Source organism: Cupriavidus sp. IK-TO18 (assembly GCF_015549295.1).
Taxonomy (GTDB): Bacteria; Pseudomonadota; Gammaproteobacteria; order Burkholderiales; family Burkholderiaceae; genus Cupriavidus; species Cupriavidus oxalaticus_A.
In genome coordinates this window covers 1-55,971 of sequence record NZ_JADGMP010000005.1, presented here as the reverse complement: position 1 = coordinate 55,971, position 55,971 = coordinate 1, and the positions used below count along the sequence as shown (strand labels likewise).

Below are 55,971 nucleotides of genomic sequence, written 5' to 3'. Positions count from 1 at the left end.
ATGCTTGCCGGTGCAGCGCGCGAACAGGGTCAGGTTGACCCGTGTGGCCATCTGGTATCCCATCTGCGTCACGCCCGAGCGCGACAGCAGGAACGGGATGCCCATCTGCGCGCCCTTGATGACCATTTCCGAGGTCAGGCGGCCGGTGGTGTAGAAGATCTTGTCGGCGCCGCTCATGTCTTCCAGCCACATGCGGCCGGCAATGGCATCGACCGCGTTGTGGCGGCCGACGTCCTCGACAAACATCAACAGCTCGGTCCCCTTGAACAGCGCGCAGCCATGGACCGAGCCGGCCTGCTTGTACACCGACTGCTGCAGCCGGATAGTGTCGATGATGCCGTACAGGGTGTCCTGGTCGAGGATCGTATCGACCGGCAGGCGGATGCTGTCGACCTCGTCCAGCAGCGAGCCGAACACCGTCCCCTGCCCGCAGCCGGTGGTCACCACGCGGCGCGCGGTGCGCTCCTCGATGCGGTCGACGCCGGTGCGGGTGGTGACGGCGGCGGATTCGGTTTCCCAGTCGACCTGTACCGCGGCGATGTCCTCGATCGATTCGACCAGCCGCTGGTTGCGCAGGTAGCCCAGCACGAGGTGCTCGGGCGCGCCGCCCAGCGTCATCAGCGTGACCAGTTCGCGCTTGTCCAGGTAGACCGTCAGCGGGCGCTCGCCCGGCAGGTAGGCCGCGCGCACGCGGCCCTGCTCGTCGACGACTTCGACCTCTTCGATCAGCGGAACGGCTGCCTGGGTAAGCTCGGGACGCAGGGTCATGACAGGAAGGCTCAGGGCTGCTGGAAGGTGCCCCGTGCCGTCCAGGCAAGCATCGGGGCTGCGGTTATGGTGCCTTTGCGGGAGATTGTACTGCGCCGGGCGCAACCGGTTTGGCGTCGGCACCGGTGCTTGCGACCGCGGGCGCCGGCACCGCTGGGGGCGACGCCGCCACGGGCGCAACGAACGGTCCCGGATCGGTACACGGCGGGGTCTGCACCGCCGCGCGCGCGTCCTTGCCCTGTGCCTGGCGTTCGGCGTAGTAGCGTGTCGCGATCTTGTCCTGCGCACGGCACAGCTGGAAGGCAGCGACCTTGTCCGACCACGCGGCGCGGGCCTTGGTCTCCGCGGCCTTGGCCTGCTGGGCTTCGCTGGGTGGCGGCAGCTTGGCCAGCGCGCCGGCACTCAAAGTGGCCCCGGCGGCCAGGGCGATCAGCGTCAGGGTGCGTGTCATGGTCGATGCTTCCCGAAGTATTGGTGTCCTGCGTGATCAAGCTTCGCCGGGGGTATGCCGCGCGGCCCGCCCGGCCGCCGCATCCGGACTGGCGGGACCGGTCGAACGCTGCGCGGGAATCTTGCCGGACTGGATGTCGTCGTACCAAAGCTCGTGATGCTCCTTGGCCCAGGCTTCGTCGACCCAGCCGTCGCGCATGGCGCGGTACGCGCCTTCCATGCCGACCGTGCCCATGTAGATATGGCCGCACGCCATCGCGATCATCAGCACGGCGGAAATGCCGTGGATCACGTTGGCGATCTGCATGGTCGCGCGGTAGTAGTCCATGCCCGGCACGATCATGTCGAGCACCCAGCCCGAGGCCGACAGCACGATGCCGAAGATAAACACGCCGACCCAGAACCACATCTTCTCGCCGGCGTTGAAGCGCCCGCTCGGCACGTGCTTGCCGGATGCCAGTCCGCCCAGGCTGGTGACCCAGCGCACGTCGTCGCGGCCCGGCAGGTTATCGCGCACGAACACCACGAAGGCGACGATCACCGACAGCGTGAAGATGGGCCCGACCACGTTGTGCAGGTTCTTCAGGATGTAGCTGAGCCAGCCGAACAGCATGTGCCCCATCAGCGGCAGCAGGAAATGCTTGCCCAGCAGCATGATGATGCCCGACACCGCCAGCACCACGAACGAGATCGCCATGGTCCAGTGGACGATGCGCTCCAGCGGCGTGAAGCGTTCGATCATGCGGCCGGTGCGCGGCTCGCGCAGCGGGATGGTGCCGCGCCACAGGTAGAAGCCCAGGATGGCCAGCGGCACCACCAGCAGCAGCCAGCCGCCCCAGACGGTGATCACGCCGTTGCGGAACAGGCGCCATTGCTGGCCGGTGCGCTGGATCAGCACGCCGGCTTCCTTGTCGGGCAGGCTGCTGTAGTGACGCTGGTCGGAGTTGACCTCGCGCCAGACCGGCGCGTTGTTGCCGGGCTGCGTGACGGTGCGTTGCTGCTGCGACTGGGCCTCGGCGGCGATGTCGCGGCGCGGCACGTTGAAGATGTTTTCCGATGCGATGCCGGCCAGTGGCTGGGCCGGATGCGTGGCCGGGTTGTTGGCATCGGCGCTGCCCGAGGCGGTGGCCGGGCCGGTCGACGGCCCCGGTGCGGGAGCCTGGGCCGCGGCGCTTCCGGCCACGGCCATCAGTGCCAGCGCGCCGGCCGCCAGCCAGCGGCGCCACCCGGCGCCCTGCCCGCTGCGGCATGCATTGTGCGACGGCGTCATACGCCCTCCTTCAGGTCATCGGGAGCATGCGCGCGGATCGCGGCGCCTGCCCACTGCGGCGCATTCATTGCACGCGGTTGTACTCGTTCTGGTACTGGTTGCGCTGGCGGATCTGGTTATGCCAGCTGGTCTTGTCGCCCGCGGTCCAGCCCTTGGCCACGAAGGGGTCGTCGGGCGCGCCCTGGTACGCCTGGGCGTCGGCCTTGCGGTGCGACTGGTTGATGGTCTGCGGCTTTTCGCCGCACGCGGCCAGCAGCGCGCCGCACAGTGTCAGCAGGACGATGGCGCAGGCGCGGCTCATGATGTCTGCCCTCCCTGAACGCCGGTTGCGGCGGGGGTAGCCGGTGCAGCCGGTGCGGCTGGCGTGGAGCGGGCCCCGGGCGCATCCGGCGCGGCGGGACCAGCCGGCGCTGCCGGCGCCCCTGGCGCGGCCTTGGGCACGCCATAGGCGGTGCCCCAGCCGAACACGTCGCCGCCGGTACCGCGCTTGATCACGCGGTTGCGCAGGATGTCGGCAATCACATCGCCATCGCCGCCCAGCAGCGCCTTGGTCGAGCACATCTCCGCGCACAAGGGCAGCTTGCCTTCGGCCAGCCGGTTGCGTCCGTACTTCTCGAATTCGGCCTCGCTGCCATTCTTCTCCGGGCCGCCGGCGCAGAACGTGCACTTGTCCATCTTGCCGCGCACGCCGAAGGTGCCGGTCGACGGGAACTGCGGCGCACCGAACGGGCAGGCATACGAGCAGTAGCCGCAGCCGATGCAGACGTCCTTGTCGTGCAGCACCACGCCGTCGTCGGTGCGGTAGAAGCAGTCGACCGGGCACACCGCCATGCACGGTGCGTCGGAGCAATGCATGCAGGCCACCGAGATCGACTTCTCGGCGCCGACCACGCCGTCGTTGACGGTCACCACGCGGCGCCGGTTCACACCCCAGGGCACCTCGTGCTCGTTCTTGCAGGCCGTGACGCAGCTGTTGCACTCGATGCAGCGCTCGGCGTCACAGATGAATTTCATGCGTGCCATGATGTTCCTCTGCTCTGTCCTGTGGCTTATGCAAACCGCTCGATCTGGCAAACGGTGGTCTTGGTCTCCTGCATCATCGTCACCGAGTCATAGCCATACGTGGTGGCGGTGTTGACGGCTTCGCCCCGCACCACCGGCATCGCGCCTTCCGGGTAGTAGTCCTTCAGGTCCTTGCCCTGCCACCAGCCCGAGAAGTGGAACGGGATGAAGGCGGTATCCGGCCCGACCCGCTCGGTCACCAGCGCACGCACCTTCAGCGCGGCGCCGGTCGGCGTCCTGACCCAGCAGAAGTCGCCATTGCGGATGCCGCGATCGGAAGCCGCGCGCGGGTTGATCTCGACAAAGTTCTCCTGCTGCAGCTCGGCCAGCCACGGGTTGGAGCGGGTTTCCTCGCCGCCGCCCTCGTACTCGACCAGCCGCCCGGAGGTCAGGATGATCGGGAACTTCTCGTAGACCTTGTTCTCGATATTGCGCTGCTGCACCGACTTGTACAGCGTCGGCAGCCGCCAGAACGCCATCTTGTCGTCGTGGGTCGGGTACTTGGCGACCATGTCGGGCCGCGTGGAGTACAGCGGCTCGCGGTGCTGCGGGATCGGGTCCGGGAAGTTCCACACCACTGCCCGCGCCTTGGCATTGCCGAATGGGTGGCAGCCATGGTTCTTCAGCACCACGCGCTGGATGCCGCCAGACAGGTCGGTCTTCCAGTTCTTGCCCTCGGCCTTGGCCTTCTCGGCATCGGTCAGCTCGTCCCACCAGCCCAGCTTCTTCAGCAGCACGTGGTCGAACTCGGGATAGCCGGTGGTGATCTCCGCGCCCAGCGAGTACGAACCGTCCTCGGCCAGCAGGTTGACGCCGTCGCGCTCCACGCCGAAGTTGGCGCGGAAGTTGCCGCCGCCGTCCATCACGTGCTTGCTGGTGTCATACAGGTTGGGCGAACCCGGGTGCTTCAGCTCCGGCGTGCCGTAGCACGGCCACGGCAGGCCAAAGTAGTCGCCGGTCAGGTCGTAGCCCGTGACGGGGTCCTTCCCTTGCTTGCAGCGCAGCGTCTTGACGTCGAACATCTGCATATTGCGCATATGCGCTTTCAGCCGTTCGGGCGACTGGCCGGTGTAGCCGATGGTCCAGTTGCTGGCGTTGATTTCGCGCAGGATCGATTCCGGCTCCGGCTCCATCCAGGTGCGGCCGGCGCGCTTGACCTCGATCAGCTTCATGTTCTTCGACAGCTCCTTGCCAAAGCCAAGCTTGTCGGCGAACGCCTGCATGATGGTTTGGTCGGGCATCGATTCGAACAGCGGCTCGATCACCTTCTCGCGCCATTGCAGCGAGCGGTTGGAGGCCGTGCACGTGCCCGAGGTCTCGAACTGCGTGGCCGCCGGCAGCAGGTACACGGCGCGGTTCGGGTTGACCTTGTCGCCCTCGGCCGGCGGCATGTTTGCCATGGCCGCGGTCGCTGACGGATACGGGTCGATCACCACCAGCAGGTCGAGCTTGTCCAGCGCCTTCTTCATCTCCAGGCCGCGCGTCTGCGAGTTCGGGGCATGGCCCCAGAAGAACACGCCGCGCACGTTGTTGTCCTGGTCGATCAGCTCGTTCTTCTCGGTGACGATATCGATCCAGCGCGACACCGTGGTGCCGGACTTCTCCATCATCGTCTGCGAGGCGAACTGCTTCTTGATCCATTCATAGTCCACGCCCCACACCGCCGCGTAGTGCTTCCATGCCCCGGTGGCCAGGCCGTAGTAGCCAGGCAGCGAGTCGGGGTTGGGCCCGACGTCGGTGGCGCCCTGCACATTGTCATGGCCGCGGAAGATGTTGGCGCCGCCGCCCGCCACGCCGATATTGCCCAGCGCCAGCTGCACCAGGCACGACGCGCGCACGATCGCGTTGCCGATGGTGTGCTGGGTCTGGCCCATGCACCACACCAGCGTGCTGGGGCGGTTCTTGGCCATGGTCTCGGCAACCAGGTAGACCTGCGCCTCGGGCACGCCGGTCACTTCCTCGACCTTGTCGGGCGTCCACTTGGCCAGCACCTCTTCCTTGACCTTGTCCATGCCGTAGACGCGGTCGTGCAGGTACTTCTGGTCTTCCCAGCCGTTCTTGAAGATGTGGTACAGCATGCCGAACAGGAAGGCGATGTCGGTACCCGAGCGAATGCGCACATAGTGATGCGCCTTGGCCGCGGTGCGCGTGTAGCGCGGGTCGACCACGATCACCTTGCAGCCGTTTTCCTTGGCGTGCAGCAGGTGCAGCATCGACACGGGATGCGCCTCGGCCGCGTTCGAACCGATATACAGCGCTGCCTTCGAGTTCTGCATATCGTTGTACGAGTTCGTCATCGCACCGTAGCCCCAGGTATTGGCGACGCCCGCCACCGTGGTGGAGTGGCAGATGCGCGCCTGGTGGTCGGTGTTGTTGGTGCCGAAGAACGAAACCCACTTGCGCAGCAGGTACGCCTGCTCGTTGCTGTGCTTGGACGAGCCGACGAAGAACAGCGAGTCCGGGCCAGTCTGCTGGCGGATCTCCTTCATCTTCGCGGTGATCTCGTCGAGCGCCTGGTCCCAACTGATACGCTGGTACTTGCCGTTGACCAGCTTCATCGGGTACTTCAGCCGGTATTCCCCGTGGCCGTGCTCGCGCAGCGCAGCGCCCTTGGCGCAGTGCGCGCCCAGGTTGATGGGCGAATCGAACACCGGTTCCTGGCGAATCCACACGCCGTTCTGCACCACCGCGTCGACCGCGCAGCCGACCGAGCAGTGGCCGCATACGGTGCGGCGCACGACGATGCCGCTCTTGCCATCGGCGGCGCCCTTCTTGTCGTCGGCGGCATCGGCCTTGCGCAGCAGCGTCAGTTGCGACGCCGCCAGGCCGGCACCGACGCCGATGCCCGAGCGCTTGAGGAAGCTGCGGCGGTCCATGGTCGGCATGGCGCCGGCCAGGCTTGCGGCGAGCCGCTGTGAGAGGCGTCCGGTTCCGGCTTGCGCGCCGGCAGGATCGTGCCGGTTGGCGAGGCCGTCAGCGAGGCGGGCGGATGCGCCCTGCGCCGCGCGTTTGCGGGTCAAGATCATGTCTCACCTCAGATGCGGACGAGAGCCGTCCGTTTGCTGGCGGCGCGGCGAACCACGCCGCCCTGGCACTTACACCAGTGTGGTCCGGTAGTACTTGCGAATGTGTTCTGAGACCCGGTAGCCCTTGCTGTCCGACGGGGTGTCGGCGGGTTCCGGCAGAGCGGCGGCCTGGTCCGGTAGTGCCGGCCCACGCGCTGTCAGCGCTGCCGCACCCGTTGCGGCAGCCACAACTCCAGCGCCCGCGAGAAATGAGCGGCGCGCGACCCGGGTTGGCTTCTCTCTCATGTGGGGGGGCTCCTCGGCTGTCAAAGCCCGATGGTTTTCGCCGTTATGCGTTGTTATGCATATTCTAGAAGCATCTTGCAGGAAAGACCATGATATGCAAGGGTTTTTCCTGACCTGCGGTCCTTAGTTCATCTCCAGCGCCAGCGCCTCGACACTGGCGAACGCGGCCAGCAACCCGGCGGCGCCGCGATAGAAACGCGCCTGCGGGTGCGCGATCACCGCATCGCACAATTTCTCGACCCAGGGCTGCAGGTGCTGCGCGTAGAAGCGCTGCTGCTCGCCGAGGTTGGACACCGACAGGTCCTCGCCAGCCACCAGGAAGCGCATCACCTCGCACAACGTGGCGATGTGGTCCTCGGTCTCGCTGACGCCGTCGTGGCGCTCCAGGCCATAGCGGGCCAGGTCTTCGCGCAGCGCCACCAGCGGACGCTCGTTGAGAAAGCCGGTCAGGTAGAACGAGCCATACAGGAACACATCCTGCCGGCCCACGCCGACGAATAGCTGCCGGTATTCCTCTTCAACCTCCGCCGCCGTGGTCTCGGCTGCTGCAGCGCACAACGCATTCCACGCCTTGCCCAGTACCGTATCGGCATCTTCGCCGACGGCGCGGTTGGCCGCGATGTGGTGCAGCAGCGCGGCATCGGGCGCACGATAGAACAGCGTGGCCAGCAGGCCGTACAGGTCGGCGCGGGCGGTGTCCTCGGCATCGTCGGCGTGCGGTGCCGCGGTGAGCTGGATCGGCTGGAAATCTGTCATGTCGTGATGAATTGTGTCGATGGAGGCTCAGCGCAGCGTGGTGCCGCTCACAGTGCCGCTCACAGTGCCGCTCATGGTCCCGCTCATGGTCCCGCTCTCGTGCTCCATCATGTCGATCACGCGGCAATCCGGGCACATCTTCAGCCGCTCGGCGGCGGCGCCGGAAAATGCCGGGTGGCCGGCCAGCCGGACCAGCATCGATTCCACCATCTGCGCCGTGCCGAACGGCTTGGCGCAGCGCACGCAATGGAACGGCTGGGACTCGTTGAGCGTGACCGGGCGGCGCGCGGCTTCGCCGGCCAGCAGGCGCGGCACCAGCGTAATCGCATCTTCCGGGCAGGTCTTTTCGCACAGGCCGCACTGCACGCAATTGCGTTCGATCAGGCTCAGCACGGGGCGCTCGGGGTTGTCGCGCAGTGCCTGCGACGGGCAGGCGCCGACGCACGCCATGCACAAGGTGCACTTGCCGGTATCGACAGCAATCGCGCCAATCGGCGCGGCCGCCGGCAGCGGCACGATGTCGGCGGGCACCGGCGCGTGGCGCACCAGGTGGTCGAACACGAAGTCCAGCATCTCACGCTTGGCCGCAACGGCGCCGAACGGCGCCGGCGGCAGCGCATTGCGGCCCGGACGCAACGCGGACAGGCCGGCATCCAGCGTGGGCGTATTTGCCGCCTCGACCAGGGACAGCACGTCGGCGTCATAACCCAGTCCCGCCAGCAATGCGCGGGCGACTTCCATCTGCTCGCGCAGCGCGGTGCGGTACTGCGGCGCCTCATCGCCGGTGAGCAGCACCGCCACGCGGCTGGCACCCCAGCACAGCGCAGCCAGCCACAGCTCCAGCCCGGCCGCGGCCGGGTGGAACAGCGACAGCGGCATCACATTGGCGGGCACGCCGGCGGCACGGCCCGCGCGCGCGGCGCGGCCCAGCGCCAGCAAGGCGGGCGTGCCATATTCCTCGCCGTGCAGCAGCACGACCGGGTCGCGCGCGCCGGCCTGCCGGTAGGCGGCCAGCAGCGTACGCAGGCGAGTGCCGGTCGCCTCCGGGCCGGGATAGCCGTAGCTGATGGCACCGCTGGGGCACACCGTGGTGCACGCCCCGCAGCCCATGCACAGGTTGGGCGTGACCTCGATGCGGCCCTTGCCGTCATGCCAGCGCGACTGGATCGCCCGGGTCGAGCAAATGTCGATACAAGCCGTGCAGCCGGTGGTCTGGTTGCGGCCATGCGCGCACAGGCTGTCCTTGTAGCGGAAGAATTTCGGCTTCTCGAACTCGCCTACCAGGCCCGCCAGCGTCAGCGCCAGCGCCTGCTGCCGCGCCGGGTCGGCGCCGGCATGCAGGTAGCCTTGCGGGGGCTGGTGCATGGTGAAGGCGGGTTGGTCGCACAGGTCGAAGACCAGGTCGAAGCGGCCTTCCATGGTGCCTTGCGGCCGGTCGAAGTCGATGGCCGCGGCAGCGCCGCAGGCGCGCACGCAGTCGCGGTGCGAGCGGCAGCGCGACAGGTCGATCTGATAGCTGAAATCGATCGCGTCTTCCGGGCAGGCATCGATGCAGGCATTGCAGCGGGTGCACAGGTCCAGGTCGATCGGGTTGCTGCGTCCCGCGCCGGTTTCCCAGCTGGCCTCGAAGGCGCCGAGCCAGCCGGCAAGCGCGGACAGCCGTCCACTATGTACCGGATAGGTACGTCCGAAAGGCTGTGCGGCAGCGCCCTCGCCCGGCGCGCTGCCCGTCAGCAGCACCGTGACCTCGAGCTGCATGGCCGCGAGCCGTTCCGCCCAGGGCAGCGCGCGCTGCCCTGGGCCCAGCACCAGCACCGAGCCGTCGGAGCGGTAGTCGACCACGGGCACCGGCTCCGGCTCGGGCAACGCGGCCACCGCCAGCAGCGCGCCGATCTTGGCATTGGCGGTCCGGGGATCGCGCCGCGCGCCCTGCGACCAGCCGCCGGTCTCGCGGATATTGACGAAGCGGACCGGGGCGGTCACCATCGGGCGGCCATCCTGGCCCTGGGCGGTCTGCGCGGCAACTTCGGTAAACAGCGCGCGCTCCTGCGTGCAGGCCACGATGACATCGTCGGTGCCGTCCAGTGCGGCGGTGAAGGCGCCGATTTCGCGCCGGCACAGCAGGTGGTGGACCTTGAGCGGACCTTGTTGCTTGTCTTGTTGCTGGCCTTGCTGCGGGCCCTGGCTGGCTTCCGACAGCGCCGCCCCGTCAAGCGGCATGGTGTCGTTGCAATTGCAGATCAGCGTCGGCATGGCGAATGCGTGCTGACCGGACCGGACGTCCTTCTTGCGAGGGTCTGCGGCCCGGCGGATTGTGGGGAAGCCTATTGTAGGCTGCGCTGCCCGGTGGGGCTACGCGCACTTATCCGGATCTTGCGGACCTTGCGGGCCTTGCGGGCCCTGTTTTGCGCTTTGACTGGCCACCGGCGGCGGCGTTTCGGAGGATGCGGGTATGTCCGTAGCGCCAGCCGGGTCGCTGGCCACTGCGGGCGCCGCCGGCGGTACATCGTCCGGTTGTGCGGCGACTTGTGCGTCCGGTTGTGCGGCGACTTGTGCGTCCGGCTGTGCGGCGGCTGCGGCCGCCTGGGCCGCAGCGCGCTCCTCGTCGGTCGGCTCGAACAGCCCCAGCGACTCGGCCTGGCGCAGCTGGCGCAGGATCCCCGGCGGGACCGGGTCGGGCTTGCCGTAGTCGTCGATGTAGGTGTCGAGGCCGTCCATCACATTGAAATGCGGATCGGCAAACAGCGTCTTGAGCGCGGCGCGCTTGACCGATTCATCGACGCCGCGCGCGACGAAGCGGGCGATATTGTCGCCGGGACGCAGCGCCGCCACGTCGGCCAGGGTCGGCAGGGGGACTTCCGGGCCGGCCTCCGGCACCCCGGTCGCAGCCTGCGGTGGCACGGGCAACGGTGATGCCTCGGCAGGCGGCAGCGGCTCCGCCGGCACGGCCACGCCCTCCCGCACCGCGGCCTTGCGGCGCGACCAGCGTGACAGGAAGGACGAATCGCTCATCGGCGTATGCGAAACAGCAAGGTCAGTAGCGCGCGCGGTCCTGCGGCGCCTTGAAGGATTCGGGCCGGCGCCGCTGCTTCGGCTCGGGCCGGTAATGCTCGTTGACGTAGGCCTGCAGCCAGTCGCGCTGCTCCGGTGCCAGCGGCACGTTCTCGACGATCTCGCCGGCGTCGAGCCAGCGGCCGGCTTCGTTGTACGACAGCGTGACCGTCATCGGCACGGGGTGGGCGTCTTCACCGGTGCCGCCGCCGTCCTCGTCCTCGGGCATGCGCCACAGCACGAACCAGCATGGCGTGGTCGAGGTCAGGTTCAGGTAATAGCCCTCGCCCTGGTCGCGGAACAGCTCGACCTCGAAGCCGGGATACAGCCAGCGCGCGCCGTGTTCGTCGTGTTCCAGGCAGACCGCGTGCGTGCCGAACTCGCCCAGGTCCGGCAGCACCGCGTCGAGCTGCCATTTCCATGGCTGCCAGCGGTTGGCCAGCGCCACCTTGCGCATCACCACCGCCATGGTGACGGCGGGACGGGCGCCGGGTGGCGGCGACTGTGGCAAGGGCGTGGTTTCGGCTTCCATGGCTGCTGGCGCGGCAAGCCGCGCGCTCAGGTGTTCTGCACGACGATGCTCGGGAACTTGCTGGTCATGTCGCGCGCCTTGTCGGCGACCTTGATCGCCACCTTGCGCGCGATGCCGCGGTACAGCTCGGCCACGGGGCTGTCCGGTTCGGCCACCACGGTGGGACGGCCCGAATCGGCCTGCTCGCGGATCTGCAGGTTCAGCGGCAGGCTGCCCAGCAGCTCCACGCCATAGTCGGCGCACATCTTCTCGCCGCCGCCCTGGCCGAAGATATGCTCGACGTGGCCGCAGTTCGGGCAGCAGTACACCGCCATGTTCTCGACGATGCCGAGGATGGGGATGCCCACCTTCTCGAACATCTTCAGGCCCTTCTTGGCGTCGAGCAGCGCGATGTCCTGCGGCGTGGTGACGATCACCGCGCCGGTGACCGGCACCTTCTGCGACAGCGTCAGCTGGATATCGCCGGTGCCCGGCGGCATGTCGACGATCAGGTAGTCGAGGTCGTGCCAGTTGGTCTGGCGCAGCAACTGCTCCAGCGCCGAGGTGACCATCGGCCCGCGCCACACCATCGGGTTGTCCTGCTCGATCAGGAAGCCGATCGAGTTGGCCTGCACGCCATGGCCCTCCAGTGGCTCCATGGTCTGGCCGTCGGCGGATTCGGGGCGGCCGTCGATGCCGAGCATCATCGGCAGGCTGGGGCCGTAGATATCGGCATCGAGCATGCCCACGCGCGCGCCCTCGGCGGCCAGCGCCAGCGCCAGGTTGACCGCGGTGGTGGACTTGCCCACCCCGCCCTTGCCCGAGGCGACGGCAATCACGTTCTTCACGCCCGGCAGCAGCTTGACGCCGCGTTGCACCGCGTGAGCGACGATCTTCATGGTCACGGCCACGCTGACGTTGGTGACGCCCGGCACTTGCCGCACCGCGGCAACCACCAGCTTGCGGATCGGGTCCAGCTGGCTCTTGGCGGGATAGCCGAGTTCGACTTCCAGCGAAACCTCGCCGCCGTCGACCCGGATGTTCCGGGCCGAGCGCGTGGACACCAGGTCCTTGCCCGTGTTGGGGTCGATGACGGTGCGCAGGGCTTCGGTGACCTGCTCAGTGCTGACGCTCAAGACAAACTCCGCTTGGTTTTTCTGACTGTGGGGGATGGCCCGTACGGCCGGCGCCATCTGCTGGACTGGCACCTAATGTATCAAAGTTTGACGTCTTCCCCTGCCTAAGGAAGGGGATTCCCACACCTGGCGATGCACGTCCGCATCGGAGAATGTTCAGCGCAGCATTGGTATCACGGTCATGCACGACACCACAGCGACTACAGGTCCACTCTCTTATTCGCAGTCCTGCGATACCTTTCGGCCGCGTCGTGCTGTCATTCGAACCGCACGCCGAACAGGACTGGGTAGAACCGCTTTCGTTCACTTCCTCAAAGGTGGCCCCGTGCGCAATCGCTTTGTAGCGGAGCTTGTCCCGGAAGGACGACCAGGATGCGTCGTAGACGCTTTTCGCCATCTTGGTCCTGGCGAGTTTCACAGCCGACACGTTGCCAACTGCGATGTAATCGAAGCGGCGGACGAGGTCGAGCGCAAGCTTGTGCTGGAAGTCGGCGCGGGAATTCGCCACCTTGACATGCAGCTTGGCGATATGCCGCTTGTGCTTTCGCGCACGCTGCGCCTTGGCCAGTCGTTCGGCAGCATGCCGGCCAAACCGGTCATTGAAAAACTTCTCGCCGGTCGAGAGCGTCGCGAAGTCCTTCAAGCCAAGGTCGATGCCGACGCCAGCTTGAATCGGGCGTGCCGGCACATCCGGAATCTCGATCACAATGTTGAGAAACCAGTTCCCGCGCGAATCCCGCGCAAAGTTTGTGCCGTCCTTGATCTTGCCTTCGGGCAACGGGCGGCTGTTGAACACGCGAAAGGTATTGCCGGCAAAGCGAAACGCCTCGCCTTCTCGTTTCAGATCGCGGCCCTTCAGGGGCACCCAGCCCAGGCACTTCCTGCCGCGGTATCGCAGATAAGTACGGCGATGCTGGCTGCGCGATTTAGCGTACTGCTCGCACGTCGCATTGACGGTGCCGGAATGGATACAGAGTTCCTTGCTGCTGCCAGTGGTCAGCACATTCAGATCGAACCCGCTCGGCCACTTCTTACCCCATTTGAGCGCGTGCTTCTGCGTGTCATTGCAGAAGTTCCAGACGAAGTTCACCGCTCGGCTCTGCCTGTTGAGCAGGCCGTTGAGCGACTTGACCCGGTAGCGGTAGACGAGAATCATGCCGCTCATTCTAACGTTGGAATGCCACCTGGCGACGCCGCTCCTTTCACTTCCCGCCATGAAAGGCTGGGAGTGAAAGTAGCGAATCTGAGGCAATGGTCAATGGGAGTCCGAGAAGAGCGGCCAACTCCCCTGTGCCAGGTGTGGGATTACAGACATTTACAAATCTCACAACCTTGCACTTGTGCGCGCGCCGCCATATCCATATTGTAGTGCGGTTGGGCGGACAGGCACCCGGGCATTGGCCATCGCGCCGGCCGCGCCGCCGCCAACGCGCACAAAGGGTTATCTGCGGTATCGCCTTGCGGTTACCATCCGCATGCGGTACCAGGAACATTACGGGAATATCAGAAGGAGAAAGCATGAAGATCAAGCTCGTCACTGTCTCGCTCGCCGCTGCCACCCTGCTGGCCGCGGGTTGCGCCACCGAACAGCAGACCCATACGGCCGTCGGTACCGGCGTAGGCGCCGCGGTGGGCGCGGGGCTTGGCAACCTGATCGGCGGCAATACCACCGGCACGCTGGTCGGCGCGGCCGTGGGCGGAGCCGTCGGCGGTGCGACCGGCTACAACTGGAATGCCATCCGCGGCAAGCTGAACAAGGACACCGCCGGCACCGGCACCCAGATCACCGAGCAGCCGGACGGCTCGCTGAAGGTGAACATCCCCAGCCAGGTGACCTTCGATACCGACAGCGCCAGCATCAAGCCGTCGTTCCGCTCCGTGCTCGACCAGGTCGCCCAGACGCTGGGCCAGCACCAGGATGTCAGTGCCAATGTCGTGGGCCATACCGACAGCACCGGCAATCCCAGCTACAACATGCAGCTGTCGCAGCGCCGGGCCCAGAGCGTGGCGAGCTACCTGGGTGACCGCGGCGTCGCACGGAACCGCCTGACGGCCGAGGGCCGGGGCCAGGCCCAGCCCGTTGCGGACAATGCCACCGAGGCTGGCCGGCAACAAAATCGCCGTGTCGAAATTTTTTTGAAACCAATTCAAGGGTGACCCAGTCATAGAAACAGGTACCGCTTGCCACCGTTGCTGGCTCGCGATGGGTGGCTGACCTCCCGGGCGGTACCTGATTTCTCCTCCTTTTCCGTTGTGGAAAGCTGCGCCGGCACTGACCGGCGCTTTTTTTTGGCCGTTTGCAGGGAATGGCCTGTGCCATTTCAGCGGATTCCGCCATGCGGAACCGGCGCATCCGCGGCACTACGTTGCTAAAATAGCCCCTCCCCGGCACGCGTCCGCCTCGCGCGCAGCGCCGTCGCCACTGATATTCCCCGCCCCTGACCGGCTCTTCGTCTATGACCGCACGTCGCATCCTCGTCACATCCGCCCTGCCTTATGCCAACGGCCAGATCCATATCGGCCACCTGGTGGAATACATCCAGACCGATATCTGGGTGCGTTTCCAGCGCATGATGGGCAACGAGGTCTACTACGTCGGCGCCGACGACACGCACGGCACCCCGGTGATGCTGCGCGCCGAGAAGGAAGGCATCACCCCCAAGCAGCTGATCGACCGCGTCTGGACCGAGCACAAGCGCGATTTCGACAGCTTCCTGGTGTCATTCGACAACTACTACAGCACCGACGCGGATGAAAACCGCGAGCTGTGCGAGAAGATTTACCTGGCCCTGAAGGCCGAGGACCTGATCGCCGAGCGCGATGTCGAGCAGTTCTTCGACCCCGTCAAGAACATGTTCCTGCCGGACCGCTTCATCAAGGGCGAATGCCCCAAGTGCGGGGCCAAGGACCAGTACGGCGACTCGTGTGAGGTTTGCGGCACTACCTATGTGCCGACCGACCTGAAGAACCCTTACTCGGTGGTCTCGGGCGCCACGCCGGTGCGCAAGTCGTCGACGCACTTCTTCTTCAAGCTGTCCGATCCGCGCTGCGAGACCTTCCTGCGCGAATGGGTGGCCGACCTGGCGCAGCCCGAGGCCGCCAACAAGATGCAGGAATGGCTGGGCGGCGAAGGCGAGGCCTCGACCCTGTCGGACTGGGACATCTCGCGCGATGCGCCCTACTTCGGCTTCGAGATCCCCGGCGCTCCCGGCAAGTATTTCTATGTGTGGCTGGACGCGCCGATCGGTTACTACGCCAGCTTCAGGAACCTGGCGCAGCAGCGCGGCATCGACTTCGACGCCTGGGTCGGCCCGCACTCCACCGCCGAGCAGTACCACTTCATCGGCAAGGACATCCTGTACTTTCACACGCTGTTCTGGCCGGCAATGCTGCGCTTCTCGGGCTACCGCACGCCGACCAATGTGTTCGCACACGGCTTCCTGACGGTGGACGGCGCCAAGATGAGCAAGTCGCGCGGCACCTTCATCACCGCGCAGAGCTACATCGACACCGGCATGAACCCGGAATGGCTGCGCTACTACTTCGCCGCCAAGCTCAATGCGAGCATGGAAGACCTGGACCTGAACCTGGACGACTTCATCGCCCGGGTCAACAGCGACCTGATCGGCAAGTACGTGAATATCGCCAGCCGCGCGGCTGGCTTCCTGGTCAAGCGCTTCGAAGGCAAGGTCGACGAGGCCGCGCTGGCGCACCCGCTGCTGGAGCAGCTGCGCCAGGCCGCGCCGCAGATCGCGCAGCTGTATGAAGCACGCGAGTACAGCAAGGCGCTGCGCCAGGTGATGGAACTGACCGACACGGTCAACGCCTTCGTCGACACCGAGAAGCCGTGGGAACTGGCCAAGGACGAAAGCAAGCGCGCCGCGCTGCACGCCGCCTGCTCGGTGTCGCTGGAAGCCTTCCGCCTGCTGACGGTGTACCTGAAGCCGGTGGTGCCGAACGTGGCCGCCGGCGTCGAACGCTTCCTGAACGTCGAGCCGCTTGACTGGCGCGCCATCGACAAGCAGCTGTCCGCGGCCAACCCGGTGCAGGCCTACCAGCACCTGATGACGCGCGTCGATGCCAAGCAGGTCGACGCACTGCTGGCGGCCAACCGCGAATCGCTGCAGGCCACGGCGGCGCCCGCTGCCGCGGCAGCGTCGATCGAGCCGGTGGCCGAGACCATCACCATCGACGATTTCGCCAAGGTGGACCTGCGCGTGGCCAGGATTGTGGAATGCCAGAAGGTCGAAGGCTCGAACAAGCTGCTGCAGCTGACGCTGGACCTGGGCGAAGGCAAGACCCGCAACGTGTTCTCGGGCATCCAGTCGGCCTACGCGCCCGAGCAGCTGGTCGGCAAGCTGACCGTGGTGGTGGCCAACCTGGCACCGCGCAAGATGAAGTTCGGGATGTCCGAGGGCATGGTGCTGGCGGCATCGGCGGCTGATGAGAAGGCCGCGCCGGGCCTGTACATCCTGGAGCCGCACAGCGGAGCGGTGCCGGGCATGCGGATTCGCTGAAGCGGATCGCGCGCAGGAAGCGGCGGCGGCCTTCGGGCGGCCGCTTTTTTTTTTGCACCGAGGTGGTGTCAGCCGCCCTGCATCTTCGACGGATCGTCGCTGCGCGAAGTCGTCGTCACGGTGCCATCGCTGTTGAAATGCACATTGAAGAAGGCCTTGTCGGTCGAGGTCTCCATCCAGCGGTAGCCCCACACTTCTTCCTTCTTCAGCGCGAAGGCCTCGACCTTGGTCGGCTTGCCCAGCAGGCGGCGGATATCGTCCTTGCTCATGCCGGCGCGCACGCGCGCGAAATTCTCCGGCGTCAGCACCTGCTCGATGCGCGCGACCTTGCCGTCCGCGCCGATGGTGACCATCCACGTGGTGGTGCCCTCGGGGCCGCGCGGGTATTCCAGCCGGCGGCCGCCGTCTGCCTCTTCCCAGACGATCTCGGGCTTGCCGGCCTGGCGCCGCAGCTCTTCCTCGGTGGACTGGCCGGGCACGATGCCCTTGAACAGCTGGCTGTCGGGCTTGATCGCGTTCCAGGTGTTGCGCGCGGTTTCGCCCGCCTTGTTCATCGCTTCATCGACCTTGCGCTGGTCGCAGCCGAACAGCGCAAGCACAGAGGCAATCAGTCCCATGGCGGCAAGGCGTCGCGGCGACGCGTAGTTGGCGGGGCGTAGGTGGGTGGCGCTTGCTTCAGCGGCGCACGGGCTCGGCAATGACTGCCGAAGCGGCCGCGGCCGCGCTTTCCGGATCGAGTATCTGGCCGTCATCCTGGCTCCTGCTGGTGCCGCGGCGGTTCGAGGCGCCCGAGAACAGGATCGCCCAGCTGTCGAAGCGGCGGTTGAACAAGACCGACAATCCGTTGATGGAGCCGCCCTTGGCAATCAGCGACCAGCGCCGCGAGAACTGCCAGGTCAGCTTCACCACGTTCGAGGCCGAGGTCAGGCTCTGTTCGTAGCCCACCGCGATCTGGTCGGTAATGGCCTTGCCCATGCTGACCACCTGCTGGTCGTTCAGGCCCGCGGTGCTGGGCCCGATCGAGAATTCGTCGATGCCGAAATGCGAGACGATGCCCTTGCCCGCCTTGCCGCCTATCATGCCAAGCGCCGCCCCACCCAGCGCGGCGCCGCCAAGCGCCCGCTGCTGGCCCGCGCCGGCGCTTTCGGCGCCGTAGCCGAACATCAGCCACGACAGCTTGTCTTCGTCGGGCACGTTGGGCTCCGACACCAGCCGCACGCGCGGCAGCCGCACCGTGCCGGTCACCTCGACGCCCGCCTCCACTTCCTGGTTGCGGCGCATGGCGCGGATGTTCATGTTCGGGTTGTCGATCGGGCCGTTGAAGTTGATGATACCGCGCTCGATGTCCAGCTTGCGGCCGAAGGCCTCGTAGGTGCCATCCGTCACGCGCACCGTGCCGATGGCCTTCAGCGGCACCAGCGGTTCGCTCTTGACCCCGAGCTGGCCGGCCAGCAGCAGGTCGGCGCCCGCGCCGCGGAAGCGGAAGTCGTTGCCCAGGTCGACGGTCAGGTCGATCACCGGGCTGAACTTGCTCGCCGGCTTGGTCTCGGGCACCACCGGCGTCGCGGCGGTCTTGACCGCGCGCTGGTCCTTGCGGCGGATCACCACCACGTCGTCGCCCAGCACCGGCGCGCCGGCCTTGGGCAGGTCGAACAGGCCGCGGTCGACGCGGAACTTGCCGCGGATCACGACCTGCTTGTTTTCGTTGGCGATGCTGGCATCGCCCGACACCACCAGCGTGCGTTCCGGGCTGGCGAACAGCTGCAGCTTGTCGGCGACGATCTTGCCGGTCAGGTTGGGATCGGCCTCCCCCAGCTTGACGTTGCCGGTGGCGGTGATCTTGCCGTCGCCGCCGTGGAACTCGACGTGCTTCAGTTCCACCGTGTTCTGGTCCAGCGCCACGCGCACGGTGCCGTCGGTCAGGCGCAGGCCGATGTCATACAGCGTGACGGCGAGATTGTCGCCATCGATGGTGCCGGCCAGCAGCGGCGCGCCGACCGTGCCGCCCAGCCGCAGCGCCGCGGCCAGGCGCCCGTCGAAGGCATACTGCGGCCCGGTCAGCGCCTCGAGCGACTTCAGGCGCGGCACATCGACCGTGACGGTGCCCGCCAGCGTCGATGCCGGCCCCACCGTCTGCAGGCCCTGTTCCTGCACCAGCCCGGCCGAGGCATCGACCACCACCTTGCCGATGCGCCCCGACACCATGCCGCCGCGCAGCGCGATGCGGTTGCCGCCCGCCTCGGCGCGCAGGCTGGTTTCGCCCAGGCCCATGGTGGTAAAGCCGCGGCCGGCATTGACCGACAGGTCGCCGCTGCGCCGGCGTACTTCGGCAAACCCGCTCGCGGTCTCGGCCAGCGCCAGGTTCCAGCGGCCGTCGATGACCAGGTCGGAGCGCACCGGCGGTTTCTCGCCGGTGATGGTTTCCATCAGTTCGAGCACGTGGCCGACCTGCAGGCCGTTCAGCGTGCCCTGGCTGCGGATGCGGCCATGGTCCCAGTCGAAGCTGTCGATGGCGAGCGTGGCGTTGTCCATCAGCAGCCGCGTGGCGCCCAGGCGCACGCGCTGGTCGGCGACCAGCAGCTGTGTCGGCGCGGCCAGCCGCAGGTTGACGGTGCTGCGCTCTTCCAGCGTGCGGATGGTGCCGTTCCAGCCCTCCTTGCCTTTCCATGCGCCCTGCCCCGCCAGCGCCAGCTGCAGCGGCCGGCGGTTCAGGGTGCCGGCGGCCTTGACGTCGAAGGCGTGGTTTGCCTGGGTGCCGTTGAGGGTCGCGTCGAGCGTGCTGAGGCTGGCCTGCGGCCCGCGGTAGTCGCGCGCGGCCAGCTGCACCGACAGCGGTCCGTCCAGCCCGCCACGCACCTCGGCGCGGCCGCTGGCGCTGGCCACCTTGTGCGGTCCCACTTCCAGTGCCTGCGCGTTGTAGTCGGCCACCACCTCGGGCTTCTTCAGCGTGCCGGTGATGGTGGCATCGAGCTTGAGCTTGCCGGCCACGCCGAACTTGAGCCGCGCCAGCTGCGGCGCGTCGACCGCCAGCCTGAGCTGGTCGCCGCGCGCGCCGAAGCTGCCGCGCAGGTTGGCCTGGTTGCCGGCCATATTGAGCGCCGCTTCGCTTGGCAGCAGCCGCTCGCCGGCGAGCCGCACCTTGCCGCCGCCGGTCATCGGCAGGCCGGCGTATTCGCTCTCGTGCACGGCAAAATCCAGCGCCACGCCAAGCACCGGGGCAATCTCGCCGCTGGCGCTGAAGTCAGCGTTGATGCGGCCCGCGGCCACCTTGGCCAGCCGCGACGGATCGAACGACGCCAGCTTGCCCTTGAAGCTGAACGGCTGCCTGTCCTTCAGGCCGAGCTTGCCTTCCGCGCTCAGCACGCCGGGGCCGACGGTCGCGCGCAGCGCGCCCAGCGTGACGGTGTCGGCGTCCATGCTGGCGTCGGCGAACAGCTTGAGCGCAGCGCCGGACAGGTCCAGCGCCACGCTCTGCCGGCCGGGCTCCATGCGCAGCACCACCGGGCCGGACAGGCTGGCGCTGGTGAGCGAGCCATGCAGCGCCGCGGGGTCGAGCCGGTGCACGTCAAGGTCGAAGCCGCCGCGCCCATCGCGCAGCGAGCCGCCGCCGGTGATTTCGGCCTTGCCGGTCAGCGCCACGCGCAGGTTGCTGATGGCCTGCGCCATTTCGCTCAGTTCGACGTGGGCGCGCACCGAATGCACGGGCAGGCGCTCCTTGTCGAGCAGGCCGGCTTCAAGGTTGCGGATCTCGATGTCGCCTGCGACGGCAAGCGGCGCGGGCGGCGGCACCGCGGCGGGTGCGGATGCGGAGGGTGCGGATGCGGCAGGCGGCGCCGGGGTCGCCGCCGCGCCATCCACCGGCCGCAGCTCGGCATGCACCGTCAGGTCGGCCTGCGGCGCGGTGGGGCTGAACAGCCGCGGGTTGATGCGCTCGCCATCGACCAGCAGGTTTGTAAACGGCACCTTGCCGAACGGCGTCAGGTCGGCGCCGGCGCGCGCATGGATGCGGTCGCCGTTGGCCTGCAGCTCGGCGCGCAAGGCTTCGAGCGTGCCCCTGGCGGTGGCGTTGACGGCAAAGGACTCCTTCTGCCAGCTCGCCTCCAGCAGCGCCTCGGCGCTGAGCGGGAATGGCGCGCGTGCGCCGATCTGGGCGTTGGTTGCAAGCTTGCCGTACGGCGTCTCCAGCTTGTCCACGCTGACGCGGTGGTGCTGGCCGTCGCTGTGCAGCGCGCCGGACAGGTTGGCGAACACCATCGGCTCGGCGGCGGGTGACGTGCCCTGCAGCAGCGCCAGCCGCTCCAGGGTCAGCGCGTCGACGTCGATCGCCAGCGGCAGTTCCAGCGACTTCGGCATCTGCGCCGGCTCGGTGCTCGGCTCTGACGGGCCCAGCCGGACCTCGGCCTTGCCGATGCGCAGGTAGTCCAAGTGCAGGCGGCGCGGCTGCCAGGTCATGGCCCAGCTGCCATCGACGCGGTCCACCGTCACGCGGGTCTGGCCGCTGGCAAAGACCACGTCGCGCAGCCGCAGGCCATGCGCCACCGTGCCGCCTTCGAGCCGGCCGCTGAGCATGCCGGCCGACAGCCGAGTCGCCAGCGTCCACAGGTGGCGCGTGCCGGCCTCGGTGCCCAGTGCCGCCACGCCCGCGCCGACCAGCGCCACCACCAGCAACACCAGCACGCCGACCAGCCAGGCGAGCGCGCGCCATACGCGCCGGCGCTTGCGCGGTGCGGGCGGGTTCGGCTCAGTGGGCGTGCCCTCGCCGGGCACGTCGGGCAGGTCGTGGGCGCTCATGCCGGCATCCCAGGCGCGCGGGCGGCCATCAGAACGCCACCCCCAGCGAGATATGCGGCCGGAACTGCTGTTCCTGGATGCCGTAGCCGACGTCCAGCTGCAGCGGGCCCACCGGCGTGCGCCAGCGCACGCCGACGCCCACGCCGTTGTAGATCGTCACGCCGCGCAGGTTGTCGGCGGCCGTGCCCAGGTCCCAGAACACCGCCACGCCCCAGTCCGGCTTGAACCAGTACTGGTACTCCAGGCTACCGGTGCCGAGATACTTGGCCGGCAGGATGCTGGAGCCGCTGGGGGTGCCGATCGACTGGTAGGTGTAGCCGCGGATCGAATCGGTGCCGCCGGCGCGGAAGCGCAGCGTTGCCGGGATCTGGCTCGAACTGTCGCCGGTCAGGTCGGCGCCCAGTTCCAGCCGCGCCACCACCAGGTCGCGCTTGCCCACCGGGATGTACTGGCGGATACGGCCATACAGGCGCAGGAAGGTGGCATCGCTGAGGAAACCCCGCGCGGCCACGCCGACCTGGGTGCTGATCACGTTGCCGCGGCGCGGGAACACCGGGTTGTCGACATCGCGCCGGGTCCAGGCGAAGGCCGGCACCAGCGCCTTGCTGATCTGGGCCGCCTGGCCCTCGGGCAGCAGCTTGTCATAGTAGAAGTCGAGCGACGTGGTGACGTCGTACTTCTCGCGCGAGCGCGAGCGCTTCAGGCCCGCGCGCAGGCTGGTGGTATCGGTGTTCTCGAGATCGATGGTGCGCTCGTAGCTGCTGTACACGCTGTTGCGGTAGGCGCCGCGGGACGGCGGCATCGCCGCCTCGGCGAACAGGTAGGACCGCTTCTGTTCGATCCGCGCTTGCGAGTCGAAGGTCCAGGCGCGGTTGAACAGGTTGTAGTAGGAATAGCGCCCTTCCACCTGTGCGCCGGTATCGGTGGTAAAGCCGACGCCGCTGTTGAGCCGGTGCACCGGGTATTCGCGCACGCGCACCGACACCGGCGCGGTGACCACGCCGTCGGGCGCCTTGTCGGCATCCGGCGGCGGCTCCAGGTCGACCTGGACGTTGGAGAAATACGGCTGGTTCTGGATCGCGCGCTGCAGCTCGAGCAGCCGCTCGACGCGGTACGGCTCGCCCTCGCTGAGCGGGTTGACGTTGTAGACGATCTCTTCCGGGTAACGGCGGTTGCCGCGGACCTTGAGCGGCCCCAGCAGGTAGGCCGGCCCGCTGGCGTAGTGCGCGGACAGGTCGGCGCGCAGCTCGTCGGGCTCCACCCGCGCCTGCGACGCTGCCAGCCGCGCACCGTAGTAGTTGTGGCTCTGCAGCGTCATCAGCGCGTCTTCCTTGGCCTTGTCCCAGTCGGCCTGGCGGAACGGGTCGCCCGCCGGCAGGCCCCACTTGGCCTGCATCTCGGCCACCTGCTCGGGCGAGCGCGTCGCCGCCGGGCCGGTCACCTGGACATCGACATTGCGGATCAGCGTGCGCGCGCCAGGGTCGACCGTGACGTGGACCACGCGCTTGTCGCCCTCGCCCTCCACGCGGGTGGTGGTGGTCGGATCGAAATAGCCTTCGGTCGAGGTGAACTGGCGCACCTGCTCGCCCACGGTCTCGACCATGTAGTCGAACTGGTCCTGCGACAGGTCGGTGCGGTCCTTGTAGCGCGACAGGTCCAGGTGCTCTTCGAGCATCTCCTTGATCGGCTTGGGGGCTTCGACCTCGACCTTGTAGGCGCCGAGCGCGGCACCGGCCGGCAGCGGCATCATCAGCAGCGCGGCGAGCGCGAACGCGGCCGCGCGCGCCCGCCAGGGCAGCGGCGCGGGATGTGCCGTATCCGTCCCCCCGGTGCGGTCGATCGTCATCCGTTGAAGTCGCCGGGCGCCCCGGACGCGGTGTCAGCAGGTTTAGCGGTGATAGCGGTGTCTCGCGGCATCGCCGTTTGTCCACACATACGAAGTCGGTATTTGACCACACACCGCGCTGCGTCCGGAATCTTCCTACCCCCGGAAAGCAGGCCGGGGGCCAAATGCGACCCCGCGCCGGGCCGATACTGTAAAATCCTGCCCCACTGCATCCATTACACGCCCCAAGCGGCGCATACGGTTTCACCATGGCCATGTACGAATCCGAGATCACCCAGTTCCTGAAGCAGCTCAAGCAAGAGCGCCCGACGCTCGAAGCCGAGCAGCGCGACGGCCGCGCCCTGCTGTGGGACAAGGCGCCGATCGACCTGGAAGAGCGCGCCCGCGCCCAGGCGTCGCGCGTGGCCCAGAAGCCATACGTCTACTCCCAGGACAACTGATCCCCGCCAGCGCGCCCTGCCACCGGCGATGAGCACAGCCGACCAGGACAAGCTGCCGCTGCCCGCCGCGGTCGCCGGCGCTGCCGACAACCTTGCCGGGCCCGCGGGTCCCGCCGACATGGTCGACGGGATGGCGTTCGCGCGCCTGTACGGCGAGCCGCTGTTCAAGCTGCCGCAGGACCTATACATCCCGCCCGATGCGCTCGAAATCTTCCTGGAAGCGTTCGAAGGCCCGCTGGACCTGCTGCTGTACCTGATCCGCAAGCAGAACTTCAACGTCCTCGACATCCCGATGTCGCAGGTCACGCGACAGTACCTGTCGTATATCGAGCAGATCCGCAAGACCAACCTGGAGCTGGCGGCGGAATACCTGCTGATGGCGGCCATGCTGATCGAGATCAAGTCGCGCATGCTGCTGCCGGTCAAGAAGGCCGACAGCGACGAAGACGCCGAGGACCCGCGCGCCGAACTGGTGCGCCGCCTGCTGGAGTACGAGCAGATGAAGCTGGCCGCGCAGCGCCTGGACACGGTGCCGCAGCTTGGCCGCGACTTCCTGCGCTCGCAGGTCTATATCGAGCAGAGCCTGGCGCCGCGCTTCCCCGAAGTCGAGACCATCGACCTGCAGGCCGCCTGGGCCGACGTGCTCAAGCGCGCCAAGCTGAACCAGCACCACAAGATCTCGCGCGAGGAGCTATCGGTGCGCGAGCACATGAGCCAGATCCTGCGCCGGCTGCAGCATGCGCGCTTCATGGAGTTCTCGGAACTGTTCGAGGACGCGATCCGCTCGGGCAAGGGCGTGCCGGTGGTGGTGGTCAACTTTATCGCCATGCTGGAGCTGTCGCGCGAGTCGCTGGTCGAGATCACCCAGGCCGAGCCGTTCGCGCCAATTTATGTGCGATTGGCGTACAGCCCTTCCTGACCCACCCTTGCGGCAGGGTCCGCCCCCGTCCCACTTGATCTACAATCCGCCGACAGCCGGCACAATAGGCCCAAAAAGCGCCAGGAAGGCAAAACGCCCCGAAGGCCCGGCATGTCACGGCGCCGCCCCCCGGAGACCGGCGCCACGGGTCACACCCTCACGACAGCACACCTAGCCAGATGAAAGTCATTTCCTCCATCCAAGAGCTGCGGGACCAGCTGCGCGGCCAGAACCGCGCTGCCTTCGTCCCCACCATGGGCAACCTGCACGAAGGCCACCTGTCGCTGATGCGCCTGGCGCGGCAGCACGGCGACCCGGTGGTGGCGTCGATTTTCGTGAACCGCCTGCAGTTCGGCCCCAACGAGGATTTCGACAAGTATCCGCGCACGCTGCAGGACGATATCGAGAAGCTGCAGAAGGAAGGCGTCTATGTGCTGTTTGCGCCCTCCGAGCGCGATATGTACCCGGTGCCGCAGGAATACCGCGTCGAGCCGCCGCACGACCTGGGCGACATCCTGGAAGGCGAGTTCCGCCCCGGCTTCTTCAAGGGCGTATGCACGGTGGTGATGAAGCTGTTCTCGTGCGCGCAGCCGCGCGTGGCGGTGTTCGGCAAGAAGGATTACCAGCAGCTGATGATCGTGCGCCGCATGGTGCAGCAATTCGCGCTGCCGATCGACATCATCCCGGCCGAGACCATTCGCGACGAAGACGGCCTGGCGCTGTCGTCGCGCAACCGCTACCTGAGCCCGGACGAGCGCGCCGAGGCGCCGGTGCTGTACCGCACGCTGCATGAGGTGCGCGACACGGTGCTGGGCAGCGACCGCGCCGGCGCCGACCTGCTGGCGGTGGAGGCCAATGCCGTGGCAGCGCTGGCCAAGCGCGGCTGGAAGCCGGACTACGTGTCGATCCGCAAGCGCAGCAACCTGCAGGCGCCGACGCACGAGGAATTTGTTGCCGGCGAGCCGCTCGTGGTACTGACCGCAGCCAAGCTGGGCGCGACCCGCCTGATCGACAACCTGGAAATCTGAGCGCGGGCGCGGGTTAGCGGGTTTCGCAAAAAAAGCAGGCCGCCGGCCTAGGCCGCCGGCCTGCTTTTTTCATGCCCGGCGCATGGCTGAGCGCTGCGCCGTCTTCACGACATGGCGGCGGTGCCCGCGCCGCCGCTTCCACCAGATCAGCACGCCGGTCAGGGCAAAGGCCAGTGGCGCCAGCCCGAACAGCGTGATGAAGATCCGCCCCGGCAGGCCGAACGCCTCGCCGGTATGCAGCGGGAACAGCCAGTTCAGCAGCGTGTCGCCGGCGGGCGCGTCGTGCGGGTCCTTCGCGCCCAGCCGCGTCCCGGTCCAGGCGTCGAGCCAGAGCCGGGTCGCGCCGCTGTCCTTGCGCACCTCGTCCGGCTGGCGCAGCCGCACTTCGAAGGCGTCGCCCGGCTTGCGCGGGAAGCTGATGCGGGTGATGCGCGCGTCGGGATACTGGGACTGCGCCGCCGCCATGATCTGGCCTGCGTCGAGCGGGCGGGCATCGGGCGCATGCGGGGCCGAGACATGCTTGGCCGGCGGTGTCACCGTCATCACCCCCGCCACGATCGGCGTCACCCATTTCGGCAGGTTCAGGTACCAGCCCGAAAAGGCAAGGATGGCCAGCACCGGCGCCGCCAGGATGCCGCCGGCCCGGTGCAGCGAATAGTTGAAGCGCGGCCACGAGCCGCCATGGCTGATCCGGAACGCCTGCGCCCATGCGCGCAGTTTCGTCTTGGGCCACCACACCGCCACGCCCACCAGCGTGGTCAGCAGCAACAGCATGCCCGCCACGCCGGTGATGGTCTTGCCGGTCTCGCCGCTGAGCAGGTAACGGTGCAGGTGGAACAGCGTGGGCAGCAGCAGCCGGCGCGAGACGCCGGGCTCGCCCCACACGCGCTCGCCCTTCACCGCCAGCGTCACCGGATCGACCATCACCTGCCGCGAGCGGCCCGGTACCACGCCCTCCGGCCCCTTGACCGGATACCAGGCGATGAAGACGCCTTCGTCGTGGGTCGGCAGCATCAGCAGGTTGGGCCGGCCATACGGCGGCGCGGCCAGGCGCTCGGTCACGGCCTGGACGGTAGCCGGCGTAACGATTCCACTGGCGGGCGCCGACGCAACCAGCAGGTCCGGGTTGAGCCAGGCATCGAGCTCATCGCGCCACGCGATGGCCATGCCGGTCAGGCCCAACACGACAAAAAGCAGGCCGAGGCTCAGCCCGATATAGAGATGCAGCTTGACGAGGACGACGCGCAGGCGGCCGGTGACCATGGCTTGTGTTGTGTATTTGAGACGCTGCAGCGTGCTCGATATGACCCGAAAGCCATATCGCGACGGAATGCAAATGCGAAAGATTCGCGATTCTAACAGGGAGAAGTTGCGCGGAGACGGCACGATCCGCGCAATGGCGGATCCGCAACGACTGCTCAGCGTTGCAGCGGCGCGAACATTGCCCCCAGGTCGAGGTGCGCCGCCAGGGTGTCGGCAAGCCGCTCGATCGACCCTTCGCGCAGCGCATCGAGGTCCACTGCCTGCGCGCCATCCAGTCCTGCCCAGTGCAGCAGCGCCTGGCAGCCGGCCGGATCGTCGAACAGGCCGTGGACATAAGTCGCCATGACCTGGCCATCGGCCGAGCAGGCGCCGTCGGGGCGCATGGTGCCGTCGCCGCGGTCGAGCCACAGCGCGGGCCGCTCCAGCCCGGCGCCGGTGGTAACGCCCAGATGGATCTCGTAGCCCCGCACTGGCGCGTCCGCATCCGCCAGCCGCCCGCTGACCTGGCGCAGCTGCTTCTCGGCGGCGAGCGTGGTCTCGTAGTCGAGCCAGCCCAGGCCCGCGCTGCTGCCGGCAGGGCCTTCGCGGCCGTCGGGGTCATGCACTTGCCGGCCCAGCATCTGCATGCCGCCGCAGATGCCGACCAGCTTGCCGCCGTAGCGCAGGTGCCGCTGCAGCGCCGCCTCCCAGCCGTTGGCGCGCAGGAACGCCAGGTCGGCACGCACGCTCTTGCTGCCGGGTAGCACCACCAGGTCGGCAGGCGGGACCGGCATGCCGGGCCCGATGAACTGCAGGTCTACCTGCGGATGGGCGCGCAGCGCGTCGAAGTCGGTATGGTTGGCGATGCGCGGCAGCACCGGCACGATCACGCGCAGCCGCTGCGCCCCGGACCTGGTGGCCTGGGTGCCGATGATGGCGTCCTCCGCATCCAGGTGCAGGCCGTGCAGGTACGGCAGCACGCCGAACACTGGCTTGCCGGTGCGTGCGGTGAGCCAGTCGAGACCCGGCTCGAGCAGGCTGATATCGCCGCGGAAGCGGTTGATGAGGAAGCCGGTCACGCGCGCGCGTTCGCTGTCAGACAGGCAATCGAGCGTGCCGACCAGGTGCGCGAACACGCCGCCGCGATCGATATCGGCGACCAGCACCACCGGGCAATCGACCCGCTCGGCGAAGCCCATGTTGGCGATATCGCGCTCGCGCAGGTTGATCTCGGCGGGGCTGCCGGCGCCTTCCACCAGCACCACGTCATAGGCCTGTTCCAGCCGCGCGTGCGAGGCGAGCACCGCCTTCATCGCCTCGGGCTTGTAGGCGTGGTAGGCGCGGGCATCGAGGTCGAGCCGCGCGCGGCCATGGATGATCACCTGCGCGCCGGTGTCGCTGCTGGGCTTGAGCAGCACCGGGTTCATGTCGGTATGGGGCGCCAGCCGCGCGGCCTGCGCCTGCAGCGCCTGCGCGCGGCCGATTTCGCCGCCGTCCGCGGTCACCGCGCTGTTCAGCGCCATGTTCTGCGGCTTGAACGGCGCCACGCGCGTGCCGGCGCGCGCCAGCACGCGGCACAGCCCCGCGACCACGGTGCTCTTGCCGGCATCGGAGGTGGTGCCCTGGACCATCAGCGTGCCGCGCAGGGCACCCGGCGGCAAGGAAAGCGGGGAATCGGTATACATCGGCGGATTATCGCATCGGCCTTCATGCGATGGCGGGATGCGAGGGTCGGATGCGGCGGCTACAATACGCGGATGGAAACCCCGGCCATCGCCCCTGAACCCGCTACCGCCAGTGCGGAGAAGCCGCTTGCGGCCGGCACATCCGGCGCGCGGCAGCTGACGCTGGTGCTGGGCGGCGCGCGCTCCGGCAAGAGCCACTACGCCGAACAGCTGGCGAGCGACCACGCCGGCATCACCGGCGGGCCGGTCACGTATATCGCCACCGCGCGCCAGGATCCCGCACGGGCCGACCAGGAACTCGAAGTCCGCATCGCGCTGCACCGCGCCCGCCGTCCCGTCGACTGGCGCCTGGTGGAAGAGCCGGTGCGGCTGGCCGATGCGCTCTATGCCAATGCGCGCCACGACGGCTGCATCCTGGTGGACTGCATGACGCTGTGGATGAACAACCTGCTCTTCCCCGACGGCCGCAGCTATCCCGATCATGGCGTGATCACGCCGCCCGATGCCTTCACCGAAGAGATCGAGTCGCTGCTGACCGCGCTGCCCACGCTGCCCGGCCACGTGATACTGGTCTCCAACGAGATCGGCTTCGGCGTGGTGCCGATGGGCGCGATCACCCGCTTCTACGTCGATGAACTGGGACGCCTGAACCAGAAGCTGGCCGCCGCCGCGGACCGCGTGCGGCTGCTGGTGGCGGGCATCCCGGTCCCGGTCAAGGGCGCCGATCCCGCATGCTGATGCAGGCCTGGCCGGCTTGCGTGGCCGCGGCGCTGGCCGGCGTTCTGCTTGACCGGTGGCTGGGCGAGCCGCGCCGCTTCCATCCGCTGGTCGGCTTTGGCCGCCTCGCTTCAGCCCTCGAACGACGCTGCAACGATCCCCAACGCCGCGGCGCGCCATGGCGGCAGCGCCTGGCGGGCCTTGCCGGCTGGTGCGTGCTGGTGCTGGCGCCGGCTGCGCTCGCATGGTGGCTGGTCGATGCGGCGGCACGCTGGCATTCGCTCGCGGCACTGGTGCTGCATGCCATCGCGCTGTACGCCGCGCTCGGCGCGCGCAGCCTGCACCAGCATATCGCCCCGATTGCCGGCGCCCTCGCTGCGTCCGACCTGCCAGCCGCACGGACGCTCACCGCACGCATCGTCTCGCGCGATACCGCCGATGCCGATGCCGAAGCGCTGGCGCGCGCCGCCTGCGAATCGGCGCTGGAGAACGGCAACGACGCGGTCTTCGGCGCGCTGTTCTGGTTCCTGCTTGGCGGCGCGCCCGCGGTGATCGTGTTCCGGCTGGCCAATACCCTCGATGCGATGTGGGGCTACCGCACGCCGCGGCTGCAATATTTCGGCTGGGCGGCGGCGCGCCTCGACGATGCGCTCAACCTGCTTCCCGCGCGGCTGACCGCGCTGTCGTACGCGCTGCTGGGCGCCACCACACAGGCGCTGCGCTGCTGGCGCACGCAGGCGCCGGCATGGTCCAGCCCCAATGCCGGACCGGTGATGGCGGCGGGCGCCGGCGCGGTCGGCGTGCAGCTTGGCGGACCGGCGCGCTATCACGGCGAGCTGGAACAACGTCCGCCGCTGGGTGCCGGCAGCGCACCGCAGGCCGAGCACGTGATGGCGTGCCTGCGGCTGGTGCAACGTACCTTGTGGCTGTGGCTGGCGCTTGCGGGCGCCAGCGCGCTGGCCGTTCTTGCCGTGTCCGCACCGACGTGAGCCCTGCCCTTCCCCCGATCCGCCATGGCGGCAACCTGCTGGCCGCGGTACGCCGCTACGGCCGTGCCGAAGCCGACTGGCTCGACTTGTCCACCGGCATCCATCCCGACGGCTACCCCGTGCCGGCGCTGCCCGCTTCCGCGTGGCAGCGGCTGCCGCAGGACGGGGATGGGCTTGCCGAGCTGGCCGCACACGCCTTCGGCGCGCCGCAGGCGTTGCCGGTGGCCGGCTCGCAGGCCGCGATCCGCACGCTGCCAGGCCTGCTGCGGCCGGGGCGCGTCGGCATTGCCGCGCTCGGCTACAGCGAGTACGCGCCCGCGTTCGCCGCAGCCGGACATACAGTGGTGCTGCTGGACGAAGCGGACTTCACTCGCGCGGACCTTGCCGATACGCTCGACCATCTGGTCGTCGTCAATCCCAACAACCCCACCGCCCGGCTGCTGCCGGCGGCAATGCTGCTCCATTGGCATGCCGCGCTGGCACGTCGCGGCGGCACGCTGCTGGTCGATGAAGCCTTCATCGATTGCCTGCCCGCGGCATCGGTCGCCGCCCACAGCGGCACTGAAGGATTGGTAGTGCTGCGCTCGGTCGGCAAGTTCTACGGTCTCGCCGGTATCCGCTGCGGCTTCGTGCTGGCGCGCCGGCCGTTGCTCGATGCGCTTCATGAGCGGCTGGGCCACTGGACCGTCTCGGGGCCGGCGCGCGCCGTCGCCCGGCATGCGCTGGCGGACCGCCAGTGGCAGGAAGCCAACCGTGCGCAACTGGGCCTGTCCGGCGCGCGGCTCGGCACGCTGCTGGCGCGCCACGGACTGACCGCTGTCGTGCACCCGTTGTTTTGCTGGGTACCGCATGCCGAGGCGCTGGCGCTGCACGAAGCGCTGGCGCGCCATGGCGTCTGGACCCGATATTTCGACGCCGCAGGCGGCTGCCTGCCGAGCCTGCGCCTGGGCCTGCCGCCCGACCGGCCGGCCTGCTGGCAGCGGCTCGATGCCGCGCTGGCCGCGGTGACCGCCTGAAACCTCGCCATGTACGCATTGAAATTCGCCATTGCCCCGATGCTGGCCGCCACCGCCCTGCTTGCCGCACCCGCGGCGCAGGCCGCCGTATCGGTGGTCGACGATGCCGGCCAGACCATCACGCTGGCGCAGCCGGCACGCCGCGTGATCTCGCTGGCGCCGCACGTGACCGAGATGATCTTTGCCGCCGGCGGCGGCGACCGCATCGTCGGCACGGTCCACTACAGCGACTACCCGCCACAGGCGCGCGACATCCCGCGCGTGGGCGACAACAAGGCGCTGGACCTGGAGCGCATCGCCGCGCTCAAGCCGGACCTGATCGTGGTCTGGCGCCATGGCAATGCTCAGAAGCAGACCGACCGCCTGCGCGCCCTGGGCCTGCCGCTGTTCTACAGCGAGCCGCGCAAGCTGGCATCGATCCCGGAAAACGTGGAGAAGCTGGGCACCCTGCTGGGCACGGAAGCCACCGCGCGGCGCGCCGCCGACAGCTTCCGCCAGCAGGTGGAGACGCTGCGCAAGACCTACGCGGCACGGCCGCCGGTGACCGTGTTCTACCAGGTCTGGCAGCAGCCGCTGATGACGCTCAACGGCCAGCACCTGGTCAGCGACATGCTGGCGCTGTGCGGCGGTCGCAACCTGTTCGGGGCCGAGACGCCACTGGTGCCGACGGTATCGGTCGAGGCGGTGGTGGCGGGCAATCCGGAAGCAATGCTGACCGCGGGCATGGGCGCCACGCGCTCGGACCAGCCGCTGCCCGACTACGCGATGTGGCAGCGCTGGAAGCAAATCACCGCGGTGGCGCGCAACAACCTGTTCGTGATCGACGGCGACCTGGTCAACCGCGCCGGTCCGCGCGTGGTGCAAGGCATCGAGCAGATCTGCAAGGACCTCGACGTGGCGCGCAGCCGGCGCCCGGCGCGCTGATCAGCCACCGCGGTTTTAAGTCCGGTTCCACCATTCGAGCCGCGCCCCATCCGCACCCAGCCGGAAGCGGCAGCTCGCGCCGAAGCCCAGCGCCCAGTTGACCGTCACCGCCAGCGGCACGCCGAGCCAGTGCGCGGCCAGCATGCGCATCGGCCCGGCATGGCCGACCACCCATACGCAGCAATCGTCCCGCACATCGAGCGCGTCGGCCCAGCCGGCCACGCGCGCCATCGCCTGCGCCGGCGACTCGCCGCCATGCGGGCGCGCATGCAGCAGGTCCGCGGCCCACTGGTCGAGCGCGGCGCGGTCGATCTCGTCCCACGGTACGCCTTCCCAGCTGCCGAAGTCCAGCTCGCGCAACAGCGGTTCGGTGGCAATAGCCGGAATAGCCGGCACGCCGGCCGGCAAGGTCTGCACCAGCGCCTGCGCGGTCCCGAGCGCACGCGCCAGCGGGCTGCTGACGATGCGCGCGGGCGCCGGCAGGCCCGCCACGATCTGCGCGGCAACCGGCATCAGTGGCGACACCAGCGGCAGGTCGAGGCAGCCGTAGCAGGTGCCCGCAGCCACCGCGGGCTGCGCATGGCGGATCAGGACCAGGTCCATGCCGATGCCACCAGGTAGATCAGGGTCTCCGCGCACTGCTGGGCCATGCCGAGGCAATCGCCGGTATAGCCGCCGATGCGGCGCACGAAGTAGCGGCCGAGCAGCACGCGCAACACTAGCAGCGCAGCCACGGCGCCCGCAAAGAACGATGGCGATACCAGCCACAGCGGTACCACCCCGCACAACAGCGCGAACCCCAGCCCCGCGCCGGCGAGCCGCTGCGCCACAGGCTTGGCCTTGCCTTCCGGGCGCACGTACTGCAGCGTGGCGAGATAGCTGACCGCCATCGCGCGGCTGGCGGCGTGCGCTGCCACCAGCACCGCCAGCAATACCGCCGCACCGTGCTGCGTGCCGATCGCCACCAGCAGTTGCCACTTGAGCAGCAGCGCCACCACCAGCGCGATGGCGCCGAACGCACCGATGCGCGAGTCATGCATGATGCGCAGTACGTCTTCGCGCTGCCATGCGCCGCCGAAGGCATCGACGCAGTCCGCCAGGCCGTCCTCATGGAAGGCGCCGGTCAGCAGCAGCGTGGCCGCCATTCCCAGCAGCACCGCCACGCCGACCGGCCACCACTGCAGCGCGCCCCATGTAACCAGCGCACCGGCGCCGCCGACCAGCAGGCCCACCAGCGGGAAATAACGCGCCGCGGCATGCAGGTAATGCGGCTCGAATCCGACCCATCGCGCCAGCCAGCCAGGCAGCGGCACACGCGTGAAATAGCCCAGCGCGGTAAAGAAATAGCGCAGCTCGCCGCCGAAGCCGGCCGGCGCGGGCGCGGGGTCGGACGGCACACTCATGCCGAGGCCGTGCTGACGCCGGCGCCGCTGAAGGTCGCCATCTCGTTGAGGAACGCGACCGCGGACGCGAGCAGCGGCCACGCCAGCGCCGCGCCGGTGCCCTCGCCCAGGCGCAGGTCCAGCGCCAGCAGCGGTTCGGCGCCAAAGTGGTCCAGCAGCGCGCGGTGGCCGCGCTCGTGCGAGCAATGCGTGAACACGCAGTACTGCAGCACGTTGGGGTCGATGCGCTGCGCCACCAGCAGCGCGGCCGTGGCGATAAAGCCATCGACCAGGATCACCATGCGGCTGGCCGCGGCGGCGAGAAAGGCGCCAGCCATCATCGCGATCTCGAAGCCGCCGAACGTCGCCAGCACATCGAGCGGCGCCTGCGCATCAGGGTGCAGCGCGAGGGCGCCTTCCAGCACCTCGCGCTTGCGCGCCAGCCCGGCATCGTCCAGCCCGGTGCCGCGGCCGATGCAGTCCGCCAGCGGCAGCCCGGTCAGCCGCTGCATCAGGCACGCGGCGGCCGAGGTATTGGCAATGCCCATCTCGCCGAAGCCGATCACATTGCAGCCCTGCTGGGCATGTCGCAGCACGCGCGCCATGCCGGCGGTCATCGCCGCCGCGGCCTGTTCCGGCGTCATCGCCGGTTCCTGCGCGAAGTTGCGGGTGCCGTCGGCGATGCGGCAGTTGACCAGCCCGGGTGCCGCCGGCAGCGGCACGCGCACGCCGGCGTCGACGATTTCCAGCGCAATACCGTGCTGGCGCGAGAACACATTGATCGCCGCGCCGCCGGCCAGGAAATTCCTGACCATCTGCGCGGTGACCTCGGCCGGATAGGCGCTGACGCCCGCGTCGGCCACGCCGTGATCCGCGGCAAAGACGATCACCGTCGGCCGCTGCAGCACGGGGCGCTGCGTGCCGAGGATCAGCCCCAGCTGCAGCGCCAGCGACTCGAGCCGGCCGAGCGCGCCGAGCGGCTTGGTCTTGTCGTCGATGGCGGCCTGCAGCACGGGACGCAGTGTGTTGTCGAGGGGAGCGATTTCGGGAAACTGCATGATGCTGTGGTTCTTGAGGTCTGGATCGTGGGAAACACTCGGGGCTACATTTCCACGCCGCGCTGCGCCTTGATGCCCTGCTGGAAGGCGTGCTTGACCGGCGTCATGTCGGTGACGGTATCGGCCGCCTCCACCAGCGCCGGCGGCGCGCCGCGGCCGGTGATGACCACGTGCTGCATCGGCGGGCGTGCGCGCAGGTCGGCAATGACCCGATCCACATCAAGATAGTGCAGCTTGAGCGCGATGTTGAGTTCATCGAGCAGCACCAGCCCGACGGCCGGGTCGCGCAGCATGCCGCGGGCCACTTCCCACGCGGCTTCGGCCTTGGCCACGTCGCGCGCGCGGTCCTGGGTGTCCCAGGTATAGCCCTCGCCCATCACGTGAAAAGCACATTCCTCGGGGAAGCGGCGCAGGAACATCTCTTCGCCGGTCGGCTGCGCGCCCTTGATGAACTGGACCACGCCGGTGCGCATGCCGTGTCCGAGCGCGCGCACCACCATGCCGAAGCCGGAGCTGGATTTGCCCTTGCCGTTGCCGGTCGTGATCACGATCACGCCGCGCTCGTCCTGCGCGGCGGCGATCTTGGCGTCGATCACTTCTTTCTTGCGCACCATGCGCGCCTTGTGGCGTGCGTCGCGCTCCGGGTCGTCGGTGGCGGGATTGTGAGAATCGGTCATTTACTCGGGCCTTGCGTAAAGAATCGCGGCGCCGTGGCGCCATCGGGAATCAGTGCAGTATGCACGCCGTCGCTGACGCTGACGATGCGGGTGCGCAGCGCGCGTGAGCAATGTTCGGGAGTCAGTACCTGTGCCGCCGGGCCATGCAGCGCGGTGCCGTCTTCGGCCATCAGCAACGCGTGGGTGGCGTAGCGCAGCGCCAGCGTCAGGTCGTGCAGGATCACCACGATGGCGTGGCGACCGGCGCGGGCCAGCGCGGCAAGCTGCTCCAGCACCAGGATCTGGTGGCGCAGGTCGAGGTGCGAGACCGGCTCGTCGAGCAGCAGCAGCGGCGCCTGCTGCGCCAGCGCCGCGGCGAGCGAGGCGCGCTGCCGCTCGCCGCCGGACAGCGTCAGCACGTCGCGGGCCGCCAGTGCCTCGATATCCATGGCGCGGATGGTGTCGTGCACCACACGGTCGTCCTCGCGCCCGGTCCAGCCCCAGCCGGACAGGTGCGGGTGGCGGCCTACGCGCACCGCATCGAGCACCGACATGGAGAACGTATCGTGCACCGCCTGCGGCAGGTAGGCACGCTGGCGTGCCAGCGCCGACGGCGCCACCTGCACGGCAGGCTTGCCGTCGATCTCGACAGTGCCGCCGTCCACGTGGCGCAGGCCCGCCAACGCGGTCATCAGCGTGGACTTGCCGGCGCCGTTGGGCCCGGCGATGCACCACAGCTGGCCGGGGCCGATGTCCAGCGTCAGGTCATCGACCAGCACGCGCTGGCCGGTGCGCAGCCGCACGTCGCGCAGCGCCAGCACCGGGCAGGCGGCTAGCGGCAGCGACCAGTCGGCGCTCGCGTTCATCGCGGCCTCCGCAGCAGCAGGTAGAGAAAGGTCGGCACACCCAGCAGTGCCGTGATCACGCCCACCGGCAGCTGCGCCGGTGCGATCACGGTGCGGGCGACCAGGTCGGCCGCCATCAGCAGCGCACCGCCCAGCAACACCGCCGCCGGCAGCAGCAGGCGCTGGTCGTTGCCCCATGCCAGCCGCACCAGGTGCGGCACGACCAGGCCGATAAAGCCGATCGATCCGGCCGTGGTAATGGCCACGGCAATGCACACGGAAGCCAGCAGGAAGGTCAGCAGCCGCACCCGGCCCACGCGCACGCCCAGCGACTGCGCCACGGTCTCGCCCAGCAGCATCACGTTGAGCGCGCGCGCCATCGGCATGGCCAGCAGCAGCGCGACGATCATCGTCGCCAGCGCGCCGCCGTAGCTGGCGGTGCCGCCCAGGTCGCCGGTCAGCCAGAACAGCATGCCGCGCAGCCGCGATTCCGGCGCGACGGCAAGGATCAGCGTGATCACCGCGCCCCACCCCGCGGCCATGATCACGCCAGTCAGCAGCAGGCGCGCGCCGGCCTCGCGATGGCCGCCCTGCACCTGCGGGTGCAGCAGGTCGCGCCGTGCCAGCGTTGCCACCAGCAGCATCGAGCCCAGCGCGCCGACGGCGGCGGCCGTCTGCACGCCCCACCACGGCGACAGCACCAGCATCGCCAGCAAGGCGCCGACCGACGCGCCGCCGGAGACGCCCAGCACATAGGGCTCGGCCAGCGGGTTGCGCAGCAGCACCTGCATCAGCGCGCCGGACAGCGCCAGCAGGCCGCCGCAGGCAAAGGCCGCGGCCGCGCGCGGCAGGCGCAGCTCGCGCACGATGGCGCCCGCGGTACCAGTGTCGGCACCGCTGAGCGCCTGCCACAGCTCGCGCGCATCGAGCGATACGCTGCCCAGCGCGAGCGAGGCCGCGAAGACTGCGGCTGACGCAACGGCAAGCGCCAGCCACACCGCCAGGGCGCGCCGGAACTCAGACATGGCGCGCCCGAGCGCTCATCGCTGGCGCCAGCCCAGCGTGATGAAGCCCGCGCGCCCCTGCGTGTTGTAGGGGTAAGCGAGCTGGTAGTCCTTGTCGAACAGGTTTTCGACGCGGGCGGCAACGAACCATTGCTTGTCGATGTTGTAGCGGGCGTTGAGGTTGACGATACCGTATCCGCCCAGGCGGCGCGAACCGGCGTCCATGCGCGACGACGATACCAGCCATTCGCCGCCGAAGCGCCAGTTGCCGAAGTTGCGGCCCACGTCCAGCGCGGCGTGGCGGCGCGCGCGGCGCAGCAGCTGGGTGTCGTTCTGCTCGTCGACCGGGTTCTGGAAGGTCACGCTGGCGCCAACGTCGGTGCCGTACACGGTGGCGCGCCACGACGCCTCGATGCCCTGCACCTTGGCCTTGTTGACGTTCTCTGCCAGGAACATGCCGTTGGGCTGCAGCGCCGACACGATCAGGTCGTCGTAACGGGTCTCGAACGCGGTCACGCGCAGCAGGCCCGCCGTGGCGGTGGTGTATTGCACGCCCGCCTCGACCGACTTGGCGCGCTCCGGCTGCAGGTTGGGCTGGCCGAAGTTGGGGAAGTACAGCTCGTTGAAGGTCGGCGCGCGGAAGGCGTTGCTGACGCTGGCGATCAGCTTGAACGCATCGGTCACGTTATAGCCGTAGCCGGCGAAGAAGCTGCCCTGGTTGCCGAAGTCGGAATAATGGTCGTTGCGCGCGTTGAGCTGCAGCTGGTGCTTGCCGATGCGCCCGTCGTAGCCGCCGAACACCGAGAACACGTTGCGCGTGGGCGCGCCGTAGGCGCTCGAGACCAGTTCCTGCTGCAGGTAGTCGGTGCCGAACAGCAGCGTGTGGTTGGCGGCGACCGCGTACTCGTTCTGCCAGTTGAACTGGCGGTTGCGGGTGTTGAAGGTGCCGTTGGGACGCCCGTTCAGGAAGGTGTCGCTGTTGTCCGCGCTCTGCGACAGCTTGAAGTGCGTGGTCCAGTCGGCGCCGACCTTGCCGTTGACGAAGGCCGACAGCGTGTACAGCTCGCTGTTGGTGCGGTTGTCGTCGGTCGGGCGGCCGAAGGCGCTGTCGAACGACAGCTTGCTCTTCGAGTAGTAGCCGCTGAAGCCCGCATCCCAGTCGGGCGTGAAGCGGTGCTTCACCTGGCCCGACACGCTCTGGTTCTCGTAGGGGTTGTCGTTGGGGTTGGCGCGCGGCGCCTGTTGCGTATTGATCGACGAGAAGCCATCGGTCTTGAACGCCGATCCGGTCAGGTTGAACGAGGTATCGCCCACCTGCCCGCCGTAGCCGACCGTGCCCTGGCGCGTGTTGTTGCTGCCGTACTCCACCGACGCATTGGCCGCCGGGGCCTGGCCCGCACCGCTCTTGGTAAAGATCTGCACCACGCCGCCGATCGCGTCCGAGCCGTACAGCGCCGACACGTTGCCGCGTACCACCTCGATCCGGTCGATCTGGTCGGGCAGGATATTGGCCAGCTGCGCGGTGCCGCTGCTGGCCGACGACACGCGCACGCCATCGATCAGGATCAGCGTCTGGTTGGAGTTGGCGCCGCGCATGAACAGCGAGGTGTTGGTGCCCATGCCGCCATTGGCGGTGAGCTCCACGCCGGCCTGGTTGCGCAGCAGCGTGCGCAGGTCGGGCGCCTGCGAGTTGACGATATCTTGCTGCGTCACCACCGTCGTGTGCGGCAGTGCCTCGGTAATGGATTGCGCGGTGCGGGTGGAGGTCACCACCACCGGGGCCAGTTGCTGGGCGGTGCCGCTGTCGGCGGCTTGCGCGAACGAGGTGGCCGGGACCAGGGTGAACGAGGCAATGGCTGCCGCAATCGCAGACGAGGTTGCGGGCACGAGCGGACGCACCGCCGGGGCTGCTGCCGGGCGGGTCGACCTGTGGAGCGATGAACGCATGATGCAGGACTAGGTAGGAACGGCCGGGCCCGTTCCCCCGCGGACCATATGGCGATGAGGCGTGCCGCGCACGGGCGGCAGCCCGCGTTCAGGCCGGTATCCGGGCTGGCGACTCGGAACCGGCGCCTTCCCGAACCCGAGGTTCAGTGGCGTGCGGCCGGTCCTGCGTGGACATGTGGCCGGGATCGGATCCCGGTCGTTGCCGGCGGCCCTTCCGGCAGCTGGCTGCGGAAGTGGCTGGCGCTGGCGGATGCGCACGCGGTCGCTTACCGTTGCGGGGGCAGCACAGGTTGGCCCGTCCGGCGCGCGGCCGGCAAGGCTCCCTGTTTCCCGTTGAACTGCCCTTTCGCCAGGGACGAAAAGGGCGAGCACCTGGAACGTGCGCGAGTGTAGGGAGTTTCGCTACCCGAGTCAACGCGGCGCCCGTAGTGTTTTGTCACAACTCTGCCGTGGTTTTGGGTGCAGAAGGCTGCAACTTCCATGCAGGTACCCGGTCACAAACGCTTTCCTTCGCATTGTGCGCGGCGGCGCATCGGCTAGAATCGCGTTACCTGACCTTTATCCCATCATGACAGGCCCTATGCTCAACGAACTCGAACAACTGGCCGCGAAGATCGGGCGCGTGCTGCACCATGCGGACACCCTGGCGGCGGAAAACCAGCGGCTGCGCGACGAGATCGCCCGGCTGGAGGGTGAAGCCGCGCAGTTGCGCAGCGAGCGCGAGGCCATGGCAGCCGACCGCGAGTTGCTCAACATCAAGATCGAGGAAGCGCAGCTGCGCATCCAGTCCATCCTTGACAAGCTGCCGACCGCCAGCGACACGCGCCAGCTCGACCTGCTGGGCGAGGGCGCCGCGGCAGAGCCGCACAAGGCCTCCGGAGAACACGCATGAGCAACAAGCAAGTCGAAGTCAATATCGCCGGCCAGCCGTACCGCTTTGCCATCGCGCCCGAGAACGAGGCCGCGCTGCTCGAGGCCGTGGCACTGGTCGACACGCAGATGAACAAGCTGCGCAACGGCATTGCCGCCAAGGGCGTCGAGCGCGTGGCGGTGATGGCCGCGATTTCGATCGCGTCCGATCTGCTGGCCCTGCAGCGCAAGCAGCAGGCCGAAGGCACGATCCCGGTCGAGGCCATCCACGCGCGCATCCGCGAACTGAACGAACGCGCCGACGAAGCGTTGCGGCAATACGCGCACGTGGGTACCGGCACGCGGGGCTGAACGGGCCGGTTGAAACCCAGCCGGGCAGCCTTATATACCGTGAAAATGGAGGGATGTGCAGCGGATGCCGCGCTGTCGCGCAAAATGTAACGATACGCGCGTGTGGACTTGGTAAGGCCTGCGACGCGGTGTATAGTGTAGCCAGACTGCACGAGGCACCACAAAAGTGCAGCTGACTGGCCAGGTTATCGCGCCCGGCCGCCGTTTTCATCCCATCCTAGTTAGAAACGGCAAACGTCTGACATCCCGCAGGCAGGTCACCTACCCGGCCGGTCGAAGCGGTTGTAGCGTCAGACGTTTGACAGTTTCCCTGCCTGGTTCGTGAGGGTCATAAACTCCTTGAACCGATATGCATTGCATGGTGCGGGATCATGTCGCGTGGGCGAGCGCGTCGTCGCATTCATAGTCCGGGCCTGGCTTGGACTCCCTGAGTGGATGATGTACCCGAAATGCGACTTCCGCAGCCACTCTGAACCTCACTTGGGTTCAGGATGCCGACCCAGCGGCCGAGGCGGGGACCCCCTAAAAAGGCGGTGGTTTTCTGAACCATCGCCTTTTTTCTTTGCGCACGCGCGCGGGCCTCGCCCGCGCACTCCGACTCCTTCATCCTCGAACCGCGCCGTGAGCCCGACCCCGAACAAACGCGCCCGCCAGTATTGGCTGATGAAATCGGAACCGGACGAGGCCAGCATCGACGACCTCGCCCGCGAGGGGACGCTGCCGTGGACCGGCGTGCGCAACTACCAGGCGCGCAACTTCATGCGCGACACCATGCAGATCGGCGACGGCGTGCTGTTCTACCACTCGTCGTGTCCCGAGCCCGGCATTGCCGGCCTGGCCGAGGTCTGCTCCACGCCCTACCCCGACCCGACCCAGTTCGATGCCAAGAGCCCGTACTACGACGCCGCGTCGACGCCCGATACGCCGCGCTGGCTGCTGGTCGACGTGCGCTTCGAGCGCAAGAGCGAGCTGATTTCGCTGGCCGCGCTGCGCGAGCATGAAGAACTGGCCGACATGGTGGTGCTGCGCCGTGGCAACCGGCTCTCGATCACGCCGGTCACGCCGGCGGAATGGCGCTTCATTACCGGCAAGCTGATGCGCTGACACCGGCGCGCTGACCCATGCAGCTTGCTACCCTGCCGGTGCTGGTCCCTGCGCTGCTGGCCCTTGGCGCCTTTACCGGCTTCTGCGCCGGGCTGCTCGGCGTCGGCGGCGGCATGATGATGGTGCCGTTCCTGACGCTGCTGTTCAGCGCGCTGGGCTTTCCCACGGAAGCCATTGTCCATATGGCGATCGCCACCTCGATGGGCACCATCCTGTTCACGTCGCTGTCGTCGGTGCGCGCGCACCACAAGCGCGGCGCGGTGCGCTGGCCGGTGGTGCTGGCGCTGGCACCGGGCATCGTGCTCGGCGGCATGATCGGGGGCGGCAAGGTCTTTGCCGCGCTCAAGACCAGCTGGCTGTCGCTTGCCTTTGCCGTGTTTGTCGGGTTTTCCGCGCTGCAGATGCTGCGCAGCCGCCGACCCGCCCCGAGCCGGCAACTGCCGGGCGCGGCGGGCATGCTGGGCACGGGCGGCGTGATCGGGTTCCTGTCGAGCCTGGTCGGCGCGGGCGGCGCCTTTGTCTCGGTACCGTTCATGACCTGGTGCAACGTGCCGATCCACAACGCGGTGGCGACGTCGGCCGCACTGGGCTTCCCGATCGCTGCCGCCAGCGTGGCGGGCTATGTCTGGAGCGGCTGGCAGATGCCGGGACTGCCGCCGGGATCGATCGGCTACATCTACCTGCCGGCGATGCTCGTCATTGTCGCGGCCAGCATGCTGACCGCGCCGCTGGGGGCGCGCACCGCGCACCAGATGGATGTCGGGCAGCTGCGCAAGGCCTTTGCGGTGCTGCTGCTGTGCCTGGCGTCCTACATGCTGTGGAAGGCCTGGCAGGCGTTCTGAGGGCACCGGGTCCGCAACATTCGTTTGCAATCTCGCGGAACGTTTCAGGCGCCGGTTCCGTCTGACAGCCACTACGTTTTTTCGGGAGAACAAGATGAAACAATGGCTTGCCGCCACCCTGCTGGGCACCACCGCCATCGTCGCTTCGGCGCATGGCGGGCCGGCCGAGACGCCGTCCGGCGTGCTGTCGCTGTCAGCACAGGCAATGAGCGAAGTGCCGACCGACATCGTGCAACTGACGCTGGCCGCCGAACAGGAAGGCGCGGAGCCCACGGCGATCTCGACGGCGCTGTCCACGCGCACCCAGGCCGTGCTGGCACAGGCAAAGCGCACGCAGGGCGTGACCGCGGAATCGGGCGGCTTCACCATCCACCCGAGCACCGACCGCAACGGCCGCATCAGCACGTGGCGCGGGCGCTCCGAGGTCATCCTGAAGTCGCGCGATTTCCCGGCGGTATCGAAGCTGGCAGGCGAGCTGGCCAGCCAGATGCAGGTGCAGAACATCGCCTTCTCGCTGTCGCGCGAAGCGCGCGAAGCGGCCGAGGCCAGGCTGGCCGAACAGGCGGCGGCAACGTTCCGCAACAAGGCGCAGTCGAGCACCAAGCTGTTCGGCTACAACAGCTACACCATCCGGGAGGTCAACGTGAGCGAAAGCGGCGTGGTGCCGCCGATGCCGCGCATGTATGGCGCAGCCAAGGCGATGATGGCCGATGCCGCGGTGCCGGTGCCGGTGGAAGGCGGCAAGACGCAGGTGACGGTATCGGTGAACGGGTCGGTGCAGATGCTGAAGTAAGCCGGTGAGCCACCGCTTGCATGCTGCCTCTCCCGCAAGCGGGAGAGGCAGCATGCCCTGGAACGTCAGAGCGTTGCAAACTGCTGCCGCAACACGTTCTTCTGCACCTTCCCCATCGTATTGCGCGGCAGTTCGTCCACCACGTGCACGCGCTTGGGCACCTTGAAATTGGCGATGCGTCCCTTCAGCGTGCCGATCATCGCCGACTCATCGATCTCCGCGCCCGGCTTCGTCACCACCACCGCCACCACTGCCTCGCCGAAGTCCGAGTGCGGCACGCCGATCACCGCGCTCTCGGCCACGCCCGGCATCTCGTCGATAAAGCTTTCGATTTCCTTCGGGTAGACGTTGTAGCCGCCCGAGATGATCAGGTCCTTGCTGCGGCCGACAATGGTCAGGTAGCTGTCCGGCACCTGGCGCTCGCCAGCCTGGCTGACAATGGCGCCGCCAAAGCGGCCGACGTCGCCGGTCTTGAACCAGCCGTCCCCGGTGAACTCTTCCCTGGTCTTCTCCGGCATGCGCCAGTAGCCATGGAATACGTTCGGGCCCTTGACCTCGACATTGCCGATCTCGCCCGGCGCGCAAGGGTTGCCATCGCCATCGACCACGCGCACCGACACGCCCGGCAGCGGCATCCCGACGGTGCCGCCGATGCGTTCGCCCAGCGCGGAGTCATACGGGTTGGACACCAGCATCACCGTCTCGCTCATGCCGTAGCGCTCCAGGATGGTATGGCCGGTGCGCTCGCGGAAGGCGTCGAAGGTTTCCAGCAGCAGCGGCGCCGAGCCCGACACGAACAGCCGCATGCGGCGGCAGGTGTCGTCGTCGAAGCGCGGCTCCTGCAGCATGCGCACGTAGTAGGTCGGCACGCCCATCATCACGGTCGAGCGCGGCAGGAATTTCAGCACCTGCGCCATGTCGAGCCGGGGCGCCCAGATCATCTTGGCGCCGGCCAGCAGCGCGCCGTGCGAGGCCACGAACAGGCCGTGCACGTGGAAGATCGGCAGCATGTGCAGCAGCACGTCGTCGCTGCGCCAGCCCCAGTATTCGTGCAGCGTCTGCGCGTTGGAGGCGAGGTTGCGGTGCGTCAGCATCGCGCCCTTGCTGCGGCCGGTGGTGCCCGAGGTGTAGAGGATGGCGGCGAGGTCGTCGTCCGCGCGCGCGACGGTGGCAAAGGTGTCGTCCTTGCCGGCCGCACGTGCCAGCAGCGAGCCGCTGCGGTCATCGTCCAGCGTAAAGACGTGGTTGACGCCGTGGCGGAAAGCCACCTTGGACACCCAGGCGAAATTCTTGCTGCTGCACACCACCACCGACGGCTCGGCGTTGCCGACGAAATAGTCGATCTCCGCCTCCTGGTAAGCGGTATTCAGCGGCAGGTAGACGTAGCCCGCGCGCAGCGTGGCCAGATACAGGAACAGCGCCTCGGGCGACTTCTCGACCTGCACGGCCACGCGCGCGCCTTCGGGCAGGTTCAGCGAGCCCAGCAGGTTGGCCAGCTTGGCGGTGGCGCGGTCGAGGTCGTCCCAGCTGTAGTACAGGCCGTCGTGGGTCTCGATGCAGCAGGCGGTGCGGTCCGCGGGAAAGCGGGTTTCGAACAGGGCGAACAGGTTGGCGTTCATGGTGTGGATCGAACGAAAGGCTTGGAACGGTATGGGTCACGCAGGGGCATGGCCCCCGATGCCAGATGGTGCGGGCATGGCAATCCCGCATTCTGGCAGATTTGCCGGACTACTCTCCCCGGAACTGCGGCGGCCGGCGCGCCAGGAAGGCGGCCACGCCCTCGGCATGGTCGGCGCCTTCCGCATAGGCGAAGTGCGCGTCGAGCTCGGCCGGCGACAGCGGCGCCGGCATCGGCGCCAGGCGGTGGATGGTGGCCTTGTTGATGCGCGCCGCGGCGGGTGCGCCGGCGGCAATGCGGCGCACCGCGGCATCGACTTCGGCGGCCAGCGCGCCTGGCTCCACCACGCGCGTCAACAGGCCCTTGGCATGCGCCTCGGCGGCGTCGAAGACACGGCCTTCCAGCAGGATCTCGAGCGTTGCGGCGCGCCCCGCCAGCGCCAGCAGGCCTTGCAGCTCGCCCGGCGCCATCGGGAAGCCGAGCCGGTTGATCGGCACCCCGAAGCGGCTGTCCGAGGCGGCGATGCGCAGGTCGCAATGGCATGCGATCTCCAGGCCGCCGCCTACGCATACGCCCTCGATCTTCGCCACGGTCGGGTGCGGGCATTGCGCCACGGCGGCCAGCGCCGGCGCGATGGTGGCCATGTGGTAGTGCCGCACCGCAGCCTCGTCGCCGCGTTCGGCGGGAAACTCGGCGATGTCGGCGCCGGCGGCAAAGTTGCCGTCGGCGCCGCGCACCACCACGCAGCGCAGCGCGGAGTCGGCCGCCAGGCGGGTGAAGCCTGCCGCCAGCTCGCGCCACATCTGCGCGGAGATGGCGTTGAGCTTGCCGGCGTGCGACAGCGTGACGGTGGCAGTGGTGCCCTGGGAGGCAAAGACGACGGTACCGCTCATCGCCCCGCTCCGTTGCATGGATCGGACTTCGACATGATGACGCGTCAATCCATCTTGGCGCCGGACTGCTGCACCACCTGCGCCCAGCGGCGGATCTCGGCACGCTGGAACTGCGCGAACTGCTCCTGCGTGAAGACCGGTGTCTCGGAGCCGTTGTTGAGCCAGACCTGCTTCATTTCCGGCGTGTTCAGCGCCTTCTCGGTCTCGGCGTACAGGCGGTCGACGATGTCCTTGGGCGTACCCTTGGGCACCCACATCGCATACCAGGTCGAGACCTCGTAGTTAGGCACCCCGGCCTCGGCCGCGGTCGGCACATTGGGGAAGGCCGCCGAGCGCTTGCTCGATGCCACCGCCAGCGCCTTGATGCGGCCGGCACGGATATGCTGCGCCGACGAGCCCAGGCCGTCGAACATCAGGTCGACCTGGCCCGCGATCAGGTCGGACAATGCGGGGCCGGCGCCCTTGTACGGGATATGGGTGATGAAGGTCTTGGTCTGGATCTTGAACAGCTCGCCCGCCAGGTGGTGGGCCGAACCGTTGCCGGCCGAGCCGTAGTTGAGCTTGCCGGGATTGGCCTTGGCGTAGGCAATCAGCTCCTGCAGCGTATTGGCCTTGACGCGGTTGGGATTGACCACTATCACCTGCGGCGGCTGGGCGATCACCGTCACCGGGATGAAATCCTTCTCGATGTCGTAGTCCAGCTTCTTGTAGAACGACGGCGCGATCGCATGGTGCGCACCGCCGATGAACACGGTGTAGCCGTCCGGCGCGGCCTTGGCCGCGATGCTGGCCCCGACCGTGCCGCCCGCGCCGCCGCGGTTGTCGATCACGAACTGCTTGCCCAGCTGCTTGGACAGCTGCGCGGTCAGCGGGCGCGCAAAGGCATCGGTGCCGCCGCCGGCCGGGAACGGCACGATCACGGTGACGGGCTTGGACGGCCAGGCATCGGCATGGGCGGCGGGTGCCGCGAACAGCGTGGCGGCGCCGATGCCGGCCACGCCAAGTGCCATGCCCGCTGCGCGCGCGCAGGCGGCCAGGCTGAACTGACGACGATTCATGTTGCTGTCTCCTCTCTCTCTTTTCTGCGGAAAGTCGATCTGAATTGCCACGCGCAGGCGCTGTGGCACGGCTCTACTGCAAGGTCCCGACAAGGAAACGCGGCGCACGGCGCCGCGCTGTGCTGGGCCATCCCCGTGACCGGACCAGGGTCACAGCAGCTTCCCGACGCTACGGCCGATGCGCGGGTTGCCTGCACCCAGGCGTGCCAGATTGTCATCCAGCGCCTCGGGCACGTAAAGGTAATTCACCATCATGCCGCAGCTCTGGCTTCGGCCTTTGCGCGACAGGTCGGCGGCCCAGTTGAGCCGCTCGACACAGGCGCCGTTGCCGAGATGGAAGCGTGCCACCGGGTCCGCCGGCAGCGCCTGGTGGCGCTCGCGCACCAGGTAATGCGCGGCCAGCGCCATCGCGGTATCGCGCGTCAACGGGTCGGCATCGGCGGGCGCTTCGGGCGACAGCGCCGCCAGCCACCCTGCCCCGTCGGCCGGCGCCTCGCCGTGGCGCTCGCGCCAGCGCGCCAGGCGCTTGTCGCCGAGCGCGCGAGAGACCGCCTCGGCGTCCTGCTTGCGCAGCCAGTCGGCAAACCCGGGAATCGGCGACAGCGTGGCGAACTGCTTGACCTTGGGAAATTCGCGCTGCAGTTCCTCGATCACGCGCTTGAGCAGGAAATTGCCGAAGCTGACGCCGCGCAGGCCGGCCTGCGTGTTGCTGATCGAGTAGAAGATGGCCCACTTTACGCGGCGCAGGTCTTCCAGCGGGGCGGCCTCGTCGAGCAATGTCTGGACATTGGCGGCCATCTCGGGGACGAACGCGACCTCGACGAAGATCAGCGGCTCGCGCGGGATGCGCGGATGGAAGAAGGCGTAGCAGCGGCGATCGGAGTCGAGCCGGTTGCGCAGGTCGGTCCACGAGGCGATCTCGTGTACGGCCTCATAACGGATCAGCTTTTCCAGCAGCGAGGCGGGCGAGTCCCAGGTGATCGGCTGCAGTTCCAGCAGGCCCACGTCGAACCAGTTGGAGAACAGCGCCTCGAGGTCGTCGTCGAGCACGCGCAGCCCCGGCACCCGGCGCTGCCAGCGCAGCATGTCGGCGCGCAGCTGGATCAGGAAGTGCAGCCCGCAGGCGCTGCTGCCGCGCTGGCCGTGGAGCGCGGCCAAACGCTTGAAGAAGCGGATGCGGGCGCTGGACAGGGCGTGGGTCAGTCCGGAATGGCCTGCCTTGCCGTCGGGCTTTGTGTCACCCCTGGCTTCACCCTTTGTGTCACCCTTGCCCTCGCCCTTGGCGTCGGCGGCCTTTTCGCCGCTGCTGCCGGCGACCTCCGCAAGCAACTCCAGCATGGCGCGCCGGGTGGCCTCGCCCGCGGCCTCGTACTCGGCCTGCCACGCCTGCGCAGCGGCATTGGCGGCACCGTCGGTCAGGCGGGCATCGAAGCACAGCCGCAACTGCTCACGCTGTCGCCGCGCCACGCGCGTTGGCAACGGCACCTCGCCGTCGGCGTGCGCCACGCCGTTGGCTGCCTTGGTCGCGGCCTCGGCCTCGCCCTTGCGGCCCCACCAGCGGCCCAGCCGCGACAGGAAATTACTGCCGGCCGGCTCGCTCTCGCCCAGCGGCGCGCTGATTTTCCGGTCACCCGTGTCGAAGGAGTTCATGCGGTACCTGCCTTGTGCATCGATCGGAACGTAAAGGACTTGCCATGCTGCGGCGTAAAGCGTGGGGCGCGGGCCGCTAGTCGTCGCCGCCGGCCACGCGCAGTGGCGGCGGCGCCCGGGTCGGCTGGGCCGCGCCGGCGGCATGGTCGAGCGCCTGCAGGGCCGCGCGCTGGCGCAGCAGATGGGTCTTCATCATCGCCTCGGCGCCTTCAGGGTCGCGCGCCTTGAGCGCGGCGAACACCGACAGATGCTCGGCGCAGGACTCGTGGATGCGGCCGGGCAACTTCAGGCTCTTGTGGCGCGACAACCGCAGCACCTTGCGCAGGTCGCTGATCAGCCCCGACAGCCAGCGGTTGCCGGCCAGGCGCTGGATCGCCTCATGGATCTGCGCGTTGGTTTCGTAATAGGCATCGATATCGCCAGCCTGCGCATAGCGGGCCAGGTCGGCGTGCAGGCCGTCCAGCGCGTCCAGGTCGGCCCGCGTGGCGTTGCGCGCGGCCTCGTAGGCGCAGCGGCCTTCGAGCAGCGCCATCAGCGGGAAGATCTCGTCCAGGTCCTGCTCGGACAATTTATTGACAAAGCAGCCGCGGCGCGGCTCGAGCCGGACCAGCCCTTCGGCAGCCAGCACCTTCAGCGCTTCGCGCAGCGGCGTGCGCGAGATGCCGAGCGACTCGGCCATCGCGCTTTCATCGATCCAGGCGCCGGGGGTCAGCGTATGGGCATCGATCATTGCGCGCAGCCGGTCTGCGACTTCGAGGTACAGCGCCTGCTGGACGATGCGCATTGCCACCCCCGGTTGAGGAATCCGTGGCCGGAACCATGCGTCCCGGTTGCCATAATTCATAATTATGGATTAGGGCGGCAACGATACAAGCGGTTTCGATGTTGCACTGCAGAATACGGGATCAATACGGAATCAGGCGTCGGAGAAAGCGTGCGAGGAAGCGCGCGAGAAAGCGCGTGAATGGCGCCGGCGTGGCGAGAAGGAGGTGCGGCGGGCGTTTCCATGCCTCCCTGCAAAGAAACGCCCGCGCCTGAAAGGACTACTGAACTGCTTGCATCGCCTGCGAATAGGTTCGTATCCGCTGCGTGGGTCATCATTCAAACCTGGCGCTGGCCCGGCGCCCCCCTCGAAACGCGCTTGCGCGCGGATTTTCCCGTTGCCCTGTTCTGTGGCGTGAAGCATCCGCCCCCAGTGGTCCGTGTGGACCCTCCCTGAACGCTTCCGTGGCGACTGTGGCTTGCCGCTCATCTTGTAACAGCATCGTTAGCGATTACCGTGCCAGTGGATCTAAGTCCTTGAATTTATTGATGGCACGCATCCGAAACTTGTTACAGATTACAATCAGTGTAACAGGATGTTTCTCGATTGTTACGAGGGTTTTCCCATGGCGCCAACCAGGCAAACCCGACTGTCGGCAATTGCATATGCAAAATGTGCCGCGGTCTTAATTTATCGATGCGAGAATGTGCCGCGCGCATCGCAATGGCCTGATTTCAAATGGTTGCATATCTGATACAAGCGCGCAGGGTCTTTTGCCGCGTTCCATTGGCCAATCCGCATTTCCATTTTCCCGGGAGCTTCCCTCATGCACGCCGGCAGCAGCGATTTCACGTTCTCTTCGTCCGCGGCCTTTGACACGGAGCCGGCGTCACCGCAACCTCTGCGCCTGTCTTTCACCGGGTCCGGATCGGAATATTTCCGTATCTGGATTGTTAATGTACTGCTGACCATCGTCACCTTCGGCATCTATTCCGCATGGGCCAAGGTGCGCACGCTGCAGTACTTCTATCGCAATACCCGGCTCGACGGGGCCAGCTTCGATTACCACGGCAAGCCCTCGGCGATCCTGAAGGGCCGCGCCATCGTGTTCGGCCTCGCCCTTGCGTTCCAGCTGGCCTCGAACGTATCGCCCTTCCTCGCGCTGGCGATGCTGGTGGCGCTGCTGGCGGTGTTCCCGCTGCTGCTGGTGCGCTCGCTGCGCTTCCGCATGGCCAATTCCAGCTACCGCGGCCTGCGCTTTGCCTTTACCGGCGGGGATGCCGAGGCCTACAAGGTATTCGTGCTGTGGCCGCTGGCGGCGGTGTTCACGCTGGGGCTGCTCGGGCCGCTGGCGCACCAGCGTTTCAAGCAGTACCAGCACCGCAACACGCGCTTCGGCACGGCGCCATTCGGCTTTGCCGCCGGCGCCGGCGAGTTCTACGGCGTCTACCTGCGGGCGTTCGGCGTGGTGCTGGCAACGGCTGTCGCCGGCATCGTGCTCAGCTTTGTCCTGGGCGCGGTGGTGGCACCGGGGACCAAGGGCCTCGCCGCCGCGGCGATCCTCGGCTTCGCGATTGCCGGTTTCTACCTGGGCCTGCTGGCGGTCAGCCCCTACCTGATGGCGCGCCTGCAGAACGTCGTATGGAGCCACACCACGCTCGCCCAGCACGCGTTCCGCTGCCAGGTCGGCGCGGGCCGCATGATCTTTATCTTCGTCACCAACCTGATCGCCATCGCGCTCACGCTGGGCCTGTACCTGCCTTTCGCGCGGGTGCGCGCTACGCGTTACCGGGTCGAAAGCGTGACCATGCTGGCCGCCGGCCCGCTCGACAGCTTTGTCGCCGGCGAGGTGCAGCAGGTCGGTGCGCTCGGCGATGCAGCAGTAGACTGGTACGACATCGACATCGCGCTCTGACTGCAGCGCCCGGTAGCGTCAGCACCATGATCCCAGTCACCTTCTTCGATGGCCGCACCTCGCGTGCGCATCCGGCAACCCTGGCCGTGGAAGCGCAGCAGGCGGTGCTGCGCGACGACAGCGGCGCCGAACTGCGCCGCGCGGCGCTGTCCGATGTGCGCGTATCCGAACGCGTACGGCGCGCGCCGCGGCTGGTCACGTTCGCCGACGGCGCCTTCTGCGAAATCAACGACCACGCCGCCTTCGACCACATGCTGGCCGCCACCGGCCATCGCGAAGGGCTGGTGTCTCGCGCGCAGAACAGCTGGCGCCTGGCGGGGATGGCGGTGGCGGCGCTGGTGGCGGTGCTGGTGCTGGGCTACTACGTGCTGCTGCCGTGGGGCGCGGGCGTGATGGCGCGCACGGTGCCGGCGGAAGTGGAGGCCCATCTGGGCAGGCTGACGCTGGCGAGCCTGGACAACGGCGTGGTCAAGCCGACGCAGCTGCCGCAGGCCGAGCAGGAACGCATCCGCCAGGGCTTTGCCGCGCTCAGGCGGCCGCCCGACGCGGGGCACGACTACCAGATCCTGTTCCGCCAGGGCGGTGAAATCGGCGCCAATGCCCTGGCGCTGCCCGGCGGCACCATCGTAGTCACCGACGAACTGGTCGGCCTGGCCGGCACCGGCGCCGGAATGATGGGGGTGCTGGCGCACGAAGCCGGCCACGTGGCGCGCCGCCACGGCCTGCAGCAGGTCATCCAGGCCTCGGCGCTGGGTGCGCTGTCGGCCTACCTGTTCGGCGATATCTCGACCGTACTGGCGGGCGTGCCGGCCGCCATGCTGACGCTGCGCTACTCGCGCGACCACGAGCGCGAGGCCGACGACTTTGCCATCGAGGTCATGCAGCGCAATGGCCTGCCGCCCGCGGCGCTAGCCGATGTGCTGGTCAAGCTGGAACATCGTGCGGGCGCCGGCGCGCCATCGTCGGCATCGTCGGCACCGGAGACCGCACCGGAGCGCGGCCAGGACTTCCTGTCGACGCACCCGCATACGCAGGCGCGCATCGACGCACTGCGCCGCGCCGGAAAGTAACCGCCCGCGGCGCCTTGGCTCAGGCCGCCGGCTGCGGCGCGCCCGCGCCCGGCTGGCGCCGGTAGGCCCAGATCACCATCGCGATGCCGGCCAGGATCATCGGCAGGCTCAGCCACTGCCCCATCGACATCTTCAGCGCCAGCAGGCCCAGGAAGCTGTCCGGCTCGCGCGCGAATTCGGCGGCAAAGCGGAACGCGCCATAGCCGATCAGGAACACGCCCGAGACCGCGCCCATCGGCCGCGGCTTGCGCGCGAACAGCCACAGGATGATGAACAGCGCCACGCCTTCGCCGGCGAACTGGTACAGCTGCGACGGATGGCGCGGGATGTTGTCGCCCGCCTGCGGGAAGATCATGCCCCAGGGCAGGTCGGTCGCGCGGCCCCACAGCTCGCCGTTGATGAAATTGCCGATGCGGCCGGCGGCCAGCCCGCACGGGATCATCGGTGCGATGAAGTCGGTCACCTCCATCCAGTGGCGGCGGCGCAGCCTGCCGAACAGCCACATGGCCACGATCACGCCGAGAAAGCCGCCGTGGAAGGCCATGCCGCCCTCCCACACCTTGAAGATTTCCATCGGGTGCGACAGGTAGTACGTCGGCTTGTAGAACAGCACATAGCCCAGCCGCCCGCCCAGGATCACGCCCAGCACGCCGAAGAACAGCATGTCGTCGAGGTCGCGCGTGGTCCAGCCCTTGGCCGCCATGTGCGGCTGGCGGATGCGCAGGCGGCCGAACCACAGGAACATGATGAACCCGGCCAGGTACATCAGCCCGTACCAGCGGATGGCAAGCGGGCCCAGGTGGATGGCAACCGGGTCGAACTGGGGATGGATCAGCATGTTGGCGTGAATGAAGTTATCGGTATGGGCCGGCCGCGCGCTCAGCGCGGCGCCGCGGCGGCTAAGGTGGCCTCGGTGGCCAGTGCGCCGGCAATCTCGATGAACGACCGCAGCACCGGCGCGACGCCGGCGCTGCCGCCGTCGCGCCAGGCCAGCCCGGTCTCGATCTGCGGGCCGGACTCGCGCAGCGCCAGGTACGACACGCCGGTGCGCCGGAGGTTGCACAGCGATGCCGGCACCAGCGCCACGCCCATGCCAGCCGACACCAGGCTGACAATGGTCTGCATCTGGATGGCTTCCTGCGCGATCGCCGGCACCAGGCCCTCGCGCGCATAGTAGCCCGTAATGATGTCATAAAACGCCGGCGCGCTTCGGCGCGGGAAGATGATCAGCGGTTCGGATGCTGCCTCGCGCAGCGATACCTTGCCGTCCTGCGCGAGCCCGCCTGCCGGCCGCCAGCCGTCGGCGACTGCCAGCACCAGCGGTTCGCTGACCAGCGGCAGGTAGGCCAGTCCGGGCGGCATCGCAGGCAGCTGTGGCCGGATCACCAGGCCCGCGTCGATCGCGCCTTCCAGCAGCGCTTCGAGCTGGACGTCGCTGGTGGCCTCGCGCAACTGCAGTTGCACCTCCGGATGACGCGCCCGGAACCGCCGCAGCAGGTCAGGCAGGATGCCATAGTCGGCGGTGCTGACGAAGGCCAGCGACAGCGAACCCAGCTCGCCCCGCGCCAGCCGCTGCGCCAGCCCGGGCAGGGCCGCGGCATCGGCCAACACCCGCCGCACCTCGGGCAGCCACTGCGCGCCGGCCGGTGTCAGCGCCACGGAGCGCCGCGTGCGCACGAACAGCGGCACGCCAAGTTCCTCCTCCAGCGCCTGGATCTGCTGCGACAGCGGCGGCTGTGTCATCGATAGCCGTTGCGCGGCCCGGCCGAAATGCAGCTCTTCCGCCACGGTGACGAAGTAACGCAGCTGACGCAGGTCCAAGACGCCTCCTGATATTTTTTTCGACTCAATAGAGGGAAAATAATATATTTGACACTCCAAAATGCAAGGGGCATGCTTTCCGGCACAACATCGGCTGCCCGCGTGACAGCGCACAACTCCGCGGCGCCGGACATCCCCCGGAGACCCACCATGGCATTCAACAAACGCTCGCAGAACATCACCCAAGGCGTGGCGCGTTCCCCCAACCGCTCGATGTACTACGCCCTCGGCTACAAGAAGGAAGACTTCGACAAGCCGATGGTGGGCATCGCCAACGGTCACTCGACGATCACGCCGTGCAATGCCGGCCTGCAGCGCCTGGCCGACGCGGCGATCGACGCGGTCAAGGCGTCCGGCGCCAACCCGCAGGTGTTCGGCACGCCGACCATCTCGGACGGCATGTCGATGGGCACCGAGGGGATGAAGTACTCCCTGATCTCGCGCGAGGTCATCGCCGACTGCATCGAGACCGCGGCGCAGGGCCAGTGGATGGACGGCGTGGTCGTGATCGGCGGCTGCGACAAGAACATGCCCGGCGGCATGATCGCGCTGGCACGCACCAACGTGCCGGGCATCTATGTCTATGGCGGCACCATCAAGCCGGGCAACTGGAAGGGCAAGGACCTGACCATCGTGTCGTCGTTCGAAGCCGTAGGCGAATTCACCGCCGGCCGCATGAGCCAGGAAGACTTCGAGGGCGTCGAACAGCACGCCTGCCCGTCTACCGGCTCGTGCGGCGGCATGTACACCGCAAACACGATGAGTTCGTCGTTCGAGGCGCTGGGCATGTCGCTGCTGTACTCGTCGACCATGGCCAACCCGGACCAGGAGAAGGTCGACAGCGCGGCGGAATCTGCGCGCGTGCTGGTAGAGGCGATCAAGAAGGACATCAAGCCGCGTGACATCATCACGCGCCAGTCGATCGAGAATGCCGTGGCGCTGATCATGGCCACCGGCGGCTCGACCAACGCGGTGCTGCACTACCTCGCCATCGCGCATTCGGCGGAAGTCGAATGGACCATCGAGGACTTCGAGCGCATCCGCCGCAAGGTGCCGGTGATCTGCAACCTGAAGCCTTCGGGGCAATACGTGGCCACCGACCTGCACAAGGCGGGCGGCATCCCGCAGGTCATGAAGATCCTGCTCAAGGCCGGCCTGCTGCATGGCGACTGCCTGACCATTACCGGCCGCACGCTGGCCGAAGAACTCGAACACGTGCCAGACACCCCGCGTGCCGACCAGGATGTGATCCTGCCGATCGAAAAAGCGCTCTACAAGGAAGGCCACCTTGCCATCCTGAAGGGCAACCTGGCCGAGGAAGGCGCCGTCGCCAAGATCACCGGGCTCAAGAACCCGGTCATCACCGGCCCGGCGCGCGTGTTCGAGGACGAGCAGAGCGCGATGGAAGCCATCCTGGCCGACAAGATCAACGCCGGCGACGTGCTGGTGCTGCGCTACCTCGGCCCCAAGGGCGGCCCGGGCATGCCGGAAATGCTGGCGCCGACCTCGGCCATCATCGGCAAGGGACTGGGCGAGTCGGTCGGGTTTATCACCGATGGCCGCTTTTCGGGTGGTACCTGGGGCATGGTGGTCGGCCACGTCGCGCCTGAGGCGGCGGTGGGCGGCACGATCGCGCTGGTGCAGGAAGGGGACTCGATCACCATCGACGCGCACAAGCTGCTGCTGCAGCTGAACGTGCCGGAGGAAGAGCTGGCGAAGCGGCGTGCCGACTGGAAGGCGCCGGGGCCGCGCTATACGCGTGGGGTGCTGGCGAAGTTTTCGAAGCTGGCGTCGACGGCCAGCAAGGGTGCAGTGACGGATTGAGGCGCACTTGCCGGATGAGAAAACCCCGCCGAGGCGGTAATGCCGTTCAGTTAAGGTCCTTTCTGAGGAACCGGACGG

General features: G+C 68.0%; 49 protein-coding genes and 1 other RNA gene (1 of these 50 only partly in view). 18 read left to right on the top strand and 32 right to left on the bottom strand.

Annotated features, from left to right (window positions below; genetic code table 11):
• From IPF36_RS02705 to IPF36_RS02645, 13 genes are all read right to left on the bottom strand, one after another.
• Positions 1 to 768 carry the 5' portion of a formate dehydrogenase accessory sulfurtransferase FdhD gene (locus tag IPF36_RS02705; protein WP_195427252.1) on the bottom strand. 63 nt of this gene lie to the left of the window's left edge, so only the first 768 of its 831 coding nucleotides appear in the window; its start codon is at positions 766 to 768; its stop codon lies beyond the left edge, outside the window.
• A 64-nt stretch (positions 769 to 832) separates the two neighbouring features.
• Entirely contained in the window at positions 833 to 1,219 is a 387-nt protein-coding gene (locus IPF36_RS02700; RefSeq protein WP_195427251.1) for a hypothetical protein, read from the bottom strand.
• 36 nt (positions 1,220 to 1,255) lie between these two features.
• Positions 1,256 to 2,488 (bottom strand): formate dehydrogenase subunit gamma, encoded by a 1,233-nt coding sequence (locus IPF36_RS02695; protein WP_135705789.1) that lies wholly within the window; start codon positions 2,486 to 2,488, stop codon positions 1,256 to 1,258.
• Positions 2,489 to 2,552: 64 nt separating this feature from the next.
• Positions 2,553 to 2,789 carry a hypothetical protein gene (locus IPF36_RS02690; RefSeq protein ID WP_133092491.1) on the bottom strand — a complete coding sequence of 79 codons (237 nt, stop codon included), beginning with the start codon at positions 2,787 to 2,789 and terminating at the stop codon, positions 2,553 to 2,555.
• Positions 2,786 to 3,511 carry a formate dehydrogenase FDH3 subunit beta gene (fdh3B, locus tag IPF36_RS02685; protein WP_133092492.1) on the bottom strand — a complete coding sequence of 242 codons (726 nt, stop codon included), beginning with the start codon at positions 3,509 to 3,511 and terminating at the stop codon, positions 2,786 to 2,788. The genes IPF36_RS02690 and fdh3B overlap by 4 nt, the downstream gene beginning before the upstream one ends.
• A 26-nt stretch (positions 3,512 to 3,537) precedes the next feature.
• Positions 3,538 to 6,576 carry a molybdopterin-dependent oxidoreductase gene (locus IPF36_RS02680; RefSeq protein WP_195427250.1) on the bottom strand — a complete coding sequence of 1,013 codons (3,039 nt, stop codon included), beginning with the start codon at positions 6,574 to 6,576 and terminating at the stop codon, positions 3,538 to 3,540.
• Between the two features lie 69 nt (positions 6,577 to 6,645).
• Positions 6,646 to 6,861: a formate dehydrogenase gene (locus IPF36_RS02675; RefSeq protein WP_063240102.1), complete on the bottom strand. Its 216-nt coding sequence runs from the start codon at positions 6,859 to 6,861 to the stop codon at positions 6,646 to 6,648.
• A gap of 123 nt (positions 6,862 to 6,984) precedes the next feature.
• Complete coding sequence (locus IPF36_RS02670) at positions 6,985 to 7,617, bottom strand: molecular chaperone (RefSeq protein ID WP_135705793.1); 633 nt, start codon at positions 7,615 to 7,617, stop codon at positions 6,985 to 6,987.
• 27 nt (positions 7,618 to 7,644) lie between these two features.
• On the bottom strand, positions 7,645 to 9,870 hold the full coding sequence (locus IPF36_RS02665) for a 4Fe-4S binding protein (RefSeq protein WP_195427249.1): 2,226 nt from the start codon (positions 9,868 to 9,870) through the stop codon (positions 7,645 to 7,647).
• A gap of 99 nt (positions 9,871 to 9,969) precedes the next feature.
• Entirely contained in the window at positions 9,970 to 10,629 is a 660-nt protein-coding gene (locus IPF36_RS02660; RefSeq protein ID WP_195427248.1) for a DUF3306 domain-containing protein, read from the bottom strand.
• 22 nt (positions 10,630 to 10,651) lie between these two features.
• Positions 10,652 to 11,200: a DUF3305 domain-containing protein gene (locus IPF36_RS02655; RefSeq protein ID WP_195427247.1), complete on the bottom strand. Its 549-nt coding sequence runs from the start codon at positions 11,198 to 11,200 to the stop codon at positions 10,652 to 10,654.
• 26 nt (positions 11,201 to 11,226) lie between these two features.
• Positions 11,227 to 12,315, bottom strand: coding sequence for an iron-sulfur cluster carrier protein ApbC (apbC, locus tag IPF36_RS02650; RefSeq protein ID WP_195427246.1), 1,089 nt, complete (start codon positions 12,313 to 12,315; stop codon positions 11,227 to 11,229).
• Positions 12,299 to 13,471, bottom strand: coding sequence for a transposase (locus IPF36_RS02645; protein ID WP_255519660.1), 1,173 nt, complete (start codon positions 13,469 to 13,471; stop codon positions 12,299 to 12,301). The genes apbC and IPF36_RS02645 overlap by 17 nt, the downstream gene beginning before the upstream one ends.
• Positions 13,472 to 13,833: 362 nt before the next feature.
• Here IPF36_RS02645 and IPF36_RS02640 point away from each other — a divergent pair, with 362 nt between their 5' ends.
• Together IPF36_RS02640 and metG are read left to right on the top strand one after the other, a co-directional pair.
• On the top strand, positions 13,834 to 14,472 hold the full coding sequence (locus IPF36_RS02640) for an OmpA family protein (protein WP_133092499.1): 639 nt from the start codon (positions 13,834 to 13,836) through the stop codon (positions 14,470 to 14,472).
• 299 nt (positions 14,473 to 14,771) lie between these two features.
• Positions 14,772 to 16,832, top strand: coding sequence for a methionine--tRNA ligase (gene metG / locus IPF36_RS02635; RefSeq protein ID WP_135705801.1), 2,061 nt, complete (start codon positions 14,772 to 14,774; stop codon positions 16,830 to 16,832).
• Between the two features lie 68 nt (positions 16,833 to 16,900).
• Here metG and bamE read toward each other — a convergent pair whose 3' ends face one another.
• The 3 genes from bamE to IPF36_RS02620 are packed head-to-tail and all read right to left on the bottom strand — an operon-like array spanning position 16,901 to position 23,469.
• Complete coding sequence (bamE, locus tag IPF36_RS02630; RefSeq protein ID WP_133092501.1) at positions 16,901 to 17,449, bottom strand: outer membrane protein assembly factor BamE; 549 nt, start codon at positions 17,447 to 17,449, stop codon at positions 16,901 to 16,903.
• A gap of 58 nt (positions 17,450 to 17,507) precedes the next feature.
• Positions 17,508 to 21,623 carry a translocation/assembly module TamB domain-containing protein gene (locus tag IPF36_RS02625; RefSeq protein ID WP_195427245.1) on the bottom strand — a complete coding sequence of 1,372 codons (4,116 nt, stop codon included), beginning with the start codon at positions 21,621 to 21,623 and terminating at the stop codon, positions 17,508 to 17,510.
• 28 nt (positions 21,624 to 21,651) lie between these two features.
• On the bottom strand, positions 21,652 to 23,469 hold the full coding sequence (locus tag IPF36_RS02620; protein ID WP_195427244.1) for an autotransporter assembly complex family protein: 1,818 nt from the start codon (positions 23,467 to 23,469) through the stop codon (positions 21,652 to 21,654).
• Positions 23,470 to 23,717: 248 nt separating this feature from the next.
• On the opposite strand from IPF36_RS02620, the gene IPF36_RS02615 reads away from it, so the two are divergent.
• The 3 genes from IPF36_RS02615 to panC all read left to right on the top strand — a co-directional run bounded on the left by IPF36_RS02615 (position 23,718) and on the right by panC (position 25,856).
• Positions 23,718 to 23,909, top strand: coding sequence for a DUF3460 family protein (locus tag IPF36_RS02615; RefSeq protein WP_029046065.1), 192 nt, complete (start codon positions 23,718 to 23,720; stop codon positions 23,907 to 23,909).
• Between the two features lie 28 nt (positions 23,910 to 23,937).
• Positions 23,938 to 24,828, top strand: coding sequence for a ScpA family protein (locus tag IPF36_RS02610; RefSeq protein ID WP_133092504.1), 891 nt, complete (start codon positions 23,938 to 23,940; stop codon positions 24,826 to 24,828).
• 179 nt (positions 24,829 to 25,007) lie between these two features.
• Positions 25,008 to 25,856 carry a pantoate--beta-alanine ligase gene (gene panC, locus IPF36_RS02605; RefSeq protein WP_135705806.1) on the top strand — a complete coding sequence of 283 codons (849 nt, stop codon included), beginning with the start codon at positions 25,008 to 25,010 and terminating at the stop codon, positions 25,854 to 25,856.
• 69 nt (positions 25,857 to 25,925) lie between these two features.
• Here panC and IPF36_RS02600 read toward each other — a convergent pair whose 3' ends face one another.
• Both IPF36_RS02600 and IPF36_RS02595 read right to left on the bottom strand, forming a co-directional pair.
• Positions 25,926 to 27,119 carry a PepSY domain-containing protein gene (locus IPF36_RS02600; RefSeq protein ID WP_195427243.1) on the bottom strand — a complete coding sequence of 398 codons (1,194 nt, stop codon included), beginning with the start codon at positions 27,117 to 27,119 and terminating at the stop codon, positions 25,926 to 25,928.
• Positions 27,120 to 27,274: 155 nt separating this feature from the next.
• Positions 27,275 to 28,783, bottom strand: coding sequence for a cobyric acid synthase (locus IPF36_RS02595; RefSeq protein ID WP_195427242.1), 1,509 nt, complete (start codon positions 28,781 to 28,783; stop codon positions 27,275 to 27,277).
• Between the two features lie 72 nt (positions 28,784 to 28,855).
• On the opposite strand from IPF36_RS02595, the gene cobU reads away from it, so the two are divergent.
• From cobU to IPF36_RS02575, 4 genes are read left to right on the top strand one after another with little or no spacing between them, the layout of a single operon-like run.
• Positions 28,856 to 29,521 carry a bifunctional adenosylcobinamide kinase/adenosylcobinamide-phosphate guanylyltransferase gene (gene cobU, locus IPF36_RS02590; RefSeq protein WP_195427241.1) on the top strand — a complete coding sequence of 222 codons (666 nt, stop codon included), beginning with the start codon at positions 28,856 to 28,858 and terminating at the stop codon, positions 29,519 to 29,521.
• Complete coding sequence (gene cbiB / locus IPF36_RS02585) at positions 29,515 to 30,489, top strand: adenosylcobinamide-phosphate synthase CbiB (RefSeq protein WP_195427240.1); 975 nt, start codon at positions 29,515 to 29,517, stop codon at positions 30,487 to 30,489. The genes cobU and cbiB overlap by 7 nt, the downstream gene beginning before the upstream one ends.
• Positions 30,486 to 31,505 carry a threonine-phosphate decarboxylase CobD gene (cobD, locus tag IPF36_RS02580; protein ID WP_195427239.1) on the top strand — a complete coding sequence of 340 codons (1,020 nt, stop codon included), beginning with the start codon at positions 30,486 to 30,488 and terminating at the stop codon, positions 31,503 to 31,505. The genes cbiB and cobD overlap by 4 nt, the downstream gene beginning before the upstream one ends.
• A 39-nt stretch (positions 31,506 to 31,544) precedes the next feature.
• Positions 31,545 to 32,429, top strand: a complete 885-nt coding sequence (locus tag IPF36_RS02575) for a cobalamin-binding protein (RefSeq protein ID WP_240746002.1) — start codon at positions 31,545 to 31,547, stop codon at positions 32,427 to 32,429.
• A 15-nt stretch (positions 32,430 to 32,444) separates the two neighbouring features.
• On the opposite strand, the gene IPF36_RS02570 is transcribed toward IPF36_RS02575, so the two are convergent.
• From IPF36_RS02570 to IPF36_RS02540, 7 genes are read right to left on the bottom strand one after another with little or no spacing between them, the layout of a single operon-like run.
• On the bottom strand, positions 32,445 to 33,032 hold the full coding sequence (locus tag IPF36_RS02570) for a histidine phosphatase family protein (protein ID WP_195427238.1): 588 nt from the start codon (positions 33,030 to 33,032) through the stop codon (positions 32,445 to 32,447).
• Positions 33,017 to 33,832 (bottom strand): adenosylcobinamide-GDP ribazoletransferase, encoded by an 816-nt coding sequence (locus tag IPF36_RS02565; RefSeq protein ID WP_133092158.1) that lies wholly within the window; start codon positions 33,830 to 33,832, stop codon positions 33,017 to 33,019. The genes IPF36_RS02570 and IPF36_RS02565 overlap by 16 nt, the downstream gene beginning before the upstream one ends.
• On the bottom strand, positions 33,829 to 34,869 hold the full coding sequence (cobT, locus tag IPF36_RS02560; RefSeq protein WP_135705820.1) for a nicotinate-nucleotide--dimethylbenzimidazole phosphoribosyltransferase: 1,041 nt from the start codon (positions 34,867 to 34,869) through the stop codon (positions 33,829 to 33,831). Before cobT ends, IPF36_RS02565 begins: the two co-directional genes overlap by 4 nt.
• Before the next feature lie 44 nt (positions 34,870 to 34,913).
• Positions 34,914 to 35,546 (bottom strand): cob(I)yrinic acid a,c-diamide adenosyltransferase, encoded by a 633-nt coding sequence (gene cobO / locus IPF36_RS02555; protein ID WP_135705823.1) that lies wholly within the window; start codon positions 35,544 to 35,546, stop codon positions 34,914 to 34,916.
• On the bottom strand, positions 35,543 to 36,391 hold the full coding sequence (locus IPF36_RS02550) for an ABC transporter ATP-binding protein (RefSeq protein ID WP_135705824.1): 849 nt from the start codon (positions 36,389 to 36,391) through the stop codon (positions 35,543 to 35,545). The genes cobO and IPF36_RS02550 overlap by 4 nt, the downstream gene beginning before the upstream one ends.
• Positions 36,388 to 37,395, bottom strand: coding sequence for an iron ABC transporter permease (locus tag IPF36_RS02545; protein ID WP_135705826.1), 1,008 nt, complete (start codon positions 37,393 to 37,395; stop codon positions 36,388 to 36,390). The genes IPF36_RS02550 and IPF36_RS02545 overlap by 4 nt, the downstream gene beginning before the upstream one ends.
• A 15-nt stretch (positions 37,396 to 37,410) precedes the next feature.
• Positions 37,411 to 39,321, bottom strand: a complete 1,911-nt coding sequence (locus tag IPF36_RS02540; RefSeq protein ID WP_135705828.1) for a TonB-dependent receptor — start codon at positions 39,319 to 39,321, stop codon at positions 37,411 to 37,413.
• 580 nt (positions 39,322 to 39,901) lie between these two features.
• Here IPF36_RS02540 and IPF36_RS02535 point away from each other — a divergent pair.
• The 6 genes from IPF36_RS02535 (at position 39,902) to IPF36_RS02510 (ending at position 43,281) form a co-directional block, all read left to right on the top strand.
• The gene (locus IPF36_RS02535) at positions 39,902 to 40,213 is read left to right on the top strand and encodes a hypothetical protein (protein WP_133092164.1); all 312 of its coding nucleotides are present in this window, start codon (positions 39,902 to 39,904) and stop codon (positions 40,211 to 40,213) included.
• Positions 40,210 to 40,542 (top strand): cell division protein ZapA, encoded by a 333-nt coding sequence (locus IPF36_RS02530; protein ID WP_029046048.1) that lies wholly within the window; start codon positions 40,210 to 40,212, stop codon positions 40,540 to 40,542. Before IPF36_RS02535 ends, IPF36_RS02530 begins: the two co-directional genes overlap by 4 nt.
• 304 nt (positions 40,543 to 40,846) lie before the next feature.
• A non-coding RNA gene (gene ssrS, locus IPF36_RS02525) (6S RNA) lies at positions 40,847 to 41,064 on the top strand.
• A gap of 141 nt (positions 41,065 to 41,205) precedes the next feature.
• On the top strand, positions 41,206 to 41,646 hold the full coding sequence (locus IPF36_RS02520) for an EVE domain-containing protein (protein WP_133092377.1): 441 nt from the start codon (positions 41,206 to 41,208) through the stop codon (positions 41,644 to 41,646).
• 17 nt (positions 41,647 to 41,663) lie between these two features.
• Complete coding sequence (locus IPF36_RS02515; protein WP_135705830.1) at positions 41,664 to 42,488, top strand: sulfite exporter TauE/SafE family protein; 825 nt, start codon at positions 41,664 to 41,666, stop codon at positions 42,486 to 42,488.
• A gap of 94 nt (positions 42,489 to 42,582) precedes the next feature.
• Entirely contained in the window at positions 42,583 to 43,281 is a 699-nt protein-coding gene (locus IPF36_RS02510) for an SIMPL domain-containing protein (RefSeq protein WP_195427236.1), read from the top strand.
• A gap of 65 nt (positions 43,282 to 43,346) precedes the next feature.
• On the opposite strand, the gene IPF36_RS02505 is transcribed toward IPF36_RS02510, so the two are convergent.
• The 5 genes from IPF36_RS02505 to IPF36_RS02485 all read right to left on the bottom strand — a co-directional run bounded on the left by IPF36_RS02505 (position 43,347) and on the right by IPF36_RS02485 (position 49,284).
• The gene (locus tag IPF36_RS02505; protein WP_135705834.1) at positions 43,347 to 44,900 is read right to left on the bottom strand and encodes a malonyl-CoA synthase; all 1,554 of its coding nucleotides are present in this window, start codon (positions 44,898 to 44,900) and stop codon (positions 43,347 to 43,349) included.
• 109 nt (positions 44,901 to 45,009) lie between these two features.
• Positions 45,010 to 45,792, bottom strand: a complete 783-nt coding sequence (locus IPF36_RS02500) for an enoyl-CoA hydratase/isomerase family protein (RefSeq protein WP_133092168.1) — start codon at positions 45,790 to 45,792, stop codon at positions 45,010 to 45,012.
• A 44-nt stretch (positions 45,793 to 45,836) separates the two neighbouring features.
• Positions 45,837 to 46,850 (bottom strand): tripartite tricarboxylate transporter substrate binding protein, encoded by a 1,014-nt coding sequence (locus tag IPF36_RS02495; protein WP_135705835.1) that lies wholly within the window; start codon positions 46,848 to 46,850, stop codon positions 45,837 to 45,839.
• 150 nt (positions 46,851 to 47,000) lie between these two features.
• A complete protein-coding gene (locus IPF36_RS02490; protein ID WP_133092170.1) occupies positions 47,001 to 48,500 on the bottom strand; it encodes a malonyl-CoA decarboxylase family protein in 1,500 nt (499 codons plus the stop codon).
• Positions 48,501 to 48,576: 76 nt separating this feature from the next.
• Entirely contained in the window at positions 48,577 to 49,284 is a 708-nt protein-coding gene (locus IPF36_RS02485; RefSeq protein ID WP_133092171.1) for a GntR family transcriptional regulator, read from the bottom strand.
• An 805-nt stretch (positions 49,285 to 50,089) separates the two neighbouring features.
• Between IPF36_RS02485 and IPF36_RS02480 the strand changes: the two genes are divergently transcribed.
• Complete coding sequence (locus tag IPF36_RS02480; protein WP_135705839.1) at positions 50,090 to 51,178, top strand: YjgN family protein; 1,089 nt, start codon at positions 50,090 to 50,092, stop codon at positions 51,176 to 51,178.
• Between the two features lie 26 nt (positions 51,179 to 51,204).
• On the top strand, positions 51,205 to 52,248 hold the full coding sequence (locus IPF36_RS02475) for a M48 family metallopeptidase (RefSeq protein WP_195427235.1): 1,044 nt from the start codon (positions 51,205 to 51,207) through the stop codon (positions 52,246 to 52,248).
• Positions 52,249 to 52,267: 19 nt separating this feature from the next.
• On the opposite strand, the gene lgt is transcribed toward IPF36_RS02475, so the two are convergent.
• Both lgt and IPF36_RS02465 read right to left on the bottom strand, forming a co-directional pair.
• Positions 52,268 to 53,086: a prolipoprotein diacylglyceryl transferase gene (lgt, locus tag IPF36_RS02470; protein ID WP_135705842.1), complete on the bottom strand. Its 819-nt coding sequence runs from the start codon at positions 53,084 to 53,086 to the stop codon at positions 52,268 to 52,270.
• 41 nt (positions 53,087 to 53,127) lie between these two features.
• A complete protein-coding gene (locus IPF36_RS02465; RefSeq protein WP_195427234.1) occupies positions 53,128 to 54,069 on the bottom strand; it encodes a LysR family transcriptional regulator in 942 nt (313 codons plus the stop codon).
• A 150-nt stretch (positions 54,070 to 54,219) separates the two neighbouring features.
• Between IPF36_RS02465 and ilvD the strand changes: the two genes are divergently transcribed.
• Entirely contained in the window at positions 54,220 to 55,893 is a 1,674-nt protein-coding gene (gene ilvD, locus IPF36_RS02460) for a dihydroxy-acid dehydratase (RefSeq protein ID WP_195427233.1), read from the top strand.
• Positions 55,894 to 55,971 lie beyond the last annotated feature (78 nt).

What these genes read in the sequence shown, in the direction of transcription:
- IPF36_RS02665 (WP_195427249.1), bottom strand. Translation starts at nt 9,870, where the DNA reads ATGCCGACGCTGATCTGCAATTGCAACGACACCATGCCGCTTGACGGG.
- cobO (WP_135705823.1), bottom strand. Translation starts at nt 35,546, where the DNA reads ATGACCGATTCTCACAATCCCGCCACCGACGACCCGGAGCGCGACGCA.
- IPF36_RS02595 (WP_195427242.1), bottom strand. Translation starts at nt 28,783, where the DNA reads ATGTATACCGATTCCCCGCTTTCCTTGCCGCCGGGTGCCCTGCGCGGC.
- IPF36_RS02490 (WP_133092170.1), bottom strand. Translation starts at nt 48,500, where the DNA reads ATGAACTCCTTCGACACGGGTGACCGGAAAATCAGCGCGCCGCTGGGC.
- ilvD (WP_195427233.1), top strand. Translation starts at nt 54,220, where the DNA reads ATGGCATTCAACAAACGCTCGCAGAACATCACCCAAGGCGTGGCGCGT.
- IPF36_RS02645 (WP_255519660.1), bottom strand. Translation starts at nt 13,471, where the DNA reads ATGATTCTCGTCTACCGCTACCGGGTCAAGTCGCTCAACGGCCTGCTC.
- IPF36_RS02540 (WP_135705828.1), bottom strand. Translation starts at nt 39,321, where the DNA reads ATGCGTTCATCGCTCCACAGGTCGACCCGCCCGGCAGCAGCCCCGGCG.
- IPF36_RS02520 (WP_133092377.1), top strand. Translation starts at nt 41,206, where the DNA reads ATGAAATCGGAACCGGACGAGGCCAGCATCGACGACCTCGCCCGCGAG.
- IPF36_RS02545 (WP_135705826.1), bottom strand. Translation starts at nt 37,395, where the DNA reads ATGTCTGAGTTCCGGCGCGCCCTGGCGGTGTGGCTGGCGCTTGCCGTT.
- IPF36_RS02550 (WP_135705824.1), bottom strand. Translation starts at nt 36,391, where the DNA reads ATGAACGCGAGCGCCGACTGGTCGCTGCCGCTAGCCGCCTGCCCGGTG.
- cbiB (WP_195427240.1), top strand. Translation starts at nt 29,515, where the DNA reads ATGCTGATGCAGGCCTGGCCGGCTTGCGTGGCCGCGGCGCTGGCCGGC.
- IPF36_RS02480 (WP_135705839.1), top strand. Translation starts at nt 50,090, where the DNA reads ATGCACGCCGGCAGCAGCGATTTCACGTTCTCTTCGTCCGCGGCCTTT.
- IPF36_RS02680 (WP_195427250.1), bottom strand. Translation starts at nt 6,576, where the DNA reads ATGATCTTGACCCGCAAACGCGCGGCGCAGGGCGCATCCGCCCGCCTC.
- IPF36_RS02700 (WP_195427251.1), bottom strand. Translation starts at nt 1,219, where the DNA reads ATGACACGCACCCTGACGCTGATCGCCCTGGCCGCCGGGGCCACTTTG.
- IPF36_RS02660 (WP_195427248.1), bottom strand. Translation starts at nt 10,629, where the DNA reads ATGAGCGATTCGTCCTTCCTGTCACGCTGGTCGCGCCGCAAGGCCGCG.
- IPF36_RS02610 (WP_133092504.1), top strand. Translation starts at nt 23,938, where the DNA reads ATGAGCACAGCCGACCAGGACAAGCTGCCGCTGCCCGCCGCGGTCGCC.
- IPF36_RS02570 (WP_195427238.1), bottom strand. Translation starts at nt 33,032, where the DNA reads ATGGACCTGGTCCTGATCCGCCATGCGCAGCCCGCGGTGGCTGCGGGC.
- IPF36_RS02515 (WP_135705830.1), top strand. Translation starts at nt 41,664, where the DNA reads ATGCAGCTTGCTACCCTGCCGGTGCTGGTCCCTGCGCTGCTGGCCCTT.
- IPF36_RS02670 (WP_135705793.1), bottom strand. Translation starts at nt 7,617, where the DNA reads ATGACAGATTTCCAGCCGATCCAGCTCACCGCGGCACCGCACGCCGAC.
- IPF36_RS02575 (WP_240746002.1), top strand. Translation starts at nt 31,545, where the DNA reads ATGCTGGCCGCCACCGCCCTGCTTGCCGCACCCGCGGCGCAGGCCGCC.
- IPF36_RS02530 (WP_029046048.1), top strand. Translation starts at nt 40,210, where the DNA reads ATGAGCAACAAGCAAGTCGAAGTCAATATCGCCGGCCAGCCGTACCGC.
- panC (WP_135705806.1), top strand. Translation starts at nt 25,008, where the DNA reads ATGAAAGTCATTTCCTCCATCCAAGAGCTGCGGGACCAGCTGCGCGGC.
- IPF36_RS02640 (WP_133092499.1), top strand. Translation starts at nt 13,834, where the DNA reads ATGAAGATCAAGCTCGTCACTGTCTCGCTCGCCGCTGCCACCCTGCTG.
- IPF36_RS02485 (WP_133092171.1), bottom strand. Translation starts at nt 49,284, where the DNA reads ATGCGCATCGTCCAGCAGGCGCTGTACCTCGAAGTCGCAGACCGGCTG.
- bamE (WP_133092501.1), bottom strand. Translation starts at nt 17,449, where the DNA reads ATGGGACTGATTGCCTCTGTGCTTGCGCTGTTCGGCTGCGACCAGCGC.
- cobU (WP_195427241.1), top strand. Translation starts at nt 28,856, where the DNA reads ATGGAAACCCCGGCCATCGCCCCTGAACCCGCTACCGCCAGTGCGGAG.
- lgt (WP_135705842.1), bottom strand. Translation starts at nt 53,086, where the DNA reads ATGCTGATCCATCCCCAGTTCGACCCGGTTGCCATCCACCTGGGCCCG.
- IPF36_RS02505 (WP_135705834.1), bottom strand. Translation starts at nt 44,900, where the DNA reads ATGAACGCCAACCTGTTCGCCCTGTTCGAAACCCGCTTTCCCGCGGAC.
- IPF36_RS02695 (WP_135705789.1), bottom strand. Translation starts at nt 2,488, where the DNA reads ATGACGCCGTCGCACAATGCATGCCGCAGCGGGCAGGGCGCCGGGTGG.
- IPF36_RS02500 (WP_133092168.1), bottom strand. Translation starts at nt 45,792, where the DNA reads ATGAGCGGTACCGTCGTCTTTGCCTCCCAGGGCACCACTGCCACCGTC.
- IPF36_RS02600 (WP_195427243.1), bottom strand. Translation starts at nt 27,119, where the DNA reads ATGGTCACCGGCCGCCTGCGCGTCGTCCTCGTCAAGCTGCATCTCTAT.
- cobT (WP_135705820.1), bottom strand. Translation starts at nt 34,869, where the DNA reads ATGCAGTTTCCCGAAATCGCTCCCCTCGACAACACACTGCGTCCCGTG.
- IPF36_RS02495 (WP_135705835.1), bottom strand. Translation starts at nt 46,850, where the DNA reads ATGAATCGTCGTCAGTTCAGCCTGGCCGCCTGCGCGCGCGCAGCGGGC.
- metG (WP_135705801.1), top strand. Translation starts at nt 14,772, where the DNA reads ATGACCGCACGTCGCATCCTCGTCACATCCGCCCTGCCTTATGCCAAC.
- IPF36_RS02565 (WP_133092158.1), bottom strand. Translation starts at nt 33,832, where the DNA reads ATGAGTGTGCCGTCCGACCCCGCGCCCGCGCCGGCCGGCTTCGGCGGC.
- IPF36_RS02475 (WP_195427235.1), top strand. Translation starts at nt 51,205, where the DNA reads ATGATCCCAGTCACCTTCTTCGATGGCCGCACCTCGCGTGCGCATCCG.
- IPF36_RS02625 (WP_195427245.1), bottom strand. Translation starts at nt 21,623, where the DNA reads ATGAGCGCCCACGACCTGCCCGACGTGCCCGGCGAGGGCACGCCCACT.
- IPF36_RS02690 (WP_133092491.1), bottom strand. Translation starts at nt 2,789, where the DNA reads ATGAGCCGCGCCTGCGCCATCGTCCTGCTGACACTGTGCGGCGCGCTG.
- IPF36_RS02675 (WP_063240102.1), bottom strand. Translation starts at nt 6,861, where the DNA reads ATGAGAGAGAAGCCAACCCGGGTCGCGCGCCGCTCATTTCTCGCGGGC.
- IPF36_RS02510 (WP_195427236.1), top strand. Translation starts at nt 42,583, where the DNA reads ATGAAACAATGGCTTGCCGCCACCCTGCTGGGCACCACCGCCATCGTC.
- IPF36_RS02655 (WP_195427247.1), bottom strand. Translation starts at nt 11,200, where the DNA reads ATGGAAGCCGAAACCACGCCCTTGCCACAGTCGCCGCCACCCGGCGCC.
- IPF36_RS02620 (WP_195427244.1), bottom strand. Translation starts at nt 23,469, where the DNA reads ATGACGATCGACCGCACCGGGGGGACGGATACGGCACATCCCGCGCCG.
- IPF36_RS02615 (WP_029046065.1), top strand. Translation starts at nt 23,718, where the DNA reads ATGGCCATGTACGAATCCGAGATCACCCAGTTCCTGAAGCAGCTCAAG.
- fdh3B (WP_133092492.1), bottom strand. Translation starts at nt 3,511, where the DNA reads ATGGCACGCATGAAATTCATCTGTGACGCCGAGCGCTGCATCGAGTGC.
- IPF36_RS02535 (WP_133092164.1), top strand. Translation starts at nt 39,902, where the DNA reads ATGCTCAACGAACTCGAACAACTGGCCGCGAAGATCGGGCGCGTGCTG.